Source organism: Streptomyces sp. NPDC002573, assembly GCF_042889625.1.
In the GTDB taxonomy this organism is placed as follows: domain Bacteria; phylum Actinomycetota; class Actinomycetes; order Streptomycetales; family Streptomycetaceae; genus Streptomyces; species Streptomyces gibsoniae.
This window is the reverse complement of sequence record NZ_JBIARC010000028.1, coordinates 56,298-112,537: the sequence shown is the minus strand read 5'-3', so window position 1 is coordinate 112,537 and position 56,240 is coordinate 56,298. Positions and strand designations below refer to the sequence as shown.

Here is a 56,240-nt window from a genome sequence, read left to right as displayed (position 1 = left end):
GCGGCGCTTCCGGCGGCTGGCGGCCGAGGCGTCGCTGCGGGTCGTCGGGCTGGCGGAGCCGGGGCACGCCGGGCGCACCCAGTGGCTGCTGCGGCTCGGCGCGGGCCCGCACACCGCACAGGATCTGGCGCGGGCGCTGGCCCGGCGTCCGGACACGTCCTGGGTGCGGCTGGCCTCGGGCGGCACGGAGATCCTGGCGGTGGTGCAGACGCCCGCGGACGACGGGCACACGCTGCTGCTGCACGACCTTCCGCGCACGAACGGGATCACCGCGCTCTCGGCGCACTGTCTGCTGCATGTCTACCGGGGCGGGCCGACGGGCTGGCGGGGCCGGGAGGTGGTGCTGACGGAGGACCAGGTCCGGCTGCTGCGGCCGGGCGGCGAGGCGCCGGTGACGGCACGCCCGCTCACCGACGCCGATCTGCCCCTGCTGGAGGCGCTCGGGCGGGACGGCCGGGCGAGCCAGGCCGAGCTGGCCGCGGCCACCGGCTGGTCGCCCGCCACGGTCGCGCGCCGGCTCGCCGAGCTCCAGGCCTCAGGTGCCCTCTACTTCGATGTCGACCTGGACGACACGGTGCTGGGCGCGACCGCGCAGGCGTTGCTGTGGATGTCGGTCGCGCCGGCCCGGCTGGACGAGGTGGCGCACACCCTCGCCGGCCATCCCGAGCTGGCGTTCGTCGCGGCGACGACCGGCCCCACCAATCTGCTCGCCCAGGCACTGTGCCCGGACCCCGCCGCGCTGCACGCGTATCTGACCCGCCGCCTGGGCGCCCTGGACGGGATCCGCTCGCTGGAGTCGGCGCCGGTGCTGCGCACGGTCAAGGCCGCGGGCCCGCTGGGTCCGGCGCCGGCCCGGGTCAGACGGGGACCTCCAGGCCCGCCGACTCCTCCACCTCCATGAGCGAGGCGCTGTGCCGCTCCTCGTCGAACGCCTTGCGGCCGCCGCGCAGCCCGAACAGCCGTTTGGCGAGGGCGATGTAGAGGACCGCGAGGATGTTGAGCACCAGCGTGGCGATCTTCAGTCCGCTGACGTGCTCGGTGAGTTCGTAGATCTCCAGGGGCAGGAAGGCCGCGGTGGCGACGACCGTCAGATACTCCGCCCAGCGCTTGGCGTACCAGAGCCCGACCGCCTCGATCAGCTCGATCAGCGCGTAGGCCAGCAGGAGCCCGGCGACCAGGAGCAGCGTGGAGTGGCGGTAGCCGAAGGCCTTCTGGACGGTGCCGACCACAGGTGAGTGGTCGAGGTCGTAGTGGAAGTGCCGGAAGACGGGCCGCAGCACGTCGAGGTACTCGGTGAAGAGCCGCCGTACCGCGTCCTGGCTGTTGCTGAACTTCCACACGGCCACCGCGACGAGCACGATGAACACCCCGCGCACCGCCCGTTCGAGGGCCAGGAAGCGCAGGATGAACAGGTCGCGCAGCACCTTGCCGCGCGGCACGAGCGGCGCGTCGGAGGCCGGTCCGGTGCCGTGCGGCTCGCCGAGCACGAAGTCGCCGCAGCGCAGGCACCGCCAGACGTCCCCGAGCGCCGTCTGGGCGTGCAGCCGGACCCGCAGCCGGGGGTCGTCGGGCGCGTAGGTCACATGCCCGCGGCGCGCACAGGTGCGCCGGTCCCAGTCGATCTTCATGCCCCGTGCCTCCCGGACAAAAGGTGCCGTGCCGGACGGTCCGGCACGGCACGGTCGCACTCGTAGTACGAGACGTAGACGCAGGGGCCTGGGGTTCCGCGGCGGATCAGCGGTTTCCGGCGGCCACGAGCTCGCGCTCCTCATTCTCCTCCCGGGCGGCGGCCGTGGTGCCCTTCCGCGGCAGCAGCACCCCGACCAGCACGGTCCCGACGGCGAGGATCACCGCGCCGACCAGGCTGGTGTGGGCGACCGCGTCCGCGAAGGAGGCGCCGACGGCGTCGGCCATCTGCCGGGCGCCGTGGGCGAGCTGGTCGGCCTGCGCCTTGAGCTGCCCGGCCTGCCGGGCGTTCTGGGCGTGCGCGGCCTGCTCGGCGAGCTGCCTGGCCTTGTCGCCGATGCCCTGCGCCACCGCGTAGCCGGCGCCGACGGAGTCCTGGGCGGTGGACAGGGCGCCCGGGGGCAGTCCGTGGCCGGCCGTGGCGTCCTCGAGGTGCGAGGAGTAGGAGTCGGCCAGGACCGAGCCGAGGATGGCGATCCCGAGCGAGCCGCCGAGTTCCAGGGAGGTGTCGTTCACCGCGCCGCCGACACCCAGCTCGGACTCCGGGAACGCGCCCATGATCGCGTCCGTGCAGGGCGAGAGCGCGAGGCCGATCGCGAGGCCCAGGATCACCAGGGGCAGCACGAGGTCGTCGTACGTCGAGGTGGAGTCGATCCGGGTGAGCAGTGCGAGGGCGGCCGTGCCGCCGACCATGCCCGCGGTCACCGTGATCCGCATACCGATTCGGGGGGTGAGGTAGCCGGTCAGCGCGGAGCCGACGAACACCGCGCCGGCGAGCGGCAGCATCCGCGCCCCGGTCTGGAGGGCGTCGTAGCCGAGAACGAACTGGAGGTGCTGGGTGAGGTAGTAGAAGGCGCCGAAGACGGACAGGAAGAACAGCGCGACGGCCAGGTTGGAGCCGGCGAAGCGGCGGTGCGCGAAGCGGCGCACGTCCAGTACCGGGCGCGGGTGGCGCAGCTCCCAGAGGACGAACAGGATGAGCCCGGCGCCCGCGACGACGGCCGCCGTGACCGCCTTGGCACCCCAGCCGAAGTGCGGCCCCTCGATGATCATGTAGACGAGGGAGCCGACCCATACGACGGACAGCGCGCCGCCGACGTAGTCGATGCGGTCGTGGTGCGCGGCCCGGGACGGCGGGACCAGGACGAGGGCGGCGACGAGCGCCACCGCGGCGATCGGCACGTTGATCAGGAACGTGGACGACCAGCCGTGGTGCTGCAGGAGGGCACCGGCGACCAGGGGACCCGCCGCGATGGCGAGGCCGGCGGTGGCGGTCCACAGGGTGATCGCCTTGGCCCGCTCGGCGCGCGGGAAGGTGGCGGCGAGGAGGGAGAGGGTGGCGGGCATGATCAGCGCGGCGCCGACGCCCATCACCGCACGGGCCGCGATGACCGTCACGGCGCTGTCGGCCAGATAGCCGGAGACGGCACCGCCGCCGAAGACGACGAGCCCGAGGACGAGCGCGCCGCGCCGGTTGTACTTGTCGCCGATCGCGCCGAGCAGCAGCATCAGGGCCGCGTAGGGGACGGTGTAGCCGTCGATGACCCACTGCAGGTCGGCGCTGGACAGGCCGAGGTCGCGGGTCATGTCGGGCGCGGCGACGGTGAGGGCGGTGTTCGCCATCACGATGATCAGCAGACTCAGGCAGAGCACCAGCAGTGCCCACCAGCGCCGGGCGTAGGGCCGGTCCATTCTCTCGACCGGTTCGTTCATGACGAGACGCATGGGTGCGGGCCTTCCTCTTTCTCCGTGGCCGAGGGCCTGTGCAGGCCGACGACTTGCACAGTGGCGTGCAGTTGCACAACCATGTGCAATGTACGGCGTTGCACAGCGCTGTGCAAATGGGGAGGCGAAGACTCTGTGGAGGCACAGGTAAGCGACCGAGCGGGCGTGCAGAATGGCTGACATGACCACGGGTAACCCGAGCCGGGCCGACGCCAACCGCCGCCGCATCCTCGAGGTCGCGCTCACCGAGCTGCTGCGCGACCCGGACGCGTCCATGGACCAGATCGCCCGGGCCGCCGGTGTCGTACGACGCACGGTCTACGGCCACTTCCCGAGCCGCGAGGCACTGATCAGCACGCTCGTCGACGGCGCCGTCGAGGCGGTCGCGGCTGCGCACGCGGCGGGGCGCGAGGGGGTGGCGGACCCGGCGGAGGCCGTGGCCCGCTCGATCCTGGCGGTGTGGGAGGTCGCCGACCGCTACCGGATCCTGGTCGCGCTGGCCCAGCGCAGCGTCACCGTGCAGGGCATCCGCGACCGTCTCGCGCCGGTCCGCGCGGCCTGTGCCGAGGTCCTGGCCCATGGCCTGGAGCAGGGCGTGTTCGTCTCACCGCTGCCGCCGAAGGCTCTGGCGTACGTCCATGAGCAGATGCTGTTCGCGCTGATGGAGGCGGTGAACGACGGTCTGCTCCCGGCCCGGGACGCGGGCCCCTCCGCCGCGCTCACCCTGCTGTGCGCGGTGGGCGTGCCCGCCTCCCGGGCCGCCGAACTGGTGGCGAAGCTCAGCGGGTGAAGCCCCCGGACGCCGGCGGGCAGCCGTCCAAGGGGCCCTGAGCAGCACCGAGCGGCCGGGCCCACAGGGAAGGGGCCCGGCCGCTCGGAGTCGGGGAGGTGCGGACCGGGCGGCCGGCGACGGGGGATCGGTCCGGCCGCCCGGGGCACAGGGAAACGGGATACGAGGATTACGGGGATACGAGGCTCAGGCCTTGGCCAGTTCCTTGTCGCCCCCCTGCTCGGGCAGCGGGGCCGCCGCGCCGTCCTCCTCGTCCACCAGGGTCTGCTCGTCGAAGGGGATCTCGCCCGCGAGCACCCGCCGCACCCGCTCCTTGTCGACCTCACCGGTCCAGGTGCCGATGAGCAGGGTGGCGACCGCGTTGCCCGCGAAGTTCGTCACGGCGCGGGCCTCGCTCATGAACCGGTCTATACCGATGATCAGGCCCACACCGTCCACCAGGGCGGGCTTGTGCGACTGCAGACCGCTGGCCAGGACGGCGATACCGGAACCGGAGACACCGGCCGCGCCCTTCGAGGCGACCATCATGAACAGCAGCAGACCGATCTGCGACCCGATGCTCATGGGCTGGTCCAGCGCGTCCGCGATGAACAGCGAGGCCATCGTCAGATAGATCATCGTGCCGTCGAGGTTGAAGGAGTAGCCGGTCGGCACGGTGATGCCGACGACCGGACGGCTGACGCCCAGGTGCTCCATCTTGGCGATGAGCCGCGGCAGCGCGGACTCCGAGGAGGAGGTGGACACGATCAGCAGGAACTCGCGGGCGAGGTACTTCAGCAGGTACCAGATGTTGACCTTGGCCACCACGCGCACCAGCGTGCCGAGCACGATCCCGACGAACAGCAGACAGGTGACGTAGAACCCGACCATGATCGTGGCCAGCGCCTTCAGCGCGTCCACGCCGGTCTCGCCGACCACGGCCGCCATGGCGCCGAAGGCACCGATCGGGGCTGCCCACATGATCATCGCGAGCACCCGGAAGACCAGCTTCTGAATGTGCTGGACCCCGCGCAGGACCGGCTCGCCGGAGCGTCCCATGGCCTGCAGCGCGAAGCCCACGAGCAGCGCGACGAGCAGCGTCTGGAGCACCTGCTCCTGGGTGAAGGCCGACACCATGGTGGTCGGGATGATGCCGAGCAGGAAGTCCACCGGCCCCTCGGCGGCGGCCTTGGCCTGCTGGTGCCCGACGCCCTTCACGGCCTCGGTCAGATGCATCCCGCTGCCGGGGTGGATGACATTGCCGACGACGAGACCGATGGCGAGCGCGACGAAGGACATCGCGACGAAGTAGCCGAGGGCGAGCCCGCCCACCTTGCCGACCTTGGCGGCCTTTCGGACGGAGCCGACACCTAGCACGATCGTGCAGAAGATGATCGGCGAGATCATCATCTTGATCAGGCTCACAAAGCCCGTGCCGAGCGGCTTCAGTTCCTTGGCGAAATCGGGCGCGGCGAAGCCCACGGCGATACCGAGGACCACCGCGGCGATCACCGCGAGGTAGAGATAGTGGGTGCGGTCCCGCCTGGCTGCGGGCGTGGCTGGTGCCGTTCCGGGTGTGCTGGCCACGGCTGCCCTCCTCGACGTCGTCGTCGGATCTTCCGGCGTGCGGCTCACGTCCGGGGGTACCGGGAGGCGTCCGCCCGGTGGCCGGAAGACATCCCCCCGGCGACCGGGAGGCGTCTTGCTCCCGGGGATGCGGTGACTATCTCCCGCCCTGTGAGGGCGGTCACCCTTCCGTTCATTTAGTTCACGCTTATACGGCGACGGTCGTGCGGAACGAGGGCGTCGGCGGCCCCCGGTACGGCGGACCGAGGCCCCGGTACGGGGGACCGCGAGGCCCCGTAGGACCGCCGGGGACGCCGAGAAGGCCGGCCGCGGCCCTGACGCCGGGCCGGGACCGCGAGGCAGACTGAACGCATGCGCGTGCCCAGACTCCCGAGACCCCGCAGCCTGGCCGGCCAGCTCTTCGCGATGCAGGCCGTGCTGATCGCGGTGCTCGTCGCCGGGTACGCCCTCTTCTCCTACGTCAGCGACCGCGGCCAGGCCCAGGACGCGGCCGGCCGGCAGGCGATGGCGGTGGCCCGCTCGGTCGCGGACGCCCCCTCGGTACGGACGGCGATCCACACCCCGTATCCGACGCAGACGCTCCAGCCGTACGCGTCCGAGGTGCAGCGCCACACCGGCGTCGACTTCGTCACGATCATGAACCCCCAGGGCATCCGCTGGACCCACCCCAACCCGGAGCTGATCGGCGAGCACTTCCTCGGCCACACCGCCCGCGCGCTGAAGGGCGAGTCGTTCACCGAGACCTACACCGGGACCCTGGGCCCGTCCGTGCGCGCGGTCACGCCCATTCGGGACGGCGGCCGGATCATCGGCCTGGTGAGCGCGGGCATCAAGGTCGACACCGTCTCGGCGCGGATCCGGGAACAGGTGACGACCCTGGTCTCGGTGGCGGGCGGGGCACTGGCCCTGGGCGCCGTCGGCACGTATGTGATCAACGCCCGGCTGCGCCGCTCCACCCACGGCTTGAACGCCACCGAGCTGAGCCGGATGCACGACTACCACCAGGCCGCGCTGCACGCCGTGCGCGAGGGTCTGCTGATGCTGGACGGCCGCTTCCGGGTGGCGCTGATCAACGACGGCGGGCGGGAGCTGCTCGGGGTGAGCGGCGAGGTGGTCGGCCGCTCGGTCGCCGAACTTGGGCTGCCCGCCCCGCTGACGGGTGCGCTGCTGTCCTCCGAGCCCCGCGTCGACGAGGTCCATCTGACGGCGACGCGGGTGCTGGTCGTCAACACCTCCCCGGTCTCCGGCGGCGAACGCCGGGGCACGGTGGTCACCCTGCGCGATGTGACCGAACTCCAGTCGCTCATGGGCGAGCTGGACTCGGAGCGCGGCTTCACCCTGGCGCTGCGCTCCCAGGCGCACGAGGCGGCCAACCGTCTGCACACGGTGGTCTCGCTGATCGAGCTGGGCCGCGCGGAGGAGGCCGTCGACTTCGCCACGGCCGAACTGGAGCTGGCGCAGGCCCTGACGGACCAGGTGGTCGCCGCGGTGAACGAGCCGGTGCTCGCGGCGCTGCTGCTCGGCAAGGCGGCGCAGGCCAACGAGCGGGGCGTGGAACTGGTGGTCTCGGAGGCGAGCCGCATCGACGACGGGCTGCTGCCGCCGTCCCTGCCGGCCCGGGACCTGGTCACGATCCTCGGCAACCTGATCGACAACGCGGTGGACGCGGCCCAGGGCTCGGAGGGCGGCCGGGTGACGGTGACCGCCTGCGCGGAGGGGGCGGAGCTGGTGCTGCGGGTGTCGGACACGGGCGCCGGGGTCGATCCCGCGCACGCGGAGGCGGTGTTCCGGCGTGGCTGGTCGACCAAACCGGCCCCCGCACCCGGCGGCCGGGGCCTCGGCCTAGCCCTGGTCCGTCAGACGGTGCGCCGCCACGAGGGCAACCTGACGGTGTCGGAGGCCGCGGGAGGCGGGGCCGAGTTCGAGGCGCGGATCCCGTTGCCTACCGTAGGGGCGGCTTCGGGGACGGACGCGGCGGCCGACGAGCTTCCCGGGGCCTTCGCCGAGCCCGCCCTGCCCGGAGGTGACCTGTGAGCGAGCCCATCCGTGTCCTCGTCGTGGAGGACGACCCGGTCGCCGCCGACGCCCATGTGATGTACGTGGGCCGGGTGCCGGGCTTCACGGCGGTGGGCACGGCGCACACGGGAGCGGAGGCACGGCGCCTGCTGGACCGGACCCCCGTGGACCTGCTGCTCCTGGATCTCCATCTGCCGGATGTGCACGGCCTGAAGCTGGCGCGCTCCCTGCGGGCGGCCGGCTACCACGCAGACGTGATAGCGGTGACGTCGGCGCGGGATCTGGCGGTGGTGCGGGAGGGGGTCTCGCTGGGGGTGGTCCAGTACGTGCTGAAGCCGTTCACCTTCGCGACGCTGCGGGACCGGCTGGTGCGGTACGCCGAGTTCCGGGGCGCGGCGGGCGAGGCGAGCGGCCAGGAGGAGGTGGACCGGGCCCTGGCCACGCTGCGGGCGCCGGGACCGGCGGCGCTGCCCAAGGGGCTGAGCGCACCGACCCTGGAGCGGGTGACCGGGGTGCTGCGCGAGCAGGAGGAGGGACTGACGGCCGCGGGGGTCGCCGAGGCTGTCGGCATCTCCCGGATCACCGCCCGCCGCTATCTGGAGCACCTGGTGGAGGCGGGCCGGGCGGGGCGCAGTCCGCTGTACGGGCAGGTCGGGCGACCGGAGTTGGTGTACAGATGGGCCCGGGAGACCGGGCGGACGCGCTGAATCCGGCCCACGGCGGCCGGGTCCCGGGTCTCGGCGGCACCGGGATCGACAGGTTCACGCCGCGCCAGCCGCTCCCGCGCACCCCTTCACCACCCCTGTCCCCCTGACGTATGGTCCTCCGGTGTCCACCCGCGCCGACGCTCCCCGGGCCGTCCCGTACGCCCCGTGATCAACGGCGGGAGCGGCCCTCACAAGCACGCATATGACCCGTCACCTTGCCCGACGCCCTCCGCGCCGCCCGCGGGAGCGCCGTCCCGGGCCGGGCCCCGCGGCCTCCGTGACCCGCTCGGCGGGGCCGACGGGCGGTGTCCGCCGTCAAACCCCCGGCGGCCGAAACCGTATGTTCCTACAATCCGTGAGTGTGGCCGAACAGACCGTAGTCACCGCAGTCCACGCGCCCCTACGTTGTGCGCGTGCACCGACCGCAGTCTCAGCAGCCCACCCCACCCACTCCGCCGTTCAACGCCCTTGCCGCCCGGAGACTGCGGGCGGCGCTCGGTATGCGGCCCGAGCACGTCGCCTACGGCATGCGCTCCTCTTACGGACTCCCCTATGTGACCGTCGACCTCGTGATCGCCTGGGAGCGCGGGATCAGCGCCCCGAGCACCTCAGAACTCACCGCGCTGGCGGGCATGTTGTGGTGCTCCACCGGTGAACTCATCGGCGCTCCACGCACGTTACGCGAGCACCGTGTGGCGCGCGGGTTGGCGCCGGAGGACATCGCGCACGCCGTGGGACTCGAACTCCTCGCCTACGTACGGATGGAGGAGGCGGGCGAGTGGCGCGGCAACGACCGGCAGTCCGCCGCTCTGACCGAGGTGCTGGGCCTGACCCTGCCCGACTTCATCACGGTGTCCGGGCGCGACGGCCGGCTCGCTGAACTGCTGCGCAGCGCGGTCACCGCCCGCTGGCAGGCGTACGTCCGCCCGCTCGGCAAACTGCTGCCCCTGGGCCGGCATCTCCTGGAGGACGTCCTGGAGGAGATGCACGCCGACTACCAGGGGCAGATGGTCGCCCCGCTCAACTGGGGCGCCACGGCGGCCGCGGCCGACTCGGGCGAGGCCGGCCGCGACTATCTCGACCACATCGTCGGGATCTTCTGGTCCACGGTCGAGAGGAGCTCCGTCTGAGCCCCCGGGCGACCAGAATGTACCTGCCGGCGCCTGCAACGCCTAGAACACCGACTCCGCCTCGTCCATCCGGTCCGTGGGCACCGTCTTCAGCTCGGTCACCGCCTCCGCCAGCGGCACCATCACCACGTTCGTGCCGCGCAGCGCCGTCATCATGCCGAACTCGCCGCGGTGCGCCGCCTCCACCGCGTGCCAGCCGAAGCGGGTCGCGAGCACCCGGTCGTAGGCGGTCGGCGTGCCGCCGCGCTGGACGTGGCCGAGGATGACCGGCTTGGCCTCCTTGCCGAGCCGTCGCTCCAGCTCGTAGGCCAGCGCCGTGCCGATGCCCTGGAAGCGCTCGTGGCCGTACTGGTCGATCTCACCCTTGCCGTAGTCCATGGTGCCCTCGGCGGGGTGCGCGCCCTCGGCGACGCAGATCACCGCGAACTTCTTGCCGCGGGCGAAGCGCTCCTCGACCATCTTGACCAGGTCGGCGGGGTCGAAGGGGCGCTCGGGCAGACAGATGCCGTGGGCACCGGCCGACATGCCCGACTCCAGCGCGATCCATCCGGCGTGGCGGCCCATGACCTCCACGACCATCACACGCTGGTGGGACTCAGCCGTGGTCTTCAGCCGGTCCATCGCCTCGGTGGCCACGGTGACCGCGGTGTCGAAGCCGAAGGTGCGGTCCGTGGACGAGATGTCGTTGTCGATCGTCTTGGGGACGCCGACCACCGGCAGACCCGCGTCCGAGAGCATGCGCGCCGCGGTGAGCGTGCCCTCGCCGCCGATCGGGATGAGGGCGTCGATCCCGAAGTCGCGGATCATGTCCGAGGCGTTCTCGCACGCCTCGCGCAACCGGTCGCGCTCCAGGCGGGAAGAGCCGAGAATGGTGCCGCCATGGGCCAGGATGCCGCTGACACCGTCGAGGTCGAGGGTGCGGTAGTGCCCCTCCAGCAGTCCTCGGTAGCCGTCCTCGAAGCCGATGACCTCGTCGCCGTACTGCGCCACGGCCCGGTGGACGACCGATCGGATCACTGCGTTCAGGCCTGGACAGTCGCCGCCCGCGGTGAGGATTCCGATGCGCATCGTGCTGTGTCTCCTGCTCGCTTTGGTACCGGTGAGCCAATCCGATTCTTTCACGCTCCACAGGCGGGTGCCGCGCCCGCCCCGAGAGGCTTCCGGCCCCTCGACCTGACGGGCGCCCTATCCAGCCCCAGGGGTATTGTCAAGAGGGTTCTGCTCACCCACGGGGTGGATTTTCGCGCGCCGTAGAACCCAACAAATATCCCCAGAAACGGTCAAGAACCCCACCGAGAGACGAAACGGAGAGCCCGCGTGACGCCCAGCGTGTACGTGACCGGGATCGACCGCGGCGACGGCCGCCAGGTTGTCGAGCTGGGAGTGATGGAACTCCTGAGCCGGCAGGTCGACCGGGTGGGCGTGTTCCGCCCGCTCGTCCACGACGGACCCGACCGCCTCTTCGAGCTGCTGCGGGCCCGCTACCGGCTGGCCCAGGAGCCGGCGACCGTCTACGGGATGAACTACCGGGAGGCGTCCGCGCTCCAGGCGGAGCAGGGGACGGACGAGCTGGTCTCGGCCCTGGTGGACCGCTTCCACGCCGTGGCCCGCGCGTACGACGTCGTCCTCGTCCTCGGCTCCGACTTCGCCGACACCCAGCTGCCGGACGAGCTGTCCCTCAACGCCCGGCTCGCCAACGAGTTCGGGGCGTCCGTGATCCCCGTGGTCGGCGGACGCGACCAGACCACCGAGTCCGTACGGGCCGAGGCGCGCAACGCCTACCGCGCGTACCACGGGCTGGGCTGCGACGTCCTCGCCATGGTCGTCAACCGGGTCGCCCGCGAGGACCGGGACGAGATAGCCGAGCGGCTGGACTCCCGCCTCCCCGTGCCCTGTTACGTCCTTCCCGACGACCCCGCCCTCTCCGCCCCGACGGTCGCCCAGATCGCCCACGCCCTCGACGCCAAGGTCCTCCTCGGCGACGATTCAGGGCTGGCCCGGGACGCGCTCGACTTCGTCTTCGGCGGCGCCATGCTGCCCAACCTCCTGGGCGCCCTGACCCCGGGCTGCCTGGTGGTGACCCCGGGCGACCGCGCCGACCTCGTCATCGGCTCGCTCGCCGCCCACAGCGCCGGCACCCCGCCGATCGCGGGCGTGCTGCTCACCCTGAACGAGGTGCCGCGCGAGGAGATCCTCACCCTCGCCGCCCGGCTCGCCCCGGGCACCCCGGTGCTCTCGGTGTCCGGCAACAGCTTCCCCACCGCCGCCCGGCTCTTCTCCCTGGAGGGAAAGCTGAACGCGGCCACCCCGCGCAAGGCGGAGCGGGCCATCGGCCTCTTCGAGCGCCACGTCGACACCGCCGGCCTCCTCACACGGGTGTCCGCGCCGAGCGGCGACCGGGTCACGCCGATGATGTTCGAGCACAAGCTGCTCGAACAGGCCCGCGCCGACAAGCGCAGGGTGGTGCTCCCGGAGGGCACCGAGGAGCGGGTGCTGCACGCAGCCGAGGTGCTGCTGCGCCGCGGTGTGTGCGACCTGACGCTGCTCGGGCCGGTCGAGCAGATCCGCAAGAAGGCCGCCGACCTGGGCATCGACCTCGGGGACTCGCAGCTGATCGACCCGGCTGACTCGCCGCTGCGCGACTCCTTCGCCGAGAAGTACGCCCGGCTGCGCGCCCACAAGGGCGTCACCGTCGAGCTGGCGTACGACGTGGTCGCCGACGTGAACTACTTCGGCACCCTCATGGTCCAGGAGGGCCTGGCCGACGGCATGGTCTCCGGATCCGTGCACTCCACCGCCGCCACCATCCGGCCCGCGTTCGAAATCATCAAGACCAAGCCGGACGCGAAGATCGTCAGCTCGGTGTTCTTCATGTGCCTCGCCGACAAGGTCCTCGTCTACGGCGACTGCGCGGTCAACCCCGACCCGAACGCCGAGCAGCTCGCCGACATCGCCATCCAGTCGGCCGCCACCGCCGAGCAGTTCGGTGTGGAGCCCCGGATCGCGATGCTGTCGTACTCCACCGGCACCTCCGGCTCGGGCGCCGACGTCGACAAGGTGCGCGAGGCCACCGAGCTGGTGCGGCTGCGACGCGGCGATCTGAAGACCGAGGGTCCCATCCAGTACGACGCCGCGGTCGAGCCGACCGTCGCGGCGACCAAACTGCCGGACTCGGAGGTCGCCGGGCAGGCGTCCGTGCTGATCTTCCCGGACCTCAACACCGGCAACAACACCTACAAGGCCGTGCAGCGCTCGGCGGGCGCGATCGCCGTCGGCCCGGTGCTGCAGGGCCTGCGCAAGCCCGTCAACGACCTGTCCCGCGGCGCCCTCGTCCAGGACATCGTCAACACGGTCGCCATCACGGCGATCCAGGCCCAGACTCCCCACGAGAAGGCAACCGCCCAGTGAGCCCCTCCCGCGTCCTCGTCCTCAACTCCGGCTCCTCGTCGGTGAAGTACCAGCTGCTGGACATGCGCGACAGCAGCCGGCTGGCCACGGGGCTCGTCGAGCGCATCGGTGAGCAGACGTCCCGGCTGAGGCACACGGCACTCACCACGGGCGAGACCCGGGAGCACAACGGGCCGATCGCCGACCACCAGGCCGCGCTGAAGTCCGTCGCCGAGGAGCTGGCCAGGGACGGGCTGGGCCTCGACTCGCCCGAGCTCGCCGCCGTCGGCCACCGGGTGGTGCACGGCGGGCTGTTCTTCACCGAGCCCACCGTCGTCGACGACGACGTGCTCGCCGAGATCGAGCGGCTGATCCCGGTCGCGCCGCTGCACAACCCGGCCAACCTCACCGGTGTCCGCACCGCCATGGCGCTGCGGCCGGACCTGCCGCAGGTCGCCGTGTTCGACACCGCGTTCCACGCGACGATGCCGGAGTCCGCGGCGCGCTACGCGATCGACACGAGGATCGCCGACCGGTACCGGGTGCGGCGCTACGGGTTCCACGGGACCTCGCACGCGTATGTGTCCCGGGCGACCGCGAAGCTGCTGGGCAGGGCTCCGGAGGACGTCAACGTCATCGTGCTGCACCTGGGCAACGGGGCCTCCGCCTCGGCGGTCCGGGGCGGACGGTGCGTGGACACCTCCATGGGGCTGACCCCGCTGGAGGGGCTCGTGATGGGCACACGCTCCGGCGACCTTGACCCCGCCGTCATCTTCCATTTGGCGCGGGTCGGCGGAATGTCCATGGACGAGATCGACACTCTCCTCAACAAAAGGAGCGGTCTGTTCGGCCTCTGCGGCGACAACGACATGCGGGAGATACAGCGCCGGATCGACGAGGGCGACGAGGAGGCACAGCTCGCCTTCGACATCTACATCCACCGGCTGAAGAAGTACATCGGTGCGTACTTCGCGGTACTCGGCCGGGTGGACGCGATCGCCTTCACGGCGGGCGTGGGCGAGAACGCGGCCGCGGTGCGCGCGGCGGCCGTGGCGGGCCTGGAGGGGCTGGGCCCGGCGGTGGACGACGGTCTGAACGCCGTACGCGGTGACGCGCCGCGGCTGATCTCGCCGGCGTCCGCGCGGGTGGCCGTCGCGGTGGTGCCGACGGACGAGGAACTGGAGATCGCCAGGCAGACGTATGCACTGGTCGGAAAGGACAAGTGAACAATTCGCGGGTCTCGCTTGAGCGCCGGTCCGCCCATTTGTATTTTCCGCCGGCCGGAATATTCCGCGCCGAAACAAACCGATAGGATCGCCCCATGCGCCGTTCGAAAATCGTCTGTACTCTCGGCCCTGCGGTCGACTCCCACGAGATGCTCGTTGCGCTGATCGAAGCCGGCATGAATGTCGCCCGCTTCAACTTCAGCCATGGCACCCACGCCGAACACCAGGGGCGCTACGACCGCGTCCGTACCGCGTCCGCCGAGACCGGCAAGGCCATCGGCGTCCTCGCCGACCTGCAGGGCCCGAAGATCCGTCTGGAGACCTTCGCGGAGGGTCCGGTCGAGTTGGTGCGCGGTGACGACTTCACCATCACCACCGAGGACGTGCCGGGCGACAAGTCGATCTGCGGCACCACGTACAAGGGTCTGCCGGGCGATGTCTCCAAGGGCGACCAGATCCTGATCAACGACGGCAACGTCGAGCTGAAGGTCCTGGACGTCGAGGGCCCCCGGGTCAAGACGATCGTCATCGAGGGCGGTGTCATCTCCGACCACAAGGGCATCAACCTGCCCGGCGCGGCGGTGAACGTCCCGGCGCTGTCCGAGAAGGACATCGAGGACCTGCGCTTCGCACTGCGCATGGGCTGCGACATGGTCGCGCTGTCCTTCGTGCGGGACGCCAACGACGTCAAGGACGTCCACCGCGTCATGGACGAGGAGGGGCGCCGCGTCCCGGTCATCGCCAAGGTGGAGAAGCCGCAGGCGGTGGCGAACATGGAGGACGTCGTGATGGCGTTCGACGGCGTGATGGTCGCCCGCGGCGACCTGGCCGTCGAGTACCCCCTCGAGAAGGTCCCCATGGTGCAGAAGCGGCTCATCGAGCTGTGCCGCCGCAACGCCAAGCCGGTGATCGTGGCGACCCAGATGATGGAGTCGATGATCACCAACTCCCGTCCGACCCGCGCCGAGGCCTCCGACGTCGCCAACGCCATCCTGGACGGCACCGACGCGGTCATGCTGTCGGCCGAGTCGAGCGTCGGCGCGTACCCGGTCGAGACGGTCAAGACGATGTCGAAGATCGTCCAGGCCGCCGAGGAGGAGCTGCTCTCCAAGGGCCTCCAGCCGCTGGTCCCGGGCAAGAAGCCGCGGACGCAGGGCGGTTCGGTGGCCCGCGCGGCGGCCGAGATCGCGGACTTCCTGGGCGGCAAGGGCCTGGTCGCCTTCACCCAGTCCGGTGACACCGCCCGCCGGCTGTCCCGCTACCGGGCCTGCCAGCCGATCCTGGCGTTCACCACGGACGAGTCCACCCGCAACCAGCTGACCCTGAGCTGGGGCGTGGAGTCGCACGTCGTGCCGTTCGTGAACAGCACCGACGAGATGGTCGAGCTGGTCGACCAGCACCTGGTGCGGCTCAAGCGGTTCAACGACGGCGACATCGTGGTCATCACCGCCGGCTCCCCGCCCGGCGTCCCGGGCACCACGAACATGGTCCGCGTCCACCACCTGGGCGAGGGCCGCCGCAACTGACGTCCTGACGACGGCTGTACGACGCTGAGGGCGCCCCCGGTGACTGAGGGCGCCCTTTCGTCGTGGGTTCGGCACCCGCGGACACCGACGACTCGCCGGCCCTGACGGAGGCGTTGCGGCGGCTCGCCCGGGCCCTCGTGCCGCGGCTGCTGCGGCGCGGCGACGCCCTGAAGATCACCCGGCTCGACCGGCTCTCCCGCTCGGTCCTCCACCTGGTCCCCCTCGGCGCCGAGCTCCGGGAGCGCGGCATCGGCCTGCACGTGATCGAGCAGGGCATCGACAGCGCCACCGTCGAGGATCAGGCCGTGCTCGCCCAGCAGTTGTAGGACACCAGGGAAAAGACCGTCCAGCAGATCGCCGACCTGTTCGGTGTGCCGCAGTCGACGGTGTTCACGCCCCGGCGCTCCCGCCGGCCCGCTCGACAGGGATCCACAGCTGGGAGTCGGTCTCCGCGCCGATCTCCACCGGCCGCGTCCGCAGGAGCTCGGGACCCGTCCGGCTCGTATACGGGTTCGAAGGGAACCACTGCGTGAACACGTCCCGCCACAGCTCCTGGAGCGCGCTCGGATACGGCCCGTGGTTGTCGAAGACCGCCCAGGTCCCGGCCGGCACATCGAGGGCGTCGAGCCCCTCGGCCGCCGCCCCGGGACCGGTCACCGCCCCGACCCAGTAGTCCGCCTCGGCGCCCTCCTCCCGGCTGTCGGTCAGGTACACCACCGCCGACAGGATCCCCTCCGGCTCCCGGCCGGCCAGCGCCTTCATCCGTACGACCGCCTGGTCGTCCAGGCTTTCCACGTGCGCCGCGGCGGCCGCGTTGACCCCCTCGTTCACGAGCGGGACCCGCGCCTTCCTGCCGACGACCCGAAACGACTCCTTCTCCACGATCCGGTACCGCATGGTCGTACTGCCTTCGACGACGACACGGAAGGACATGCGCGGCTGCGCCGTGAGCACCGCACCCGTACGCCGGGCCTCGCCCGGCCCGACGCCGTGGACCGACCGGAACGCCCGGGCGAACGCCTCGCCCGAGCCGTACCCGTACCGCACCGCGACATCGAGCAGCGTCAGCTCCCCGGCCAGCACCTCGGCCCCGGCGAGCGTCATCCGCCGGCGCCGCACATAGACCGGGAGCGGCATCCCGGCGAGCGCGACGAACAGCCGCCGGAAGTGGTACTCAGACACCGCGGCGATCCGGGCCACCTCGGCCATGTCGACCTCCCGGTCGAGGCAGGTCTCCAGATGGTCCAGCGCCTGATTCAGCCGCTCCAGCACGCGTATCCGTCCTTCCTTCCTGTGCCTCCACCGTGGGAGCGCCCACCCTGCCGACCAGCCGCAGCCGCGGGAGCCGCAGCGGCCGGCGGAGGGGCTGAGAGCAGGAGCGGTCGACCCCGGGGCCGACGGGCCGCATTGCCGGAGTAGAGAGGATTGGATCGCGCCCCGCCCGACAAAACCGGTACGGGAACTGTCGGGCAGGAAGCCCTGGCGTCACCTGAGGCTTACGCCCATGACTGATGTTAGGGGATTTTGCGAGCCGCGGTTCGACGTAGTCCGTGCGGCCCTTGCAGCTTTGCTCGGCAAGGACGACGTGGGTGCCTCGGCGGCCGTCTACGTCGACGGCAGGCCAGTGGTCGACATCTGGGGCGGATACGCCGATGCGGACCGCTCCGTCAGCTGGGAGCGCGACACCCTCACCGCCGTGAACTCGACGACCAAGAATATGACCGCCCTGTGCGCGCTGATTCTGGCCGACCGGGGCGAGCTCGACCTGTCTGCGCCGGTCGCCGCCTACTGGCCCGAGTTCGCCGCGGCCGGCAAGAAGAACGTGCTGGTACGGCACGTGCTGTCGCACACCGCGGGGCTGCCGGACCTGTCCGGGCTCACGGCGGTCGAGGAGCTCTACGACTGGGAGAGCGTGACGGCAGGGCTGGCCGCGCAGGCGCCCGAATGGGAGCCAGGAACGGCCGCCGGCTATCACGCGCTCACCTTCGGCTTCCTGGTGGGTGAGATCGTCCGCCGTATCACCGGCCGCAGTCTTGGCGAGTTCTTCGCCGAAGAGGTGGCCGAACCGCTGGGCGCGGACTTCCACATCGGGCTCTCCAGCGAGCATGACCACCGCGTCGCAGCGCTCGTCCCGCCGCCGTCACTGACCGACGAGTACGCCGCCCGCGCACCGTCAGGACCGGATGGCACACGCCGGGAGAACACCGGTGCCGCGATCCGGGTCAGGGACGCCAACTCCATGGCCTGGCGCCGTGCGCAGCTTCCTGCGGTGAACGGTTTCGGCAACGCTCGCTCTGTCGCCCTTGTCCAGTCGGTGCTGGCGAACCAGGGTTCGGCCGGCAGCGTGCGGCTGCTGTCCCCCCAGGGTTGCGAGCCCGCGTGGCAGGAAGTGTTCCGCGGCGACGACCGCGTGCTGGGGACGCCGATGTCCTGGACGGTGGGCTTCGGTAAGTTCGGCAACACTTTCGGCTGGGGCGGCTGGGGCGGCTCGCTGGTCGTGAGCGATCCCGGTGCACGCATGACGGTGGCCTATGTCATGAACCAGATGATCGACCGGGACCGGCAGGAGGACAACCGCGGCATGGAGATCGTGATGGCCGCCTACAGTGGCCTGCACTGACCGCTTGAGCGGGTCGATGGCGTCCATCACCGGCCGGTGGGCGGTGATGTCGCACTTCAGCTCCAGGGCGTTCGGCAGCGGCGAGAATTTCGCCGCCAGTGGTCGGAGTACGACGAGCGCAGCACCGAGAAACAGCCGCCTCACATGCGTCAGGGCCCCGCCGGTGTCCTGCCGGCGGGGCCCTGACTCCTGCGGCTCCCGGAAAGGTCTTGAGAGGTGCTCAACTCGCCCCGGTGACGTACTGGTGCATACCGGGGATGGTGAGCGACCCGCCGAACTGGCCGGCCTGGGTCACCTTCACGTTGGTGAAGTAGATCAGCGGGATGTTCAGCGGCGGCGGGTTGTCCGGGCTGAACGTGATCGGGATCAGGCCGAGCAGATTGCCGGAGATGCTCTCGGTGTACATCACCGTCTTGCCGTCGCGGATGGTGGACGTGGAGCCCTTGGCCGCCTGGACGTGGTACGTCTCGCCGTTCTGACCGTCGACGAGCTGGTGCAGGTCGCCGATGTCGGTGCCGTTGGAGATCACGTACTTCAGGACCTTCTTGACGGTCCCGTTGGCGGTGCGCACCTTGACGATGCCCTGGTAGTCGGCGCCCTTCAGCAGCAGGGAGCTGGCCTCCAGGTGCCAGGGCTTGTCGGGCAGCGCGAGGGTCTTCTCGACGCCGCCCTCGTCGTCGGTGGCCGCGACACAGTCCGCGGGCGTGGAACTCGCGGACGGACTGGGGGTCGCCGACTCCGCCGCCTTCACGGTGTCGTCCGCCGCCTTCGTCGCCGTGTCCGTGGTGTCCTTCACGGTGTCCTTGACCGTGTCGGTGACCTTCTTGACCGTCTTGGTGACGGACGAGGAGGACGACGACGAGGACGTGCCGCTGTCCTTCGTGGCGGCCTTGGTGTCCTGGGTCGCGGACGGCGACGGCGTGGCACTCGCACCCGTGTCGCTCGACGAAGTGCCGCCGGGCGTCAGGATGTTCTTGAGCGCGTTGCCGAGGTCGTCCAGCACCCCGCCCTGGGTCGCGGAAGCCGATGCACTGGGCGTGGCACCGCCGCCCGACGACGTACCGGATCCGCTCGCGGAGGACGCGGACGGCGCGGGCGTCGCCTTGTCGTCGGAACCTGAATCCGACGAAGAAGGCTTGTCCGACTTCGTGTCCGGCGTCTTGTCCGAGGAGGCCGAGGGCGTCGGCTCCGCCGTGTCGGCGGACTTCGACGCGCTAGCCGACGCGGACGGCGACGGGGTGGCCGACGCGTCCTTGGAGTCCTTGGACTTGTCCAGGACCTCGACGCACTTCTGGTACTCGTCGGCCGTCATGGTCCTGGAGGACGGGTGGTCGTCGGCGCGGGCGAGCGTCGGCGTCAACCCCATTCCCATGAGGACCGCCGTCGGCATCGCCGCCAGGGCTATCGCCTTGCCGGCCGGCACGTGGAACCTGGTGAACAGCGGCTTCCTCGGGGCCGCGTGGCGCGGCCCGGATCTCGCACGGGACGCGTCCACGTCCGTCCCGTGGGTCACCTCGTCAGCCGGCACTGTGCCTCCCGTTCGTCCCGTTGACCGGGGTCGTCTTGGTCAGGTCCTGCGGCTCGTTCACCCCATCCGGAGCGACCTCGGGGGCACCGCCGTCGCCCGCCGGCCCTGCCTGGGCCGGCTGCTGCTCGGGCGGGACGCCCGGCGCCCAGGACACGGCCATGGCTCCACCGACCAGGGCGAGCAGGAAGCCCACGACAAAGCCGCCGAAGTTGGACACCGGGAGGGCCACCAGCGCCAGCAGGATCGCCGCGACGCCCGCGAACGTGCGGATGTGCTGCTGGAACCACAGGCTGATGCCGAGGACTATCAGCAGCACGCCGATGATGAGGGAGCCGGCGCCGCCCGTGGTGGCCATGGCCAGTGACAGGTGACCGAGCTGCAGGTGCGCGTACGGGAAGTAGAGGATCGGGAGGCCACCGAGCAGGACGAACAGCCCGGCCCAGAACGGCCTCGTGCCCCGCCAGGCGCGGAACTGCAGCCTCCGGTGGCTGAACTGACCGGGTTCGGCAGCAGAAATCTCGGCGCTCATGGAAAACAGCTCCCTGGTGCAGCGTTGCTGTAGGTGGTCGTGCGAAGGTGTGGGGGGGATGTGAAGGAGCGGTTGAAGGTGGAACGGGCGGGGGCGCCGTCGGCTCCCCCGCCCGTCACCGAGTGCTCAGTGCTTGAGCTGGCACTCGTTGTTTCCCTTGGACAGGCTCATGTTGAGCCCACTCAGCGTGAAGGTTCCCGCGGTCGTCGCCCAGGCGTGCTGCTCCACGCCGCTCAGCACCGCGTGCTTGGCCTGCTGGGCGAATCCGTACGGGTTCGACTGCTCGTTGCCGCCCTTCATGCCCGGGCCCTTGCCACCCTTGTCGGCACCGGTGTCGCCGGCCGCCACACCGATGTCGATGTCGTCGAACTTGGCGTCAGCCTTGAGGTCGTTGACATCGATGTAGATGTTGTGAGCCGAGACCTTGGGGTGACCCGCCCCACCGGCCGTCAGCGTCAGCGTGACGTCGCCGAGCAGCGGGATCGGGGTGACCACGGACTGGCACAGGTCCGTGATCTCGGCGTCCTTGAACGCCGAGACGGCGACGGGGTGAGCCGTCTTGCCGCCGTCGAGCGTGTAACCGCTGTCAACCGCCCCGTACTGCTCGAAGCCCCAACCCTCGAGCTGGGTGGCGGTCACCTTGAACTGCTGGCCCGACACGCTGAACGAAGCGGCCAGAGCGCCCTGTGCCAGGGCCACGCCTATCGCTGCCGTCGCGGCGACGCTGGGCACCATGACCACAGCGAACCGCTTCCATCTGGTCCCGCCACGCACCTGGGACTCCATATTTCCTCCTTCTCGGACGTACATCTCCTGGCCCGAGCTCGCTACCGTGCGGCGGCTCAGCCGGGCAGGGATGGGAGAAGTGCTACGTCCTCGGGAAGGAGAGCGCCCGCGCTCGGTGGCGCGAACCGCGCCCGAATCACCGGCGATCACCCCCGAGCGACAACCACTGGTCGCGCCTGACACGCATCACGCACAACCTGCCGGACAGGCTCCGCCGAGGCGGAGACCCCCCTGTCCAGGAGCCGGCGCCACTGCCGTCGGCTCCTGCCCGGTGGGGACCCACGAAAACCCGTTGCCCCGGCTGGGTGTCGGGTACGGCGATGGACCGAGCGTGGCCGATCGTGGTGCATTCTCGCCGCCCCCGCAAGGGGGTTCGTTACTCACTAGTAACGGCCGGATAACCGAACAACGACCCCGCGGTCTCACTCAGCAACTCTTAGTTGCCTCATAGGAGATGACTAAACGGTTGAAGTAGGGACAGACCCCGACAGAATCCGGTGGTCGACTTACTCCAAGTAACAGCGGCCGCGATTACCAAGATTTGGTAAAGCGCGGCCGCGATGTACCTCTGCCGTCAAACTTTCACCCGGGCATCACACGCCCTGGCGTTTAGCGACTGGTCAGAACAGAGCCCTCGCAAGGGCCCGCCGAGCCGACGTCACACGCGGGTCCTCGGCACCGACCACCTCGAAGAGTTCCAGCAGCCGCAGCCGCACGGCCTCCCGGTCCTCCCCCGCCGTACGCCGCACGGTCTCGACGAGCCGCCCGAGCGCGTCCTCCACATGACCGCCCACCAGATCCAGGTCCGCCGCCGCGATCTGCGCCGGTGCGTCACCGGGCTTCTCCGCGGCCTCCTTGCGCACCCGCTGCGGGTCCAGGCCACTCACCCGCTGCAGCAACTCGGCCTGGACGAGGCCCAGTTTCGCCTCCGTGTTGCCCGGGTCGTCGCTCAGCACGTTCCTGTACGCCTGGATCGCACCGCCCAGGTCGCCCGCGTCCAGGGCCTGCACCGCCGCTTCGAGCAGCGCGTCGTGGGGGCCCGCCGGAATCTCGGCGGCCACCGGCGCCCCGCCCGGCTCGGCGTCGGGGTCGACGGTCAGACCGGTCAGCCCGAAGCGCTGCTCGGCGACCTGGACGAGCTGGTCGAGGGTCTCGCGGATCTGCTGCTCGGGGGCGGCTCCCTGGAAGAGGGGGAGCGCCTGGCCGGCGACGACGGCGAAGACGGCGGGGATCCCCTGGATGCCGAACTGCTGCATCAGCATCTGGTTGGCGTCGACGTCGATCTTGGCGAGCACGAAGCGGCCGTTGTACTCGAGGGCCAGCCGCTCCAGGATCGGGCTCAGCTGCTTGCAGGGCTGGCACCACTCGGCCCAGAAGTCGATGACGACCGGCACCTCGGTGGAGCGCTGGAGGACGTCGGTCTCGAACCCCGCCTCGTCGACGTCGACGACGAGGTCGGCAGGGGAGACCGCGCCGCCTCCACCCTGCCGGGCCGCTTCGGCGCGCGCCTGCTCCGCCTTCGCCTTGGCCTCCTGGGCGGCCTTCACCGCGGCGAGGTCGACGACTCCGCTCATGGACATGTTCCGTGGCTGCATGAGTACATCCTCCCCCCTCCGAATCGCCGCTGTGAAAAGCGTCGTGAAAGCCGTGCCCGCCGGTCGTGATCCGCGCCGGGTCCCCACCCGGCGCCCGTGGTCGTCGCCGCTCCGCGCGCCGCTTGGACGCGCTTTCGCTACGAGTCGTAGCGTAACTGCCCCGAGGGGTCGCCGTGGCCCGTACACAGGTGATCTCCCTCACCACTTCACACAACGCGCGTATATGGCCGAAAGCACAGCGCCGGATAGGGTCACCGACATGCAGCGCAGCACTCCCGCCACCCGCACGGGGCGCCCCCGGAGCGCCGCCGCGGACGCCGCGATCCTGGAGGCGACGCGGGAGGCGCTGGTCGAGCTGGGCTGGTCGAAGCTCACGCTGGGGGACGTGGCGACCCGCGCGGGGGTCGCGAAGACCACTCTCTACCGCCGCTGGGCGGGCAAGAACGAGCTGGTGGTGGACGCGGTCGCGGAATTGTTCGACGAGTTGGAACTGCCCGACCGGGGGAGCCTCGCCGCGGACATCGAGGGTGTGGTGCTGCAGTTCGCGGCGATCCTGGACCGTCCCGAGGCGAGGAGCGGTCTGATGGCGGTCGTGGCGGAGTCGACGCGCGACGAGGCGCTGCGCGAGCGCATCCGCACCTCCATCGTCGACCGCCAGAAGCGTCTGGTCGTCCAGGGCCGGGCCCGCGCGGCGTGCCGCGGCGAGCTGCCGACCGAGACGGACCCCGAGGCCGCCGCGCGCGGGGCGGACCTGATCTTCGACATGGTCGCGGGCGCGGTGGTCCATCGCACCCTGGTCAGCGCCGAGCCGGTCGACGAGGAGTGGGTGCGGCGCTTCGCCGCGGTGCTGCTCGGCGGGCTCGCGGCGACCGGCATCTGACCCCGTGGACACGTCCGCAGCCCTTCGCGCACTCCGGCGCGGCCCCATCGAAGTTCACCGGTCGTGCGGTGCCGGACCCTTGTCGCAATGACATGCCCCCGTCATTATGACCGCGGGCCTCTACTCGCATAGACCCCGCTTCGGGTTCCACGGCTCCATTCCCCTACCGCGCGTCATCGACCCTCGTCCAGGAGGACCGATCCACGTGAGACCTCGCCACACCCGCCGACTCGGCACCCTCACGGCCGTCGCCGCATCCCTCGTCGCCCTGTGCGCCGGCCAGGCCCTCGGCGGACCCTCCGCCGTGGCGGCCCAGCGGACCGCCGCCTCCGCATCCGCCGCCGCGACCGCGTCGGCGGTCTCCACCGCGGAGAACCAGGCCGCGCGGGCGATCGCCGGCTCGCTCTCCGCCCCCGCCTGGCGCGCACGCGTCCGCACGGCCGCCCTCTCCTCCCACGAGGTGGCCGTCGCCGCGCTGGCCGACCGGTCCGGCTCCGGCGCCCTGAAGTCGGCCCTGTCCTCGGCCGACCGCCGCATCACCACCGCCAAGGGCCTGGGCACCGACGCCGGTTCCCTGCTCCGGCTGCGGCTCGGGGACCCCGCCATGCGCGCCGCGCTCACCGCCGACACGGAGCCGTGGGTGGCCGCGGCCGCCGCGGACGACGACACGGCCACGATCACCGCCTACGACAGCCACGGCCGCGCCCACACGCTCGACGCCCGCAAGGCGCCCACGCACCCCGTGTACGTCGTCGACATCGACGGCTCCAAGGCGCTGTCGGCCGGTCTGCGCGTACTGAACAAGGAACTCGGCCGATACGGCGTCGCCTCCGCCGCGCCCGCCCGGCGGCCCGCCCCCACGGCCGGCACCCGGGCCTCGGCCGCCGCCGGGGGCTTCTGGACCACCCGTGTCACCGCGGTGGAGCTGTCGGACGACGAGGAGCCCTGGTTCAAGGGCGACGCCGAGATCTACACCCTCGTCACCGGCTTCGGCCAGGACGGCAAGGTCCGGGTCGACCCGGTCGACATGCCGTACCTGGACAACGACCACACGGTGTACCGGCCGGGCCAGATCCTGGTCAACTGGTCCAACTACAAGTACAACCTGGCCGACGCCGTGATGATGGAGGACGACGGCGACACCAACTACCTGACCCTGGCCAAGGCCCTCGCCACAGCGCTGCTCACCATCGCCGACCAGGGCACCTACATCCCCCTGGTCACCGCGATCCTGGACGCCATGCCGAACAGCTGGTGGACGGACGACCCGGACTACGTCGACTCCTGGTACACCCTGTCCCGCGACGACAACGGCACCCGCTACGGCGCCCGCGGCAACGGCTGGATGACCGTGGAGCCGTACTTCGTACAGGAGTTCTAAGGGGAGCCGGACACGGCGACGGGCCGGCGGGAAGGGTTCCCGTCGGCCCGTCGTGCCCGCCCGTCAGAAGCCGGCCGGTTCCGTGTACACCCCCCACTCGTCCCGCAGCACCCCGCAGATCTCGCCGAGCGTGGCCTCCGCGCGTACGGCGTCCAGCATCGGGCCGATCATGTTGGAACCGTCGCGCGCGGCCGTGAGCATGGCGTCGAGCGCCGCGCGCACCGCCGCGTCGTCCCGCCCGGTCTTCCGCTCGCCCAGCACCCGCACCTGCTCGCGCTCGACCTCGTGGCTGACCCGCAGGATCTCCAGGTCCCCGGTGACCGACCCGGTGTGGACGTTGACGCCCACCACCCTCTTGTCGCCCTTCTCCAGCGACTGCTGGTAGCGGAACGCGGACTCGGCGATCTCGCCGGTGAACCAGCCGTCCTCGATGCCCCGCAGGATGCCGGAGGTCATCGGCCCGATGGGGTGCTGCCCGTCGGGATGCGCCCGCAGTCCCCGCTCCTTGATCTGGTCGAAGATCTTCTCCGCGTCCGCCTCGATCCGGTCCGTCAGCTGCTCGACGTACCAGGCACCGCCGAGCGGGTCGGCGACGTTGCCGACGCCGGTCTCCTCCATGAGCACCTGCTGGGTGCGCAGCGCGATCTCGGCGGCCTGCGCGCTCGGCAGCGCCAGCGTCTCGTCCAGCGCGTTGGTGTGCAGCGAGTTGGTCCCGCCCAGCACGGCCGCCAGCGCCTCCACCGCCGTACGGACGACGTTGTTGTACGGCTGCTGCGCGGTCAGCGAGACCCCGGCCGTCTGGGTGTGGAAGCGCAGCCACTGCGCCTTGGCGGTCTTCGCCCCGTACACGTCCCGCATCCAGCGGGCCCAGATCCGGCGCGCCGCGCGGAACTTGGCGATCTCCTCGAAGAAGTCGACGTGCGCGTCGAAGAAGAAGGACAGACCGGGGGCGAAGACATCGACGTCCAGGCCCCGGCTGAGGCCCAGCTCCACATAGCCGAACCCGTCCGCGAGCGTGTAGGCCAGCTCCTGCGCGGCCGTCGCGCCCGCCTCGCGGATGTGGTAGCCGGAGACCGACAGCGGCTTGTAGGCGGGGATGCCGGCCGCGCAGTGCTCCATCAGGTCGCCGATCAGACGAAGATGCGGCTCCGGCTGGAAGAGCCACTCCTTCTGGGCGATGTACTCCTTGAAGATGTCGGTCTGCAGCGTGCCGTTCAGCACGGCCGGGTCGACACCCTGGCGCTCGGCGGCCACCAGGTACATGCAGAAGACGGGGACGGCCGGACCGCTGATCGTCATCGAGGTCGTGACGTCGCCCAGCGGGATGTCCTTGAACAGGACCTCCATGTCCGCGGCCGAGTCGATCGCGACCCCGCAGTGCCCGACCTCGCCGAGCGAGCGCGGATCGTCGGAGTCGCGGCCCATCAGGGTGGGCATGTCGAAGGCCACACTCAGGCCGCCGCCGCCGGCGGCCAGGATCATCTTGTAGCGCTCGTTCGTCTGCTCGGCGTTGCCGAACCCGGCGAACTGCCGGATGGTCCAGGTCCGCCCTCGGTAACCGGTCGGGTACAGACCGCGAGTGAAGGGGTACTCACCGGGCCACCCGATCCGCTCGAAGCCCTCGTACGTGTCGTGGGGCCGCGGCCCGTACACCGGCTCCACGGGGTCGCCGGAGAGCGTGGTGAAGTCGGCCTCGCGCGTGCGCGAGGCGTCATAGCGGGCCTGCCAGCGTCGGCGGCCCTCCTCGATGGCGTCAGCGTCCATACCCTCGAATTTACTAGGACGTCCAAGTAAATGTCGACGGCTGACCGCCGTACGGCTTCCGTACGGCGGTGTCCGCTACGCCTTGGCGACCGCGGGGGTACCCTCCGCGACCCGCTCCTCCAGCTCGCGCGTGACCTTGCGCTCCACGAAGAAGGCGGCGGTGGGGATGGTCCCCGCCAGCAGCACCCACAGCTGCTTGCCGACCGGCCACTTGGCCTTGGAGCCCAGGTCGAAGGCGAAGACCAGGTAGATGACGTACAGCCAGCCGTGGGCGATGCCGACGACACGGGTGAAGTCCGCGGCACCGTTCATGTCCAGCACGTACTTGGCGATCACACCGAGGGTCAGCAGGACCAGCAGCACGCCGGTGACATAGGCCATGACGCGGTAGCGGGTCAGCACGCTCTTTTTCATGGCTCCGAGCGTAACGGCACGTATCGGTCGATCTTCGAGTGCCCCCGCGACGTGCCCGCAGCGACGGCCCGGCGGGCCGCCGACCTGCTACTCGCCGCTGAAGTCCCCCGCCGCGATGCGCAGCGGGCGCAGCATCGCGAAGATCTCGGCGCACTCCTCGGCGTCGTACGTGCCGAGCCCGAACTCCATCGCCATCAGGTCGCGCGTGGCGGCGTCGCAGACCTCACGTCCCTTGTCGGTGATGGAGGCGAGAGTGCCACGGCCGTCGTTGGGATTGGGCCGCTTGGCCACCAGACCGGACCGCACCAGGCGGTCGACGGTGTTGGTGACGGAGGTGGGGTGCACCATGAGCCGCTCGCCGATCTTGGACATGGGCAGCTCGCCCGCCTTGGAGAAGGTGAGCAGCACCAGCGCCTCGTAGCGCGCGAAGGTCAGTCCGTACGGCTTCACGACCGCGTCGAGCTCGGCGAGCAGGATCTGCTGGGCTCGCATGATCGAGGTGATGGCGGCCATCGACGGCACGTTTCCCCAGCGCTGCTTCCAGTGTTCGTCGGCACGGGCGATGGGGTCGAAGGACAGACTGAGCGGCTTCGGCACGACACCGACCTTACCCGCCGGTCACATGGTGGTCAGCCCTGTCTCGCTCTTCGGTCGGCCCCGGGCGCCGGGCGCACACTGGAGACAGAGGGCCCCGTGCACGGGGCGAACGTGGAGGTGAGCCATGAGCACCCTCGAGGAACACGTCGACATCGCGGTCCCGATCGACGCGGCCTGGGACAGCCTGCACCACATGGAGGAGTATCCGCGCTTCATGGACGGCGTGCGCGACGCCCGTACGGAGACGGGCGGCCGGGCGCATCTGGACGTCGACACGGGCGGCCGGTCCCGGTCGTTCGAGGCCGAGGTCTCCGACCACGGAGACCGGCGCGTGATGGAGTGGCGCACCACGGGCGACCCCCGGCTGTCGGGGTCGTTCTCGCTGCAGCCGATCGACCAGGGCCACACCCGCGTCCAGGCACGCGTGGAGTACGACCCCGGGCCCGTGCGGGACAGCTTCGGCGGCCCGAAGGGGTTCGCCCAGGCGAACGCGATCGAGCGGCTGGTCCGCGGCGATCTGGAGCACTTCAAGGAGCACCTGGAACGGCAGCGGTGAGCACCGGGAGGCGGCCGCGGCGCCCGGCGGTCTCCTGAGGGCCGGAGCCGGGCGGACGCGGCACGACCCGGCGGGTGCGGTCCCGCGCCCGTCGGCCCTACGTACGCTCCGGGGCGTTCGAGGCCCGGCGCAGTGCGTGCCGTACCGCTCGCTGTGCCACCGGGCCGAGGTCGTCGAGCGCCGCCACCAGGGTCACCAGCTGGTCCAGGGCGGCCAGCGCGGCGCGCGCGCCCGCCGTGTCCACCCCTTCGTACAGCTCGATCCCGACGAAGGACGCGGACACCGCACGGGCCAGCCCTGCCGGGTCCGCGAACTCCCCCGCCGGTGTCGCCGCCAGCACCCGCACCAGCACCCGCTCGATCTCCGCGATCCACAGGTCGAGCCCCGCGGCCGTGGCCGGCGCGAGCCTGGGATGGGTCTGGGCACCGGCCAGCAGCTGGCCCAGCACGGCCACATGCCCCGCGGCCTTCTCCTCCTCGTGCACCTGCCGCCCGAAGGAGAGGAGTTCACCGAGCGAGCTGATGCTCTCCAGGCGGTCCCGGTAGCGCGCCACCCGCTGTTCCGTGCCGTAGCGGCATGCGGCGGCCAGCAGCTCGTCCACCGAGCCGAAGTGGTAGAAGACCAGCGCCTGGTTGACCCCCGCCGTCGCCGCGATCGTGCGCGCCGAGGTCTTGGCGATCCCCTGCTCGGTGAGGGTCCGCAGCGCCCCCTGAAGCAGCTTCACCTTCGTCGTCTCGCTCACGCCCGCGCCTCCTCCTCCACGGGCCGCGACGGGAGCCCTGGGGCGTGTTGCGAAAGTACCGCCTGCCTCGCGACGCCATGCACGCTCCCCCACGCTCGACTTCGCTCGCGCGGGCGGTGCCCCCACCGCCGCACCGGGCGAAACCCCACGTACATCCAGTACGAGGGCTCCCGCCCCGCACACCGATAGCACGCGCCTGACGCCGCGAGGCCCGCCCTCCGGGCGAACGACGGGACTTTCGCAACACGCCCTAAGCGCGGGTGCGCCTCACGCGCGCATATCCGGAAGAAGTGCGGCTCGCTCGCCAGGAGTTGGTGTGTGCCGGGGAGGTGGAGGATGCGCACGGACGACACCGTCTCACGGTCGGCGGTGTCGGTGCAGGGCACATTCTCGATCTTGAAGGGGACATCGCGCCTCTTGCCGCCGCCCGGCGTCGCGTCGCCCGGCGCCGTACGGAGGACCGAGGTCACGACGGCCGCTCCAGGGCGGCCAGCAGGCGCGGGGCGCGCACCCGGGTGGGCGGGGTGCGCAGACAGCGGCGCGCCGCCGGGGTGCCGGCGAGGGGCTCCTTGCACAGGGCCAGGGAGATGACGACGGCCAGCAGCAGCGGGCACAGATACGCCATCGTTGCCGCCAGGGGGCCGAACAGCCGTACACAGGAGCGCAGCCCGAGGCCGACGCAGGCGACGGTGAGGACCACCCCCCGGACGACCAGTTCCGCGCACCAGTTGGCGAGTGCACGCTCCGGTGTCACCCCTCGCTCCACCCACAGGCGGAGGCGGTCGAAGGACCAGGCCGTCGCCCAGCCCATGAGGGGCCGCAGGAACAGCCGGCCGGCGAGGCGGCCGAAGGCGCCCCAGCGCGTCCGGTAGTCGTACCCGGCGAGGAAGCGGACGCCGTCGCCGTCGGGCACGTAGCGCCAGTAGCCGCTGCCCTCGGCGATCAGCGACAGCGGGTGCGGCGAGCAGAAGCGCAGCGCGGAGGTGCGCGTCCCGTCCGGGCGCGTCTTCTCCCCGGCCGACACCCCGGTCCCGCAGACGGTCAGGAAGGGCAGGATGCGCGTGACGTACCGAAAGCGGCGCGGTTCGTCCTCCGCGCCCGGCAGGCAGTCGATCTCGGTGAAGCGGAAGTCCCAGCGGCGGTGGTGCGCGGGGTCCTGGGTGCGGGCCCAGAGTTCGTCGAGGTCGCCCCGTATGTGCGCCTCCACGTAGAGCCCCATTGCCGATCCCCCATGCCAACGGCCCTATTTGAGCGACTGCTCAAAACAACTGACCTGACAGTACAGGCATTTGAGCAGTCGCTCAAACCACGGCAACGGGAAAGCCCCGGCCGCCGGGGCCGGGGCTTTCGGCCGGGTCTTCCGCTCGGAGTCCCACTCGGAGTCCCACTCGGAATTCCCGCCGTGGTCACCGCCGTGATCTCCGCCGCGGAGGGCGCGTCACTCGGTGGACAGGTACCGCTCCACCGTCTCCACCTTGGAGGTGAGGCCGTCCGTCACGTCCGGGCGGATGTCCGCCTTCAGTACGAGGGAGACCCGCGGGGCGCGCGCCTCGACCGCCGCGACGGCGCGCTTCACGACGTCCATGACCTGGTCCCAGTCACCCTCGATCGAGGTGAACATCGCGTCGGTGCGGTTCGGCAGACCGGACTCCCGCACCACCCGCACGGCGTCGGCGACGTACTCCCCCACGTCCTCCCCGACACCCAGGGGCGTCACCGAGAAGGCGACGATCACGCGTTCACGATCCCTTCCTTGCGGGCGCGGGCCGCGATGACCGCGTTCTCGGCCTCGCGGCGCAGCTTGCGCTCGGCGAAGAAGCCACCGGTCGGCAGCACGGAGAGGACGAAGTAGAGGGCGGCCGTCCGCACGGACCACCTGGCCCGGTTCCAGGCGTCGGCCCAGAAGATCACGTACAGGATGAAGAGCACGCCGTGGATCGAGCCCATGACGGGCACCGCGTTGAAGTCCGAGGTGCGCTTCAGTACCGAGCAGACGAGCAGCAGCAGGAAGGAGACGGCCTCGGGGGCCGAGACCAGGCGGAGCCGGCGGAGGGCGGTGGCGGTCTTTATGTCCACGGGTCACCTTCGGTGGGAGATTCGCTGACGACACAGTCGCTTTGTGAACGTGTGCACAAGCGCCCCCCATTGTGACATCCGGGACGCGACGGTCCGGGAACCGGGGGGCGGGGTGTCGATGACGCGTGGGCGTAGGCCTCAGGGACGGGTCAGGGTGGGATCCACCTTCGGGCTCTGTCCGCTCCGCCCGCCCGGCGGCTACCTTCACCTCGTGGCGATGTTCCGACTCCAAGGCAGCAAGGTGCTGGCCGTCGACATGACCGGGGACGCCGTGAAGGCGAAGAACGGCTCGATGGTCGCGTACGACGGCCAGATGGCCTTCAAGAAGCTCACCGGCGGCGGCGAGGGGCTCCGGGGGATGGTGACCCGAAGACTCACCGGCGAGCAGATGACCGTGATGGAGGTGAAGGGACGCGGGACGTGCTGGTTCGCGGACCGCGCCTCCGAGATCAATCTCGTGGACCTGCGCGGGGACAAGCTGTACGTCGAGTCGAGCAATCTGCTCGCGACGGACGCCGGCCTGCGCACGGGCACGACCTTCACCGGCCTGCGCGGCGCCTCCCAGGGCAACGGCCTGTTCACCACGACCGTGGAGGGCCACGGCCAGGCCGCGATCATGTCGGACGGTCCGGCGGTGGTGCTGCGGGTGAGCGCGCAGTACCCGCTGACCGTCGACCCGGGCGCGTATGTGGCGCACCAGGGGAATCTGCGGCAGTCGTTCCAGTCGGGCGTGACGTTCCGCACATTCCTCGGCGAGGGCGGCGGCGAGGCCTTCCAGATCCGCTTCGAGGGGGACGGGCTGGTCTACGTCCAGCCCAGCGAGCGCAACACGATCGCGGGTGATCTCTGACATGGGCTTCCGCGAGATGAACTCGAAGATGATCGAGGCGACGGTGGTGCCGGGGCAGCGGCTGTACAGCCAGCGCGGCGCGATGCTCGCCTACAAGGGAGAGGTCTCCTTCACCCCGAACATCCAGGGCGGCCAGGGCGGGATGATGTCGATGCTCGGCCGCCGGATCGCGAACGAGGCGACCCCGCTGATGACGGTCGAGGGCAGCGGCACGGTGCTGTTCGGGCACGGCGGCCACCACATCCAGGTGATCGACCTCACGGGGGACACGCTCTACGTCGAGGCGGACCGGCTGCTCGCCTTCGAGGGCACGCTCCAGCAGGGCACGATGTTCCTGGGCGCGCAGGGCGGCGTGATGGGCCTGGTGCGCGGCCAGGTGACCGGCCAGGGCCTGTTCACGACCACCCTCACCGGGCACGGCGCGGTCGCCGTGATGGCGCACGGCGGAGTCTTCGAGGTGCCGATCACCCCGCAGCACCCGGTCCATGTCGACCCCCAGGCGTATGTCGCGCACCACGGTGACGTACGCAACAAGCTGTCCACGGCGCTCGGCTGGCGCGACATGGTGGGGCGTGGCTCCGGCGAGGCGTTCCAGCTGGAGCTGAGCGGCAGTGGTGCGGTGTACGTGCAGGCGTCGGAGGAGAAGCTGTGACCACCTACCCGGGCGCCGGGCCCGTCGTGCACGACCCGATGACGCTGCCGGCCGACGACAACGTCAACAAGTACACCTTCTGCGTGGAGCTCAAGGGGAGCCAGTGGTTCCTGCAGAAGGGGAAGATGATCGCGTACTACGGCGCGATCGAGTTCAACGGCGTCGGACACGGCCGTCTGGACCGCCTCGTCCGTACTTCCTTCCATTCGCCACTGCACGCGAGCGACTGGGTGGTGGCCGACGGCTCCGGCAAGATGCTCCTCGCCGACCGGGCCTTCGATGTGAATTCCTACGACCTGGACGACGGCAATCTGACCATTCGCTCGGGCAACCTGCTCGCTTTTCAGCCAAGTCTGTCGCTGAAGCAGTCGATCATTCCCGGTTTTCTGACACTCCTCGGAACCGGAAAGTTCGTGGCCGCGTCCAACGGTCCGGTGGTGTTCATGGAACCCCCGATCCGGGTGGACCCTCAGGCACTGGTCGGCTGGGCCGACTGCCCGTCTCCGTGCCATCACTACGACCATGGGTATCTGACGGGCGTATGGGGCGGTCTACGTGCGATGACGGGCCTCGGCGGGGCCTCCGGGGAGGAGCACCAGTTCGAGTTCGTCGGGGCGGGCACGGTGCTGCTCCAGTCCTCGGAGACCCTTATGGCGGAGCAGTCCACGGGAGCGGTTCCACACGAGCCCGGCGTACCGGGCGGCGGAGGGGTACCCGGTCATCAGGGACAGCCGGGGGCACCGCGCCTTCCCGGACAGCTGGGGGACCTCCAGCGTCGCTTCGGGCTGTGAGCGGTAGTCTGCGGAGTGTGACATCGAACGCGTGCGCACTGTCACACCACCCTCACTAGTACGCCTTTCAACCTTTTAGGTAGACTTCATTCATGGAGACCGAGACGGCCACGCGCTGGCTGACCGATGCGGAGCAGTGCGCCTGGCGCACCCACCTGGAGGTCAACAGGCTGTTGACGTACCAGCTCGAAAGGGATCTGCAACCGTTCGGCCTGACGATGAACGACTACGAGATTCTGGTGAATCTCTCGGAGTCGGAGGGCATGCGGATGCGCATGAGCGACCTCGCGGCCGCCACCCTCCAGTCCAAGAGCCGGCTCTCGCACCAGATCACTCGTATGGAGAACGCGAACCTGGTACGCCGCGAGAACTGCGAGTCGGACCGACGGGGTCTGTTCGCCGTCCTGACGGACCACGGCCTGGAGACGATGCGGAAGGTCGCGCCGCACCACGTGGCGTCCGTGCGCAGACACTTCATCGACCTGCTCTCCGAGGACGACCTGGAGCAGGTGCACAAGTCCCTGCGCCCGATCGCGGAGCACCTGAGGGGACAGCGGGGCAAGCCGTAGCGGTACCCCGGGCACGCCCGGCGGTGCGTCGCATCCGCCGGCCGCCCGCGCGGCGGTGACGGTCAGCGCCGCGCGGCCGCCCGCGCGGCGGTGACGGTCAGCGCCGGCGGCCGCGCCGTCGCCGCGGCCGCGCCGGGCAGGCGGACGACGCGCCTGCGCACTCGCCCCCGGCCTCCGCTGCGGCGGCCGCGAGCACACCGTCGGCGGACGGTTCTCCGCCCACCTCCGGCGGGCCGGGCCGGTGCGGCCGTACTCCGCGTACGAGGCCCGGACGACCGGCGAGAGCGGCGGCCGCCAAGGTGGCCGCGCCGGACAGCGCGAAGCACACGCCCAGCGGCAGACGGCCCAGCAGCACGCCCACGGCCGCCGAACCGGCCGAGCTTCCGGCGTTGACCGCCGTGTTCACCCAGGCGCCGGCCCGGGTGCGGAAGCCCGGCGGTGCCGACTCGTCCGCGATCAGGTACGACGTCGTCAGGGCCGGGGCGATGAACAGACCCGCACAGGCCACGGCCGACGTGAGGACGGCGAGACCGGGGGCAAGGCCCGCCACGGCCAGCGTCAGGCCCAGCGCCGCCGCGAGCACCGGCAGCCTGACCCGCGCGCTCGTCCGCCAGTCGGCCGCGCCGTTCAGCAGCCCGCCGACGGCGCTGCCCGCGGACAGCGCCGCCAGCACCCACGCCGCAACGTCGTCGCCGTAGCGCCGCTCCTCGACGAAGGCCAGGACCAGCAGATCGAGCGCGCCGATCCCCAGCCCGACCCCGGCGGCCACCATCACCGGCTGGGCGAGCCCCCGCGCTCCCCGCGGGCGTCCCGGGGAGCGGGTCCGCCTCGCCGTGCCGGGGCGGGCACGGGCCACCAGCGGGGACGAGACGAAGACGGTGGTCCCCACGACCACCAGGAGCGCGCTGAGCGCCACCCCGGCCGCGGGTGGCGCCCACCGCACCACTGCGCCCACCAGCAGCGGGCCGGACACGAACAACAGTTCCTCGACCACTCCGTCGAGCCCGAAGGCGCGCTGCAACAGCCGCTGGTCGTCGATCAGCCCGCTCCACACCGCCCGCATGGTGGGTCCCAGAGGGGGTGCGAAGGCACCGGCGGCAAGGGCGAGGGCTCCCAGCAGCGGTGCCGGGACACCGGGCCGCCAACTCGCCGCGGAAAGCGTCGCGAGCAGCGCGCCGTAGATCAGCGCCATCGGTCTCAGCGCCCGTCTCGGTCCGTACCGATCGACGAACGCCGCCCGCGACGGCGAGAGGAGGACCGAGGTGGCGCCGAAGAGCGCCATGACCGTACCGGCCGCGGCGTAGGACCCGGTCGCCCTGGTCACGGACAGCATGACGGCGATGGACACCGTCCCGTACGACAACCGGCCGACCAGCGCGGCGGCAAAGGTGCGGCGGGCGTACGGGACACGCAGAACGGCGGCATACGAAGGCCGCCCGGAAGCAGGCGTTGACACGTGGAGGTTCCTCGGCTGAAGGCATGGAAGGGGACGCCTGAGTCCCGCGACGACCACGGCCGGACGCCGTGTGCCGATCGCGGACCTGGGCGGGTCCTATGCCAAGAGGAGGAACATGCGGGTCAACGTATCAACGGGTGCCAGGGCCCGCCACGGGTTTTCCCGGCACCCGGCCGGCCCTCAGCCGTTCGTGAGGCCCGCCACCAGTTCGTCCGCCGCCCGGTAGGGGTCGAGTTCACCCGCCACTATGCGCTCGGCCAGCGTGCTCAGCCGGCGGTCGCCGTGCAGATCGCCGATCCGCTCCCGCAGGGCCGTCACCGCGATGGTCTCCACCTCGTGCGCGGCACGGGCGAGGCGGCGCTCCGTGAGCACCCCGCGCTCCTCCATCCACGCCCGGTGCTTCTCCAGCGCCTCGACGACCTCGTCGACGCCCTCGGCGCGCGCCGCGACCGTCTTCACGATCGGCGGGCGCCAGTCGCCCGGGGCCCGCGACTCCCCGAGCCCCAGCATGTGGTTCAGCTCACGCGCGGTCGCGTCGGCGCCGTCCCGGTCGGCCTTGTTGACCACGTACACATCGCCGATCTCCAGGATGCCGGCCTTGGCGGCCTGGATGCCGTCGCCCATCCCGGGGGCCAGCAGCACGACCGAGGTGTCCGCCTGGGAGGCGATCTCCACCTCCGACTGGCCGACGCCCACCGTCTCCACCAGGACCACGTCGCAGCCCGCCGCGTCCAGCACCCGGATCGCCTGCGGGGCCGCCCAGGCGAGGCCGCCCAGATGACCGCGCGTGGCCATGGAGCGGATGTACACACCCGGGTCGGACGCGTGCTCCGACATCCGCACCCGGTCGCCGAGCAGCGCGCCGCCCGAGAAGGGCGAGGACGGGTCGACGGCCAGGACGCCGACCCGCTTGCCCTGCTTGCGGTACGCCGTCACGAGCGCCGACGTGGACGTGGACTTGCCGACGCCCGGGGAGCCCGTGAGGCCCACCACATATGCGTTGCCCGTCAGTGGCGCCAGGGCCGCCATGACCTCCCTGAGCTGCGGGGACGCCCCCTCCACCAGGGAGATCAGCCGGGCCACGGCACGCGGGCGGCCGTCCCTGGCCTGGGCCACCAGTGAGGAGACGTCCTGCATCACAGCTCCGTTCACACGTTCACGACGTTCACGTCAAGAGGTCGGGGCGAGACCGCTCAGGCCTTGGGTACCCGCACGATCAGCGCGTCACCCTGACCGCCGCCGCCGCACAGCGCGGCCGCGCCGACGCCGCCGCCACGCCGCCTGAGCTCCAGGGCGAGGTGGAGGACGATCCGGGCGCCGGACATGCCGATGGGGTGACCAAGGGCAATCGCACCGCCATGGACGTTCACCATTTCGGGGGAAACGCCCAGGTCCTTCATTGACTGCACGGTGACCGCCGCGAACGCCTCGTTGATCTCGATCAGATCGAGGTCCGAGACCTCCAGGCCCTCCTTCTTCAGCGCGTGCAGGATCGCGTTCGACGGCTGCGAGTGCAGCGAGTTGTCGGGACCCGCCACATTGCCGTGGGCGCCGATCTCCGCGATCCACTCCAGGCCCAGCTCCTGCGCCTTGGCCTTGCTCATCACGACCACGGCCGCCGCACCGTCCGAGATCTGCGAGGAGGAGCCGGCCGTGATGGTGCCGTCCTTGCTGAAGGCCGGGCGCAGCTTCCCCAGCGACTCGACCGTCGTGTCGCCGCGGATGCCCTCGTCCTTGCTGAAGACGACGGGCTCACCCCTGCGCTGCGGTACCTCCACCGGAGTGATCTCGGCCTCGAAGATGCCGTTCTTCTGGGCGGCCGCGGCGCGCTGGTGGGACAGGGCGGAGACCTCGTCCTGCTCCTTGCGGCCGATGCCCAGACGGGTGTTGTGGTGCTCCGTGGACTCGCCCATGGCGATGCCCTCGAACGAGTCGGTCAGACCGTCGTAGGCCATCGAGTCGAGCATCTCGACGGCGCCGTACTTGAAGCCGTCACGGGACTTCGGCAGCAGGTGGGGGGCGTTGGTCATGGACTCCTGGCCGCCCGCGACGATCACGTCGAACTCACCCGCGCGGATGAGCTGGTCGGCGAGCGCGATCGCGTCCAGACCCGACAGACACACCTTGTTGACGGTCAGGGCCGGGACGTTCATCGGGATGCCCGCCTTGACCGCGGCCTGGCGCGCCGGGATCTGGCCGGCCCCGGCCTGCAGCACCTGACCCATGATCACGTACTGCACCTGGTCGCCGCCGATCCCCGCACGGTCGAGGGCGGCCTTGATCGCGAAGCCGCCGAGGTCGGCTCCGGAGAAGGACTTGAGCGAGCCGAGCAACCGTCCCATCGGGGTGCGGGCACCCGCGACGATGACGGAGGTCGTGCTGTTCGTTCCAGACATGAGCTGCGATCCCCTTCCGGCCTGCACAGCCGAGGAGTGAACGAGGGTTTACTTCGAATGTACTGAGCAGTACCGCACCCCGTCATCGGGCTGTCAGTGTGATCGCGCGCACGTTGCGTAACCACGCCCGGAGCGCTGCACTGATTCCTATGCTGACGCGAATCGACCACATCGGGATCGCCTGTTTCGACCTGGAGAAGACCGTCGAGTTCTACACCTCGACGTACGGCTTCACGGTGTTCCACACCGAGGTCAACGAGGAGCAGGGCGTGCGGGAGGCCATGTTGAAGATCAACAACACGGACGACGGCGGCGCCTCCTACCTCCAGCTCCTCGAACCCGTCCGTGAGGACTCCACCGTGGCCAAGTGGCTGGCCAAGAACGGCGAGGGCGTGCATCACATCGCCTTCGGTACGGCGGATGTCGACCAGGACTCCACCGACATCCGGGACAAGGGCGTACGCGTCCTGTACGACGAGCCACGACGTGGTTCCATGGGGTCGCGGATCACCTTCCTGCACCCCAAGGATTGCCATGGTGTGCTCACGGAACTCGTCACATCGGCGGCTGTTGAGTCACCTGAGCACTGACTGCCGTACATATGGGCCGGTAGGGTTGGGGGCGGTCGTCGCTCCACCAGGGCGACCGCGTCCCGCCGTGAGCGGCGTGACGACAGGCCGGGGTCCGGGTTTCGGGGGACGAGCGTCGGGGCAGCAGCCCATGCTCCGCCGTTGATCTGACACCATTCCCCGGGGGCCCCGTTCGGCGGATGGACGGAGCTCGTTTGGAGAGACTTGCGACCAGGGGACGGATGGGACCGCGCAGTGCGGGGCTACGAACGCCAGGAGCGAGAGCCGGCGGCTGACGTCGACCACCTCTCTCGGTTCGAGGCCGAGATGGAGCGGCTGAAGACCGAGCGGGAAAAGGCGATCCAGCACGCCGAGGATCTCGGCTACCAGGTCGAGGTGCTGCGCGCCAAGCTGCACGAGGCGCGGCGCACACTCATGACCCGTCCCGCCTACGACGGGGCCGATCTCGGCTATCAGGCCGAGCAGATGCTCCGTACGGCGCAGATGCAGGCGGACCAGCTGCGGGCGGACGCGGAACGCGAGCTGAGCCAGGCCCGCGCGCAGACGCAGCGCATCCTCCAGGAGCACGCCGAGCAGGTCGCCCGCCTCCAGGCGGAGCTGCACGGGGAGGCGGTCGCCCGCCGCCAGCAGCTGGACCAGGAGCTCGCGGAGCGCCGACAGACCGTCGAGTCGCACGTCAACGAGAACGTGGCGTGGGCCGAGCAGCTGCGCGCCCGCTCCGAGGCGCAGGCCCGCCGGCTGGTGGAGGAGTCCCGCGCCGAGGCCGAGCAGTCCCTGGCCGCCGCGCGCGCCGAGGCCGAGCGGCTCGTCGCCGAGGCCCGGCAGCGGCTCCAGAGCGACACCGAGAGCGCCCGCAGCGAGGCCGACCAGATCCTGCGCCGGGCCCGCACGGACGCCGAACGGCTGCTCAACGCCGCGTCCACCCAGGCCCAGGAGGCCACCGACCACGCCGAGCAGCTGCGGTCCTCCACCGCGACCGAGTCGGACACCGCCCGCCGTCAGGCGGCGGAGCTGAGCCGTACCGCCGAGCAGCGGATGGCGGAGGCCGAGACGGCCCTGCGCGAGGCGCGCGCCGAGGCCGACAAGGTCGTCGCCGAGGCGAAGGACGCCGCCACCAAGGCCCTCGCCCATGCCGAGTCGACCAACGAGCAGCGCACCCGCACCGCCAAGGAGCAGGTCGCCCGGCTGGTCAGCGAGGCCACCAAGGACGCGGAGGTCACCAAGGCCGAGGCCGAGCAGGTGGTCGCGGACGCGCGCGCCGAGGCCGAGAAGATCCTCGCCGAGGCCGGTGAGAAGGCCCGCAGCATCACCGCCGAGGAGACCGCCTCCCAGCTCGCCAAGACCGCCCGTACCGCCGAGGACGTCCTCACCAAGGCGTCCGAGGACGCCAAGGCGACCACCAAGGCCGCCGCCGAGGAGGCCGAGCGGATCCGCCGGGAGGCCGAGGCGGAGGCGGACCGGCTGCGCGGCGAGGCGCACGACCTCGCCGAGCAGCTCAAGGGCGCGGCGAAGGACGACACCAAGGAGTACCGCGCCAAGACGGTCGAGCTCCAGGAGGAGGCCCGCCGGCTGCGCGGCGAGGCCGAGCACCTGCGCTCCGAGGCGGTCGCCGAGGGCGAGAAAATCCGCGCCGAGGCCCGGCGCGAGGCCGTCCAGCAGATCGAGGAGGCGGCCAAGACCGCCGAGGAGCTGCTCGCCAAGGCGAAGGCCGACGCGGACGAGCTGCGCCAGAGCGCCGCGAACGACAGCGAGAAGGTCCGTACCGAGGCCATCGAGCGTGCCTCGACGCTGCGCCGCCAGGCCGAAGAGACCCTGGAGCGCACCCGCAAGGAGGCCGAGACCCAGCGAGCCGAGGCCGTGGAGCTGTCGGACGCGATCAGGGAGCAGGCGGAGAAGGCCGCCCGCGAGCTGCGCGACGACACCGAGCGGGCCGTGGAGGCGCGCCGCACGGAGGCCGCCGAGGAGCTGACCCGCCTCCAGAGCGAGGCCGAGCAGCGGCTCACCTCCGCCGAGGAGGCGCTCTCCGACGCGCGGGCGGAGGCCGAGCGGATCCGCCGCGAGGCCGTCGACGAGGGCGACCGGCTCCGGTCGGAGGCCGCCGAGCGCAGCCGTACGCTCCAGGCGCAGGCCGAGGCCGAGGCCGACCGGCTGCGTACGGAGGCCGCGGCCGACGCGTCCGCCTCCCGTGCCGAGGGCGAGGCCGTCGCCGTACGCCTGCGCACGGACGCGGCGACCGAGGCCGAGCGGCTGAAGACAGAGGCGCAGGACACTGCCGACCGGGTCCGGGCCGAGGCCCAGGCCGCCGCCGAGCGGCTGGCCGCCGAGGCCACCGAGACGCTGGCCGCCGCCCAGGACGAGGCCGTCCGGCGCCGCCGCGAGGCCGAGGAGCTGCTCGGCTCCGCACGGCAGGAGGCCGACCAGGAGCGCGAGCGGGCCCGCGAGCAGAGCGAGGAACTGCTCGCCGTGGCGCGCGCCCGGGTCGAGGAGGCCCAGACCGAGGCCGTACGCCTGGTGGAGGAGGCAGACCGGCGCGCCACCGAGATGGTGTCGGCCGCCGAGCTCCACGCCCAGCAGGTGCGGGACTCCGTGATCGGGCTGCACGAGCAGGCCCAGGAGGAGATCACCGGACTGCGCTCGGCCGCCGAGCACGCGGCGAACCGTACGCGCACCGAGGCGCAGGAGGAGGCGGACCGGGTCCGCGCCGACGCCTACGCGGAGCGCGAGCGGGCCTCCGAGGACGCGGGCCGTATCCGCCGGGAGGCCGCCGAGGAGACGGACGCCGCCAAGTCGCTGGCCGAGCGGACCGTCTCGGACGCGATCGCCGAGGCCGAGCGGATCCGCACGGAGGCCGCCGAGCACGCCCAGCGCGCCCGGACGGAGGCGTCGGACACCGTCGCCACCGCCGAGCAGGACGCGGCGCGCACCCGTGCGGAGGCGCGCGAGGACGCGAACCGGATCCGTTCGGACGCGGCCACGCAGGCGGACACCCTGATCACCGAGGCGGCGTCGGAGGCCGAGCGGCTCACCACGGAGACCGCCGCCGAGGCCGAGCGGGTCCGGGCCGAGTCCGTGGCCAAGGCCGATGCGCTCCTGTCGGACGCCACCGGCGAGGCGGAGCGGCTGCGCGCCGAGGCCGCCGAGACGGTCGGGTCCGCGCAGGCGCACGCCGAGCGCGTCCGCAAGGAGTCGGAGCGGGTGCGGGCCGAGGCCGAGGCGGAGGCCGAGCGGCTCACCACGGCCGCCCGCGAGGAGGCCCAGCGCACCCTGGACGAGGCACGCAAGGACGCCAACAAGCGGCGCTCCGAGGCGGCCGAACAGGTGGACACGCTCATCACGGAGACCACGGCCGAGGCCGACAAGCTGCTCACGGAGGCCCAGCAGAGCGCCCACCAGACGACGGCGGAGGCCGAGACGCAGGCGGACACCATGGTGGGTGCCGCGCGCAAGGAGGCCGAGCGCCTGGTCGCCGAGGCGACGGTCGAGGGCAACACGCTGGTGGAGCGGTCCCGTTCGGACGCGGACGAGCTGCTCGTCGGGGCGCGCCGGGACGCGACCGCGATCCGGGAGCGCGCGGAGGAGCTGCGCGAGCGCATCACGACGGAGATCGAGGAGCTGCACGAGCGGGCGCGGCGCGAGTCGGCCGAGACGATGAAGTCGGCCGGCGAACGGTGCGACGCGCTGGTCAAGGCCGCCGAAGAGCAGCTGGAGAAGGCCAAGGCGCAGGCGAAGGAGACCCTCTCGGAGGCCAACTCCGAGGCCGGCAAGGTCCGTATCGCCGCCGTCAAGAAGGCCGAGGGCCTGCTGAAGGAGGCCGAGCAGAAGAAGGCCACGCTGGTCTCCGAGGCCGAGCAGATCAAGGCCGAGGCCATCCGCGAGGCCCGCAAGGCCGTCGAGGAGGGCAAGCGGGAGCTGGAGATCCTGGTGCGCCGGCGCGAGGACATCAACGCGGAGATCTCGCGTGTCCAGGATGTCCTGGAGGCGTTGGAGTCCTTCGAGGCTCCGAACGGGGGCAAGGACGGGGGCGTCAAGGCGGGAGCCGCGGCGGGTGCGACCCGTTCGGGTGGCAAGGCGTCAGAAGGGTAGTCAAAAGCGCTGATTCTGTGCTTGTCGGGACGTTTCCACAGGTCCTGGCAAGCCTCCCGACAGTCAGCCACCCAAAAGGAGTGTCATTCTCCAGATCAAACACGCATCCGCTCGATGACACGCCGCATCGACCCCTAGGATTCCCTTATCACCTCACTGGTCTCATTCGACAGGAACCCCATGAGCGACACTTCCCCCTACGGCTTCGAGCTTGTGCGGCGTGGGTACGACCGCGCTCAGGTGGACGAACGGATCTCCAAGCTCGTCTCCGACCGTGACAGTGCTCTTGCCCGCATCACCGCTCTGGAAAAGCGCATCGAGGAGCTCCACCTCGAGACGCAGCACGCCCAGGCCCAGGTAACCGACGCGGAGCCGTCGTACGCGGGTCTCGGCGCACGCGTCGAGAAGATCCTCCGTCTCGCCGAGGAGGAGGCCAAGGACCTGCGCGAGGAGGCCCGCCGCGCCGCCGAGCAGCACCGTGAGCTCGCCGAGTCGGCGGCCCAGCAGGTGCGCAACGACGCGGAGTCGTTCGCCGCGGAGCGCAAGGCCAAGGCCGAGGACGAGGGCGTCCGGATCGTCGACAAGGCCAAGAGCGACGCCTCGCAGCTGCGCTCCGAGGCGCAGAAGGACGCGCAGTCCAAGCGCGAGGAGGCGGACGCCCTCTTCGAGGAGACCCGCGCCAAGGCCGCGCAGGCCGCCGCCGACTTCGAGACGAACCTCGCCAAGCGGCGTGAGCAGTCCGAGCGCGACCTGGCCTCGCGTCAGGCCAAGGCCGAGAAGCGACTGGCCGAGATCGAGCACCGCGCGGAGCAGCTCCGCCTGGAGGCCGAGAAGCTGCGTACGGACGCCGAGCGCCGCGCCCGCCAGACGGTGGAGACGGCCCAGCGCCAGGCCGAGGACATCGTGGCCGACGCGAACGCCAAGGCCGACCGCATCCGCTCGGAATCCGAGCGCGAGCTGGCGGCGCTGACGAACCGTCGCGACTCCATCAACGCCCAGCTCACGAACGTCCGCGAGATGCTCGCGACGCTCACGGGCGCGGCGGTGGCCGCCGCCGGTTCGCCGGCCGAGGACGAGCCGATCTCCCGTGGGGTCCCGGCGCAGCAGTCCCGGTAACGCCTGACCGGTTGTATGACGACAGGGCCCGCATCCCTCGGGGGTGCGGGCTCCGTCGTACGCGGGCACCGGTCCCTTCCGCCGGGCGACCGGCTCGGGTGGCAGGCCCCGAACGCCCGTCTTACGGTGGCCGCATGATCGAGCTGGAGGGGCTGACCAAGCGGTACGGCGAGAAACTGGCGGTCGACGACCTCACGTTCACGGTCAGACCGGGCGTGATCACGGGCTTCCTCGGGCCGAACGGCGCCGGGAAGTCGACGACCATGCGGATGGTGCTCGGGCTCGACCACCCCACCGCCGGCGACGTCCGTATCGACGGGAGGCACTACGCCCAGCTGAAGGACCCGCTGACCTGCATCGGCGCCCTGCTCGACGCAGGGGCCGTGCACGGCGGGCGCAGCGCCTTCAACCATCTGCTGTGTCTCGCGCAGAGCAACGGCATTCCCGCCTCCCGTGTCCACGAGGTCCTCGACACCGTCGGGCTGACCGCCGTGGCGCACAAGAAGGCCAAGGGCTTCTCGCTCGGCATGGGCCAGCGCCTCGGTATCGCGGCCGCGCTCCTCGGCGACCCGGACATCCTGATGTTCGACGAGCCTGCCAACGGCCTGGACCCCGAGGGCATCCACTGGATCCGCACCCTGATGAAGTCCCTCGCGGCGCAGGGCCGGACCGTGTTCGTCTCCAGCCACGTGATGAGCGAGATGGCGCTGACCGCCGACCATCTCGTCGTGATCGGCCAGGGCCGGCTGCTCGCCGACACCTCCATGGCCGACTTCATCCGGCAGAACTCCCGCACCTATGTCCGGATCCGCACCCCGCAGCGCGAGCGGCTGCTCGATGTGCTGCACGAGGACGGCATCACGGTCGTCGAGTGCGGCAGCGGCGCCCTGGAGGTGGAGGGCGAGAAGGCGGAGCTGATCGGGGAGCTGGCCGCCGGCCACCAGATCGTCCTGCATGAGCTGAGCCCCCGGCAGGCCTCGCTGGAGGAGGCGTTCATGCGGCTGACGGCACCGGCGGTGGAGTACCACGCGCACAGCGACGCGGCCGTCGGCCGGCCCCGGCAGGCGGCACGCGCCGGATGGGGCGCCGACCGGGGAAAGGCGGGCTGAGCCATGGCGGTGACCCAGGTCCTGCGCTCGGAGTGGACGAAGATCCGGTCGGTGGCCTCCACGGTGTGGACCCTGTCCCTGGCACTGGTGGTCACCGTGGTGCTCGGCATGCTGATCTCGGCGCTGACCCGGAGCGAGTCCGACCGCACCCTCCCGGCCGACCGGCTCTCCTTCGACGCGACCTATGTGAGCTTCGCCGGGATGAGCCTCGGCCAGCTCGCGATGATCGTGTTCGGGGTGCTCGTCGTGTCGAACGAGTACAGCACCGGCATGATCCGCACCTCGCTGGCCGCGGTCCCCCGGCGCGGCACGTTCCTGTTCGGCAAGGTCGCGGTGGCGGCCGCGCTCGCCCTCGTCGTCGGCATGGTCACCAGCTTCGCCGCCTTCTTCCTCGGGCAGGCGATGCTCGGCCCCTACCGGGCGTCGCTCGGCGAGCCCGGCGTGCTGCGCGCGGTCTTCGGCGGCGGGCTCTATATGACGCTCATCGCGGTGTTCTCGATGGGGGTCGCGGCGATGCTGCGCTCGCCGATGCTGTCGCTCGGCATCCTGATGCCGTTCTTCTTTCTGATCTCCAACATCCTGGGGAACGTCTCCGCGACGAAGAACGTCGGCCGATTCCTGCCCGACCAGGCCGGCAGCAGGATCCTCCAGGTCGTGCCGAGGCTCGGCGACGACACCCCGTACGGCCCCTGGGGCGGTCTCGGGATCATGGTGCTGTGGGTGGCCGCGGCGCTGGCCGGTGGGTATCTCCTGCTGAGGAGACGCGACGCCTGATCGTCAGGTCCCCGTCACACCCCGGTGACCTGCGAGCTTTTACATTCTCTTGAGTGGAACCGTCAGCGCCCCGATAAGCTCCTAACCCTTATGGGGGCAGTGCAGTGTGGGCCCCGACGTCCTGAACCTTTCGATGGGTGCGGAGCATGATCGAGGCAGTCGGCCTGACGAAGCGCTACGGCGACAAGACGGCCGTGTACAACCTTTCCTTCCAGGTGAGGCCCGGTGCCGTCACCGGCTTCCTCGGGCCCAACGGCTCGGGCAAGTCGACGACCATGCGGATGATCCTCGGCCTGGACAACCCGACCGCCGGGCAGGTGACGATCGGCGGCTACCCGTACCGCCGGCTGCCGAACGCCGCCCGCCAGGTCGGCGCTCTGCTCGACGCCAAGGCCGTGCACGGCGGCCGGTCCGCCCGCAACCACCTGCTCAGCCTGGCCCAGCTGTCCGGCATCCCGGCCCGCCGCGTCGACGAGGTGCTCGGCGTCGTCGGGCTCCAGGAGGTGGCCAGGAAGCGGTCCAAGGGCTTCTCGCTCGGTATGGGCCAGCGTCTCGGCATCGCCGCCGCGCTGCTCGGCGACCCCCAGGTGCTGCTGTTCGACGAGCCGGTCAACGGCCTGGACCCCGAGGGCATCCTCTGGGTGCGCAATCTGATGAAGGCGCTCGCGGCGGAGGGCCGTACGGTCTTCGTCTCCTCCCATCTGATGAGCGAGATGGCGCTGACCGCCGACCACCTCATCGTGATCGGGCGCGGGCAGCTGCTCGCCGACATGAGCGTCAAGGACTTCATCTCGGCGAACTCCGCCGACTTCGCGCGGGTGCGCACGCCCGACACCGAGCCACAGCAGCGCGAGAAGCTGACCTCCGCGCTCACCGAGGCGGGCGGTCATGTGCTGCCCGAGCAGGACGGCGCGCTGCGGATCACCGGGCTGCCGCTGCCCCGCATCAGCGACATCGCCCACGACAGCGACGTACGCCTGTGGGAGCTGTCGCCGCACCAGGCGTCGCTGGAAGAGGCGTACATGCGGATGACGCAGGCCGCGGTCGACTACCGCTCGACGATCGACCAGAAGGCCGGTCTGATGCAGCCGCTGCCGCCCGGCGTCCAGCCTCCGGTGCCGGTGCCCGGGCAGGGCCAGCCGGGCTGGTACGCCCCGCCGTCGCCCCAGCACGGCGGGCAGCCGTTCGCGTTGCCCGGGCAGCCGCCCGCGGGCACGAACGGGCAGCCGAACCCCTACGCCCAGCCGGCCCCGCAGGACCAGGCTCCCGCGAAGCCCGAGGCCGCCGCGCCCGCCGCCGAGGCTCCCGCGAAGCCCGAGGCCTCCGCGCCCGAGCAGCCGCCCGCGAAGCCTGAGGCCCCCGCTTCCGCCCCCGCTTCCGCCCCTGCTTCCGCCCCCGCCGCCGCCGACCTGACCAAGTCCGAGGACGCCCGATGAGCACGCCCCAGCCCCCGATGCCGCAGGCCGCGCCCGCCTGGCAGACGGACCCCGGGTCCGCGTATCCCACCTACACCTCGCCGATCCCCGTGGTGCGCACGCGCCTCGGGCACGCCCTCTCCTCGGAGTGGACGAAGATCAGGTCGGTGCGCTCCACGATGTGGACGCTGGGCGTGTTCGTCCTGCTCGTCGTCGGCATCGGTCTGCTGGTCGCCGCGCTGGTGGCCGCCAACTCCGGGACGGCGGAGCTGAACGGGCAGAACCCGCTGTCGTTCGGCGTCTTCGGGCTGCTGCTCGGCAGCATCTGCGTCATGACGCTCGGCGTGCTGACCACGGCCTCGGAGTACGGCACCGGCATGATCCGCACCACGATGGTCGCCTGCCCCTCCCGCGGGCGGGTGCTGGCCGCGAAGGCGGTGGTGTTCTTCGCGGTCGCGTTCACCGTGACCCTGATCTCCGTCGGCCTGGTCGCCTTCGCCGATGTGGCCCTGCTCGACGGCGCCCGGACACCCTCCGGCGGGGAGTGGCTGAAGGGCACGCTCGGGATCTCGCTCTACCTGGCGCTGCTCGGCCTGCTCTCGCTCGCCCTGGGCTCGGTCATCCGGCACTCGGCGGGCGCCATCACCATCATGATCGGCGTTGTGCTGGCCCCGCTGGTCATCGCGCTGTTCATGTTCTCGGACTCGCTCGACAGCGTGCGCAAGGCCCTGTTCGAGTACTCGATCCCGAACCAGCTCAGCGTCTTCTACTCCAACTCCCTGACCTCGTCGGGCCCGTCCGGCTGGGACCCGCTGTGGATCATGGCCGGGGTGACCGCCGCCGCCTTCGCGGGCGCCTACCTGCTGCTGGAGCGTCGGGACGTGTAGTCAGTCCCTCAGTCCTCAGTACCTCGGCGCGTTACGGGACCGCTGCACCCGCGTGGTGCGGCGGTCCTTCGCGTTCCAGCAGGCCCGGTGCCAGTGCCGGCGGTCGTCCACGCCCGCGTGCTCGGGCCAGGCCACCACATGCGGGACGCCGGAGGGGATCACCTGGTCGCAGCCCGGGCAGCGGTAGGTCTTGCCCTCGGCCGCGGCGCCCGCCACATGGCGCACGCTCCACTCCTCGCCGCGCCAGCTCTCGGTGGTCTGCCGCCCGCCGAAGCGGGGCTGCTCGTCGTCCTCCGCGCTCCGGCCGGACGAGCCTGAGCCCTTGGGGCGGTTGCGACGCGGCGACACGGAACACCTCACGAAGTCATCGGGGAGCAGGGGCCGCATCCAGCCTACGCGGGCTTGACGCGGGTACGCGTACGTATCCAACCCTGACAGAACCCCCTCCCACCGGCGGATTCTGCAGACAATCCGCAAATCTCTCCGTGAGGCCGTGACTTCGGCACATGTCAGGCAGTTATGCCGGGTGGGGGAGCTCCGCGTCGGAGCCAGGAAAGCAGGAAATGCCATGCTCGTAGGAAGTTTTGTACTGGCCGCCCAGTTTCCGGGCCAGGGACAGGGGGAAGCGCTGCACCGTGCGGTGCGGTCGGCCGAAGTCGCCGAGGAGGCGGGCCTCGACGCGGTATGGCTGGCCGAGCACCACTTCGTGCCGTACGGCACATGCCCCTCCGCGATCACCCTGGCGGCCCTCCTGCTGGGCCGCACCCGACGGATCCGGGTCGGCACGGCGGTCAGCGTGCTGCCCACCTCCCACCCGGTGGCGCTCGGCGAGCAGGCCGCGCTGCTGCACCTCACCACGGGCGGGCGCTTCACCCTGGGGGTGGGGCGCGGCGGTCCCTGGGTGGACCTGGAGGTGTTCGGCGCGGGCCTGCGGGCGTACGAGACGGACTTCCCCGAATCACTCGATCTGCTGGTGCGCTGGCTGCGCGAACCGTCCGTCGCCGCCGCGGGGGAACGATTCACCTTCCGCGAGGTTCCGGTCGTCCCGCGCCCGTCCGAGTCGCTCACCGACACCGAGGGCCCCGAGGTCGTCGTCGCCTGCACCTCACCCGCGAGCGTGAGGCTCGCGGCCGAGCGGGGGCTGCCGATGCTCCTCGGCATGCATGTCGGGGACGAGGAGAAGGCGGACATGGTGGCGCTGTGGCGCAGTTGCGCCCGCGCGGCCGGGATCGACGGGGACACCGTCGCCCGGGCCGGTCATGTCTCGGCCGGCGTCTGCCAGATCGCCGACCGCCGCACCGACGCCGTCGAGACGCTGACGAAGGCGATGCCAGGCTGGCTGAAACAGGGCCTCGAGGCGCATGTGACGGTCGACGGCCGGGCCCGGAGCATGCGGGACCCGCTGGCGTACACCGAACTGCTCTGTGGACTGCACCCGGTGGGCACGCCACGGCTGTGCGCCGACCGTCTGACGGCGACCTCCGAGCGCACGGGCATCAACCGCTTCGCCCTGCTGCTCGAAGGCTCCGGGGACCTCGCGGCGACGGAGGAGAACGTGCGCAGGCTGGGTGCCGAGGTACTGCCCCAACTCCGTTGAGCCCGCCGGGCCCGGGCCCGTCACCCGGGCCCGGCGGGAGCTTGCCGCTCCGGTACAGATGCACCTCCCGCGTACCGAGCGGCAAGCCTTACGGCTTCGTGTGGCTCAGCAGTCGCGCAGTTCCGGCGACTGGTTGAGCAGTTGACTGCGGACCGAGGTGAAGCGAGCCAACGTGTCGTCCACTGAGGAGTCCAGCGGGAACACCGCCACCCGGTGGCAGTTCTGGAAGGCCAGGCGCACTCCGAAGTGCCGCTGCAGGGCGCCGCGTATCGCGTCACTGGCAAGCGCACGCAGCAGCTGTCCACGTGCCTGCTCGTCCGGCGGGGGCGTCTGGTTGTCGGCGAACGCGCCGCCGTCCACCTTCAGCTGGGCCACCAGGGAGCTGATCATCTCCCACGCATAGGGCAGGGAGGTCCGGACGCAGTCGACGAAATCGGCTTCGTCGACCTCGCCTCGCTCGGCCTGTTCGAGTAGGGCCGGTGAGACGTCGAGCGACATGGGTACTCCTCTCGCACCCCGAGACAACAGGGGTTCACGGACAGGGAAGGGAGTTCGCACTATCGAACACGCTGCGTACACACCGCGCGACCTCCCGTTTACTACGGTAAGCAACGGGCGGTGACCGCACCAGGAGAATGCGCACAGAGCCGACTCTCATTAGGCACACAACAAGCCATTGGCGAACGTGGGCATCCCGGGTGAAACGGAGGATGCGGGGAGGCCGGTCCGCAGCGGGACCGAGGAGGGCGAATCGCGTCGGGGCGGTTCGGTCGAGTAGCGTTGCCGACCATGCGTCTCGTCATTGCCCGGTGCTCAGTCGACTACGCGGGTCGGCTCACCGCCCACCTTCCCTCCGCACCCCGCCTGATCCTGGTGAAGGCGGACGGCAGCGTCTCGATCCACGCGGACGACCGGGCCTACAAGCCCCTCAACTGGATGTCGCCGCCCTGCACGCTGAAGGAGGGGACAGGCGACGAGGAGGGCGTCTGGACCGTCGTCAACAAGACGGGCGAAAAACTGATCATCACAATGGAGGAAGTCCTCCATGACTCCTCGCACGAACTGGGCGTGGACCCCGGGCTGATCAAGGACGGCGTGGAAGCGCACCTTCAGGAGCTGCTCGCGGACCGCATCGAGACCCTCGGCGAGGGCTACACGCTCATCCGCCGCGAATACATGACGGCGATCGGCCCGGTGGACATCCTGTGCCGGGACGCCGACGGCGGGACCGTGGCGGTCGAGATCAAGCGGCGCGGCGAGATCGACGGGGTGGAGCAGCTCACGCGCTACCTGGAACTCCTGAACCGCGACCCGCACCTCGCGCCGGTCCGCGGCGTCTTCGCGGCCCAGGAGATCAAGCCCCAGGCCCGTGTTCTCGCGACGGACCGCGGCATCGGCTGCACCGTCCTGGACTACGACGCGCTGCGGGGCATCGAGGACGACAAGCTGCGGCTGTTCTGAGCCCACTGTTCCGGATCCGCCGACCGACGGCCGGGTCCGAGCCCGTTCCACACGGACTCGGACCCGGCCGTCGGTCTTCCGGGCACCGCTCAGGCGAGCCGCGCCGCCGCGGAGGGGGCGGGGGCGGAGGTGCCCGCGCTGCGGGGCGGGCACCCGGCCCCTCTCATGCCACGGGGGCCGTCAGATGACCGAACCCGTGCTGCTGGGTGTCCCCGAGCCGCCGCTCACCGAACTGGTCGTCGCGGCCGGGGCGCTGGAGGACGCCTGGCCGCTGGCCGAGTTGGAGACGGGGGGCGTGGTCGTCGGCCCCGACGAGCTTCCCGACGGGGTCGGCGTCGGTGACTGCGGGCTCGGCGAATTCGACGGCTTCGACGTCGGCGTCGTCGGCCTCGTCGGGGGCCGGGACGTCGGCCTCGACGACGACTTCGACGGGGTCGCCCCCATCGTGTCGGTCGGGGCGTCGGAGGGCACGCCGCCGGTCGCACCCGGAGTCGGAGTACCCGACACGCCGTTCGAGCCCGGGTTCGTCGCCGTCGGGGCGTTGGCCACGCCGACCGTGCCCCCGCCGCTCCCCTTGTCCGGCTTGTCCGCACCGATGCTGTCGTCGTTCGAGCCCTGGCTGGCCGAGGGCCCCACGCGGACGTTGCCGGACGGGGTGTCGCTGTGGTTGTCGGTCATGCCGAGGGTCACCACGGTGCCGAGCACGGCCACCAGGGCCGCTCCCGCGCCCGCGGCGACCAGATTGCGCCGGGTGCCCTGCACCACACCGCGAAGGCCACCGGGCCGGGGGGCCGGAGCGGTCGTCGCCTGGTACGTGAGGAGCGTCGCCGTGTCGCCGGTCGGCGCGGCCGGAGCGAAGGCGGCCGGAACTCCGCGGGACGGGGAGGCCGGGCCCTCCGGCCGCGCGTCCGACGCGTCCTCGCCCGCGGTGACGCCCAGGGCGAGCGGCGCGGTCTCCGCGCGGTCGGAGACCAGGGCGAGGGCCCGGCGTCCGGCGATCGTGCCGCGCTTGTCGGCGAGGGCGCCGCGCAGCCCCATGGACGCCTCGAGTTCGGCGCGGGCTCGGTCGACCTGCCCCGCACAGAGCGCGAGTATGCCCAACTCATGGTGGAAGTAGGACTGTTCGCCAACCGAACCGGCGAGCCGGGACGCCTCCGCGCCGAAGCGCAGCGCCCGCTCCCAGGCCCCCCAGTCGAGCCCCGCGGCGAACGCGGGCGCCGCCTGACGGGCCAGCTGTACGGCGGGGGCCTCCTCCTCGTCCTCCCCGGGCGAGGACGCGTTCCCCTCCTGCTGAGGGGAGACCGGCTCCCGGGTGGTGAGCGGCACCAGGGCGGTCAGCGCGGCCAGCAGGGCGTCGGCCTCGGCCGCCACCCGCGCCGGGGTGACGGAGGGGTGTCCGGCCCACCAGGAGTAGTGCTGGGCGGCCTTGAGCGCGTACTCCTCCGCCCCGGTCGCGTACCCGGCGGCCTCCAGCTGGGCGGTCACCCCGGCGGCGAGCCGGTAGCGCGAGCCGGCCTGGGAGACCAGCGCGCAGTCGGCCAGCTCGGCGAGCGCCGCGTCCGCGTGGGTGTCGTCCACGAGGGCCGGCAGATGCGTCTGGTGGGGCACCTCGCCGCCCAGCGCGACCGCGAACTTGAGCGTCTCGCGCGCCGACGGGCTCAGCCGGGAGGCGAGCAGCGGCGCGGCCGCGGCGGCCTCGGCGAGGGACGGCAGGGGTGCGGCGGGGCCGTCGACGGCGTCGACGGGCGCGGGATCGCCGGTCTGCTCGGGGACGTGCTGGAAGACGCCGAACTCGTCGACGGCGTCCTCCTCGGCCCGCTGCCGGTCCCGCTGCCTCAGCAGCGCCCCGGCCTGCATGAAGCGCAGCGGCAGTCCCTCGGACTCGAACCACAGGTCGCCCGCCCAGTTGGCCTCGTCCTCGGTGAGGTCGCGGCCCACGGCGCGCTCCAGGAGTTCCAGGCTGCCGGGGCGGTCGAGTCCGCCGAGGAAGACCTCCTCCACGCGCGAGTCGGCCGAGGGCGCGGGCACCTCGGGGGTGGCGGCGAGCAGGAAGGCGCACTCGGGCGTCGCGTCGAGCAGTTCGTCGAGCGCGCTGCCGCCGAACTCCAGGTCGTCCAGGACGACGACGGCGCCGACGTCCTGGAGGTACCGCGCCAGCTCCTCCCGGCCCGGGCGGAACAGGGGCGCGTCGTAGACGGCGGTGAAGAGTTCGTGCAGCAGGTCGCTCGCGGAGCGCCGGCAGCCGGAGAGGCGGATCACGCCGTCGGGGGCGAGGTCCGCGCAGTCCTCCGCGACGAGGTCCAGGAGCGCGGTGCGGCCGGAGCCGGACGGCCCGGTGAGCCGGACCGAGCGGCCGCGTGCGAGGAGCCGTACCAGCCGCTCCCGCTCCTCCTGACGCATCAGCAGGGGCGGCTGCGGGCGGGCCGGGCCGGGCGGGACCGGCGGCCTCGCGGCGCGGGCCTTCTCGGCGCGCGCGGCGGCGGTGTGCTTGGCCGGCGGCTCGGGCCGCTGCCCGGGCGGGCACACCTCTATCTCGCTGCCGTCGACGGGGTTGACGGTGACCAGGAAGTCACCCGTCACAAGCTGCACGGTGCGGGCGAGTGCCGGCTGCGCGAAGTCGGATGTCATGGGGTCCCGCGGCGGGCGCTGGCGCGGTGTGGCATGGGCGCCGTCGCGGCCGTACTCCTCGGGTCCCGGCTGGTTCGGGTCCATAGGTCCAAGCCCCCCAAAAGCGTCGTGTGCTGAGCCCCTCCCGGCCTTGCCGCACACTGCGCTGTCGCTTCTGGTCCGGTGCCCGTACGAGGGTTGCGGGCGGCGGGCAGCCGAACCCTAAACCTTCGCACAGTATCTCTGACAAGCCGGGGTGCCGCGCCGTCCGAGACATCACAGTCTCGTGAGGATTGCGCGCGACGCGCGTTTCGTCGGTGTTCGCTCCCGTGACGCCGCTCGGCGGGTGCTCACACCCCGGGGAGCGACTCCACGCCGATACCGCCCTCGATGGCCAGGATCCGGTGCAACCGGGTGGCCACCAGCAGACGCTGCATCTGCGGCGGGACGGCACGCAGCACCAGTCGCCGGCCGCATCGCCCGGCCCGCCGGTGGACCCCCATGATCACCCCGAGGCCCGTGGCGTCCCAGGAGTCCAGTTCGGACAGGTCGAGCACCAGGTCGCCGATCCCGTCGTCGACGGCCGAGTGCAGGACCGTACGGGCGTCCGCCGCGCTGCGGACGTCGAGGCGGCCCCCGACGACCAGCTCGGCGTGGTCGCCCCTGATGTGCATATGCGCTCCCCGAGAGTGCGTCGTCCGTACTCCGTGTTGTGGTTGTGCTTGTGCAACTTCTGACTGCGCCGAGCGCCATCAGGTTGCCGTCTGTAAGCGAACCGATACCGAATTCACTCGATGAGGTGATACCTCAGGAGTACGTGCGGATTCAGTACGTGTAGAAGCCCTGCCCGGTCTTGCGCCCGAAGTCACCGGCGTCAACCATCCGGCGCATCAGCTCCGGCGGAGCGAACTTCTCGTCCTGGGACTCGGTGTAGATGTTGCTCGTGGCGTGCAGCAGGATGTCGACGCCCGTCAGGTCGGCCGTGGCCAGCGGTCCCATGGCGTGCCCGAAGCCCAGCTTGCAGGCGAGGTCGATGTCCTCGGCGGTGGCCACGCCCGACTCGTACAGCTTGGTGGCCTCGACGACCAGCGCCGAGATGAGACGGGTCGTCACAAAGCCCGCGACGTCGCGGTTGACGACGATGCAGGTCTTGCCGACGGACTCGGCGAACCCGCGCGCGGTGGCCAGGGTCTCGTCGCTGGTCTTGTAGCCGCGGACCAGCTCGACGAGCTGCATCATCGGCACCGGGGAGAAGAAGTGCACACCGACGACCCGCTCCGGGTGCTCGGTGGCAGCCGCGATCTTGGTGATCGGGATGGCGGAGGTGTTGGACGCCAGCACCGCGTCCTCGCGCACGACCTTGTCGAGCGTCCGGAAGATCTCGTGCTTGACCTCGAGCTTCTCGAAGACGGCCTCGACGACGATGTCCGCGTCGGCGGCGGCGTCCAGGTCGGTGGTCGCCGTGATGCGGGCGAGCGCCGCGTGCGCGTCGTGCGCCTCCAGCTTGCCCTTGCTCACGAACTTGTCGTAGGAGGCCTTGATGGCGTCCGTGCCGCGCGTCAGTGCCTCGTCCGTGACGTCACGCAGGACGACGTCCCAGCCGGCCTGGGCCGATACCTGGGCAATGCCGGATCCCATGAGTCCGGCTCCGATGACGGCAAGCTTTCCTGCCACTGTGCGACTCCCCTGACGCGCTGTCCGTGTAAGGCTCTCGGCCGGACCCTAGCGTCCTGAAGGCGCTGTGTGACCGGTTAGTAACGCGCGTCACGTCTCACATGACGGACTTCACACCGGCACGAATCATTCCGCCGCCGGACGGCGTACGGGAGCATCCGCGCGCCCCCTGGCGGGGGTCGCCGAGCGGTGCGCCGGATGTTCCGACCGGCGGTGACGACGGGCACACGGGTGTTCCGCCCGGCCGGGGTCTCACTACGCTGGTCGCATGGTCAATCTGACGCGCATCTACACGCGGACCGGCGACAAGGGCACCACCCATCTCGGGGACATGAGCCGGGTGCCGAAGACCGATCTGCGCATCGCCGCCTACGCGGACGCCAACGAGGCGAACGCGGTCATCGGCACCGCGATCGCGCTGGGCGGCCTGGCCGCGGAGGTCGTCAAGGTCCTCACCCGGGTCCAGAACGACCTGTTCGACGTCGGCGCGGACCTGTCGACACCGGTCACGGAGAACCCGGAGTTCCCGCCCCTGAGGGTCGAACAGTTCTATGTCGACCGGCTGGAGTCGGACTGCGACCGCTTCCTCGCCGAGCTGGAGAAGCTGCGCTCGTTCATCCTGCCCGGCGGCACCCCGGGCGCGGCCCTGCTGCACCAGGCCTGCACGGTCGTACGGCGGGCCGAGCGGTCCACCTGGGCCGCGCTGGAGGTCCACGCCGAGGTGATGAACCCGCTCACCGCGACCTATCTCAACCGGCTGTCGGACCTGCTGTTCATTCTGGCCCGCTACGCCAACAAGGAGACCGGGGACGTGCTGTGGGTCCCGGGCGGGGAGCGCTGACCGGCGCTCTGAACCAGGTGCGGGCGCGCACCGGCCGGCGCATCCCCGTCGGGCGCGCACCGGCCGGCGCATCCTCTGCCCGGGCTCAGCGGTCGCCGTCGGCCTGTGCGGCGTCCCGGTCCGCCGCCGTGAGCGCCGACTGGGC

At 71.2% G+C, this 56,240-nt stretch carries 52 protein-coding genes (2 of these 52 cut by a window edge); 27 read left to right on the top strand and 25 right to left on the bottom strand.

The genetic code is table 11. The annotated features are described in order from the left end of the window. Positions 1–901 carry the 3' portion of an Lrp/AsnC family transcriptional regulator gene (locus ACFYX0_RS25515; protein WP_388973364.1) on the top strand. The gene continues 107 nt to the left of window position 1, outside the view, so 901 of the gene's 1,008 nt are visible here — the last part of the coding sequence; its start codon lies off the left edge, out of view; it ends in the stop codon at positions 899–901. Here the strand turns inward: ACFYX0_RS25515 and ACFYX0_RS25510 are convergent. Both ACFYX0_RS25510 and ACFYX0_RS25505 read right to left on the bottom strand, forming a co-directional pair. Continuing rightward, entirely contained in the window at positions 858–1,628 is a 771-nt protein-coding gene (locus ACFYX0_RS25510; protein WP_388973363.1) for a DUF2127 domain-containing protein, read from the bottom strand. The two genes, ACFYX0_RS25515 and ACFYX0_RS25510, sit on opposite strands and share 44 nt — an antisense overlap. A gap of 106 nt (positions 1,629–1,734) precedes the next feature. Beyond that, positions 1,735–3,411, bottom strand: coding sequence for an MFS transporter (locus tag ACFYX0_RS25505; RefSeq protein ID WP_388973361.1), 1,677 nt, complete (start codon positions 3,409–3,411; stop codon positions 1,735–1,737). Between the two features lie 181 nt (positions 3,412–3,592). On the opposite strand from ACFYX0_RS25505, the gene ACFYX0_RS25500 reads away from it, so the two are divergent. Beyond that, positions 3,593–4,201, top strand: coding sequence for a TetR/AcrR family transcriptional regulator (locus ACFYX0_RS25500; protein WP_388973359.1), 609 nt, complete (start codon positions 3,593–3,595; stop codon positions 4,199–4,201). A 186-nt stretch (positions 4,202–4,387) separates the two neighbouring features. On the opposite strand, the gene ACFYX0_RS25495 is transcribed toward ACFYX0_RS25500, so the two are convergent. Then, on the bottom strand, positions 4,388–5,767 hold the full coding sequence (locus tag ACFYX0_RS25495) for a cation:dicarboxylate symporter family transporter (RefSeq protein ID WP_311697292.1): 1,380 nt from the start codon (positions 5,765–5,767) through the stop codon (positions 4,388–4,390). A 351-nt stretch (positions 5,768–6,118) separates the two neighbouring features. On the opposite strand from ACFYX0_RS25495, the gene ACFYX0_RS25490 reads away from it, so the two are divergent. From ACFYX0_RS25490 to ACFYX0_RS25480, 3 genes are all read left to right on the top strand, one after another. Beyond that, the gene (locus ACFYX0_RS25490) at positions 6,119–7,801 is read left to right on the top strand and encodes an ATP-binding protein (RefSeq protein ID WP_388973357.1); all 1,683 of its coding nucleotides are present in this window, start codon (positions 6,119–6,121) and stop codon (positions 7,799–7,801) included. Further along, positions 7,798–8,490: a response regulator gene (locus tag ACFYX0_RS25485; RefSeq protein WP_355923515.1), complete on the top strand. Its 693-nt coding sequence runs from the start codon at positions 7,798–7,800 to the stop codon at positions 8,488–8,490. Before ACFYX0_RS25490 ends, ACFYX0_RS25485 begins: the two co-directional genes overlap by 4 nt. 407 nt (positions 8,491–8,897) lie before the next feature. Next, entirely contained in the window at positions 8,898–9,620 is a 723-nt protein-coding gene (locus tag ACFYX0_RS25480; protein WP_388973355.1) for a helix-turn-helix domain-containing protein, read from the top strand. 42 nt (positions 9,621–9,662) lie between these two features. Here ACFYX0_RS25480 and ACFYX0_RS25475 read toward each other — a convergent pair whose 3' ends face one another. Further along, positions 9,663–10,688: an ATP-dependent 6-phosphofructokinase gene (locus ACFYX0_RS25475; RefSeq protein WP_311697296.1), complete on the bottom strand. Its 1,026-nt coding sequence runs from the start codon at positions 10,686–10,688 to the stop codon at positions 9,663–9,665. Between the two features lie 249 nt (positions 10,689–10,937). Here ACFYX0_RS25475 and pta point away from each other — a divergent pair, with 249 nt between their 5' ends. The 4 genes from pta to ACFYX0_RS25455 all read left to right on the top strand — a co-directional run bounded on the left by pta (position 10,938) and on the right by ACFYX0_RS25455 (position 16,085). Continuing rightward, positions 10,938–13,028, top strand: a complete 2,091-nt coding sequence (gene pta / locus ACFYX0_RS25470) for a phosphate acetyltransferase (protein ID WP_388973353.1) — start codon at positions 10,938–10,940, stop codon at positions 13,026–13,028. Then, a complete protein-coding gene (locus ACFYX0_RS25465) occupies positions 13,025–14,233 on the top strand; it encodes an acetate kinase (RefSeq protein WP_388973351.1) in 1,209 nt (402 codons plus the stop codon). Before pta ends, ACFYX0_RS25465 begins: the two co-directional genes overlap by 4 nt. A 95-nt stretch (positions 14,234–14,328) precedes the next feature. After that, positions 14,329–15,759 (top strand): pyruvate kinase, encoded by a 1,431-nt coding sequence (gene pyk / locus ACFYX0_RS25460; RefSeq protein WP_388973349.1) that lies wholly within the window; start codon positions 14,329–14,331, stop codon positions 15,757–15,759. Between the two features lie 62 nt (positions 15,760–15,821). Beyond that, positions 15,822–16,085 (top strand): recombinase family protein, encoded by a 264-nt coding sequence (locus tag ACFYX0_RS25455; RefSeq protein ID WP_388973347.1) that lies wholly within the window; start codon positions 15,822–15,824, stop codon positions 16,083–16,085. Positions 16,086–16,149: 64 nt separating this feature from the next. Here the strand turns inward: ACFYX0_RS25455 and ACFYX0_RS25450 are convergent, their stop codons facing one another. Next, the gene (locus ACFYX0_RS25450) at positions 16,150–17,031 is read right to left on the bottom strand and encodes a GyrI-like domain-containing protein (protein WP_388973345.1); all 882 of its coding nucleotides are present in this window, start codon (positions 17,029–17,031) and stop codon (positions 16,150–16,152) included. Between the two features lie 232 nt (positions 17,032–17,263). Between ACFYX0_RS25450 and ACFYX0_RS25445 the strand changes: the two genes are divergently transcribed. Beyond that, positions 17,264–18,379, top strand: coding sequence for a serine hydrolase domain-containing protein (locus ACFYX0_RS25445; protein ID WP_388973343.1), 1,116 nt, complete (start codon positions 17,264–17,266; stop codon positions 18,377–18,379). 220 nt (positions 18,380–18,599) lie between these two features. On the opposite strand, the gene ACFYX0_RS25440 is transcribed toward ACFYX0_RS25445, so the two are convergent. The 4 genes from ACFYX0_RS25440 to ACFYX0_RS25425 all read right to left on the bottom strand — a co-directional run bounded on the left by ACFYX0_RS25440 (position 18,600) and on the right by ACFYX0_RS25425 (position 22,817). Then, positions 18,600–19,907, bottom strand: a complete 1,308-nt coding sequence (locus ACFYX0_RS25440) for a hypothetical protein (protein ID WP_388973341.1) — start codon at positions 19,905–19,907, stop codon at positions 18,600–18,602. Next, the gene (locus tag ACFYX0_RS25435) at positions 19,897–20,436 is read right to left on the bottom strand and encodes a DUF6114 domain-containing protein (RefSeq protein WP_388973339.1); all 540 of its coding nucleotides are present in this window, start codon (positions 20,434–20,436) and stop codon (positions 19,897–19,899) included. Before ACFYX0_RS25435 ends, ACFYX0_RS25440 begins: the two co-directional genes overlap by 11 nt. A gap of 126 nt (positions 20,437–20,562) precedes the next feature. Then, positions 20,563–21,222, bottom strand: coding sequence for a DUF6230 family protein (locus ACFYX0_RS25430; protein ID WP_355915674.1), 660 nt, complete (start codon positions 21,220–21,222; stop codon positions 20,563–20,565). 620 nt (positions 21,223–21,842) lie between these two features. Beyond that, complete coding sequence (locus tag ACFYX0_RS25425) at positions 21,843–22,817, bottom strand: tetratricopeptide repeat protein (RefSeq protein WP_388973337.1); 975 nt, start codon at positions 22,815–22,817, stop codon at positions 21,843–21,845. Between the two features lie 259 nt (positions 22,818–23,076). On the opposite strand from ACFYX0_RS25425, the gene ACFYX0_RS25420 reads away from it, so the two are divergent. Both ACFYX0_RS25420 and ACFYX0_RS25415 read left to right on the top strand, forming a co-directional pair. After that, on the top strand, positions 23,077–23,697 hold the full coding sequence (locus ACFYX0_RS25420) for a TetR/AcrR family transcriptional regulator (RefSeq protein WP_388973335.1): 621 nt from the start codon (positions 23,077–23,079) through the stop codon (positions 23,695–23,697). A 205-nt stretch (positions 23,698–23,902) separates the two neighbouring features. Beyond that, a complete protein-coding gene (locus ACFYX0_RS25415) occupies positions 23,903–25,078 on the top strand; it encodes a DUF3103 family protein (protein WP_388973333.1) in 1,176 nt (391 codons plus the stop codon). Between the two features lie 63 nt (positions 25,079–25,141). Here the strand turns inward: ACFYX0_RS25415 and ACFYX0_RS25410 are convergent, their stop codons facing one another. The 3 genes from ACFYX0_RS25410 to ACFYX0_RS25400 all read right to left on the bottom strand — a co-directional run bounded on the left by ACFYX0_RS25410 (position 25,142) and on the right by ACFYX0_RS25400 (position 27,853). Next, complete coding sequence (locus tag ACFYX0_RS25410) at positions 25,142–26,842, bottom strand: methylmalonyl-CoA mutase family protein (protein ID WP_311697308.1); 1,701 nt, start codon at positions 26,840–26,842, stop codon at positions 25,142–25,144. Positions 26,843–26,917: 75 nt separating this feature from the next. Continuing rightward, positions 26,918–27,256 (bottom strand): DUF3817 domain-containing protein, encoded by a 339-nt coding sequence (locus ACFYX0_RS25405; protein ID WP_311697309.1) that lies wholly within the window; start codon positions 27,254–27,256, stop codon positions 26,918–26,920. An 87-nt stretch (positions 27,257–27,343) separates the two neighbouring features. Next, the gene (locus tag ACFYX0_RS25400; protein ID WP_355915661.1) at positions 27,344–27,853 is read right to left on the bottom strand and encodes a MarR family transcriptional regulator; all 510 of its coding nucleotides are present in this window, start codon (positions 27,851–27,853) and stop codon (positions 27,344–27,346) included. 124 nt (positions 27,854–27,977) lie between these two features. Between ACFYX0_RS25400 and ACFYX0_RS25395 the strand changes: the two genes are divergently transcribed. Beyond that, the gene (locus ACFYX0_RS25395) at positions 27,978–28,409 is read left to right on the top strand and encodes an SRPBCC family protein (protein ID WP_388973331.1); all 432 of its coding nucleotides are present in this window, start codon (positions 27,978–27,980) and stop codon (positions 28,407–28,409) included. A 97-nt stretch (positions 28,410–28,506) separates the two neighbouring features. Here ACFYX0_RS25395 and ACFYX0_RS25390 read toward each other — a convergent pair whose 3' ends face one another. The 4 genes from ACFYX0_RS25390 to ACFYX0_RS25375 all read right to left on the bottom strand — a co-directional run bounded on the left by ACFYX0_RS25390 (position 28,507) and on the right by ACFYX0_RS25375 (position 31,227). After that, entirely contained in the window at positions 28,507–29,151 is a 645-nt protein-coding gene (locus ACFYX0_RS25390) for a TetR/AcrR family transcriptional regulator (RefSeq protein WP_388973329.1), read from the bottom strand. Between the two features lie 466 nt (positions 29,152–29,617). Further along, on the bottom strand, positions 29,618–30,370 hold the full coding sequence (locus ACFYX0_RS25385) for a hypothetical protein (protein ID WP_388973327.1): 753 nt from the start codon (positions 30,368–30,370) through the stop codon (positions 29,618–29,620). Positions 30,371–30,589: 219 nt separating this feature from the next. Then, a complete protein-coding gene (locus ACFYX0_RS25380) occupies positions 30,590–30,886 on the bottom strand; it encodes an MTH1187 family thiamine-binding protein (protein ID WP_355915652.1) in 297 nt (98 codons plus the stop codon). Continuing rightward, positions 30,883–31,227, bottom strand: coding sequence for a DUF3817 domain-containing protein (locus tag ACFYX0_RS25375; protein WP_355915649.1), 345 nt, complete (start codon positions 31,225–31,227; stop codon positions 30,883–30,885). Before ACFYX0_RS25375 ends, ACFYX0_RS25380 begins: the two co-directional genes overlap by 4 nt. Positions 31,228–31,444: 217 nt before the next feature. On the opposite strand from ACFYX0_RS25375, the gene ACFYX0_RS25370 reads away from it, so the two are divergent. From ACFYX0_RS25370 to ACFYX0_RS25355, 4 genes are all read left to right on the top strand, one after another. Beyond that, entirely contained in the window at positions 31,445–32,077 is a 633-nt protein-coding gene (locus ACFYX0_RS25370) for an AIM24 family protein (protein ID WP_311697369.1), read from the top strand. 1 nt (position 32,078) lies between these two features. Next, positions 32,079–32,729 (top strand): AIM24 family protein, encoded by a 651-nt coding sequence (locus ACFYX0_RS25365; protein WP_388973378.1) that lies wholly within the window; start codon positions 32,079–32,081, stop codon positions 32,727–32,729. Positions 32,730–32,767: 38 nt separating this feature from the next. Next, on the top strand, positions 32,768–33,520 hold the full coding sequence (locus ACFYX0_RS25360; RefSeq protein ID WP_388973376.1) for an AIM24 family protein: 753 nt from the start codon (positions 32,768–32,770) through the stop codon (positions 33,518–33,520). Between the two features lie 92 nt (positions 33,521–33,612). Then, a complete protein-coding gene (locus ACFYX0_RS25355; protein WP_311697318.1) occupies positions 33,613–34,089 on the top strand; it encodes a MarR family transcriptional regulator in 477 nt (158 codons plus the stop codon). A 97-nt stretch (positions 34,090–34,186) separates the two neighbouring features. Here the strand turns inward: ACFYX0_RS25355 and ACFYX0_RS25350 are convergent, their stop codons facing one another. The 3 genes from ACFYX0_RS25350 to ACFYX0_RS25340 all read right to left on the bottom strand — a co-directional run bounded on the left by ACFYX0_RS25350 (position 34,187) and on the right by ACFYX0_RS25340 (position 37,941). Continuing rightward, positions 34,187–35,545 (bottom strand): MFS transporter, encoded by a 1,359-nt coding sequence (locus ACFYX0_RS25350; protein WP_388973325.1) that lies wholly within the window; start codon positions 35,543–35,545, stop codon positions 34,187–34,189. A 180-nt stretch (positions 35,546–35,725) separates the two neighbouring features. Continuing rightward, positions 35,726–36,682 carry a methylmalonyl Co-A mutase-associated GTPase MeaB gene (gene meaB, locus ACFYX0_RS25345; RefSeq protein WP_311697320.1) on the bottom strand — a complete coding sequence of 319 codons (957 nt, stop codon included), beginning with the start codon at positions 36,680–36,682 and terminating at the stop codon, positions 35,726–35,728. Positions 36,683–36,738: 56 nt separating this feature from the next. Beyond that, on the bottom strand, positions 36,739–37,941 hold the full coding sequence (locus ACFYX0_RS25340) for an acetyl-CoA C-acetyltransferase (protein ID WP_388973324.1): 1,203 nt from the start codon (positions 37,939–37,941) through the stop codon (positions 36,739–36,741). A 149-nt stretch (positions 37,942–38,090) separates the two neighbouring features. Here ACFYX0_RS25340 and mce point away from each other — a divergent pair, with 149 nt between their 5' ends. The 7 genes from mce to ACFYX0_RS25305 all read left to right on the top strand — a co-directional run bounded on the left by mce (position 38,091) and on the right by ACFYX0_RS25305 (position 47,915). Next, positions 38,091–38,531, top strand: a complete 441-nt coding sequence (gene mce / locus ACFYX0_RS25335; RefSeq protein WP_311697322.1) for a methylmalonyl-CoA epimerase — start codon at positions 38,091–38,093, stop codon at positions 38,529–38,531. Between the two features lie 234 nt (positions 38,532–38,765). Continuing rightward, entirely contained in the window at positions 38,766–42,614 is a 3,849-nt protein-coding gene (gene scy / locus ACFYX0_RS25330; protein ID WP_388973322.1) for a polarized growth protein Scy, read from the top strand. Positions 42,615–42,794: 180 nt separating this feature from the next. Beyond that, complete coding sequence (locus ACFYX0_RS25325; RefSeq protein WP_388973321.1) at positions 42,795–43,730, top strand: cellulose-binding protein; 936 nt, start codon at positions 42,795–42,797, stop codon at positions 43,728–43,730. A 134-nt stretch (positions 43,731–43,864) separates the two neighbouring features. Then, on the top strand, positions 43,865–44,839 hold the full coding sequence (locus tag ACFYX0_RS25320; protein ID WP_388973319.1) for an ATP-binding cassette domain-containing protein: 975 nt from the start codon (positions 43,865–43,867) through the stop codon (positions 44,837–44,839). A gap of 3 nt (positions 44,840–44,842) precedes the next feature. Beyond that, entirely contained in the window at positions 44,843–45,613 is a 771-nt protein-coding gene (locus ACFYX0_RS25315; protein ID WP_355915625.1) for an ABC transporter permease, read from the top strand. A gap of 146 nt (positions 45,614–45,759) precedes the next feature. After that, a complete protein-coding gene (locus tag ACFYX0_RS25310; protein ID WP_388973317.1) occupies positions 45,760–47,049 on the top strand; it encodes an ABC transporter ATP-binding protein in 1,290 nt (429 codons plus the stop codon). Then, the gene (locus ACFYX0_RS25305; protein WP_388973315.1) at positions 47,046–47,915 is read left to right on the top strand and encodes an ABC transporter permease; all 870 of its coding nucleotides are present in this window, start codon (positions 47,046–47,048) and stop codon (positions 47,913–47,915) included. Before ACFYX0_RS25310 ends, ACFYX0_RS25305 begins: the two co-directional genes overlap by 4 nt. Positions 47,916–47,930: 15 nt before the next feature. On the opposite strand, the gene ACFYX0_RS25300 is transcribed toward ACFYX0_RS25305, so the two are convergent. Beyond that, positions 47,931–48,263, bottom strand: a complete 333-nt coding sequence (locus tag ACFYX0_RS25300) for an ATP/GTP-binding protein (RefSeq protein ID WP_311697329.1) — start codon at positions 48,261–48,263, stop codon at positions 47,931–47,933. Positions 48,264–48,483: 220 nt separating this feature from the next. On the opposite strand from ACFYX0_RS25300, the gene ACFYX0_RS25295 reads away from it, so the two are divergent. Then, on the top strand, positions 48,484–49,512 hold the full coding sequence (locus tag ACFYX0_RS25295) for an LLM class flavin-dependent oxidoreductase (RefSeq protein ID WP_388973313.1): 1,029 nt from the start codon (positions 48,484–48,486) through the stop codon (positions 49,510–49,512). Between the two features lie 105 nt (positions 49,513–49,617). Here the strand turns inward: ACFYX0_RS25295 and ACFYX0_RS25290 are convergent, their stop codons facing one another. After that, positions 49,618–50,010 (bottom strand): SCO5389 family protein, encoded by a 393-nt coding sequence (locus ACFYX0_RS25290; protein WP_310767044.1) that lies wholly within the window; start codon positions 50,008–50,010, stop codon positions 49,618–49,620. Positions 50,011–50,301: 291 nt separating this feature from the next. On the opposite strand from ACFYX0_RS25290, the gene nucS reads away from it, so the two are divergent. Then, the gene (gene nucS / locus ACFYX0_RS25285; protein WP_311697332.1) at positions 50,302–50,973 is read left to right on the top strand and encodes an endonuclease NucS; all 672 of its coding nucleotides are present in this window, start codon (positions 50,302–50,304) and stop codon (positions 50,971–50,973) included. A 180-nt stretch (positions 50,974–51,153) separates the two neighbouring features. Here the strand turns inward: nucS and ACFYX0_RS25280 are convergent, their stop codons facing one another. The 3 genes from ACFYX0_RS25280 to ACFYX0_RS25270 form a co-directional block, all read right to left on the bottom strand. Continuing rightward, the gene (locus tag ACFYX0_RS25280) at positions 51,154–53,685 is read right to left on the bottom strand and encodes an ATP-binding protein (protein WP_388973312.1); all 2,532 of its coding nucleotides are present in this window, start codon (positions 53,683–53,685) and stop codon (positions 51,154–51,156) included. Positions 53,686–53,930: 245 nt separating this feature from the next. Next, positions 53,931–54,254 (bottom strand): STAS domain-containing protein, encoded by a 324-nt coding sequence (locus tag ACFYX0_RS25275; protein ID WP_311697334.1) that lies wholly within the window; start codon positions 54,252–54,254, stop codon positions 53,931–53,933. A gap of 151 nt (positions 54,255–54,405) precedes the next feature. Further along, positions 54,406–55,254: a 3-hydroxyacyl-CoA dehydrogenase family protein gene (locus ACFYX0_RS25270; RefSeq protein ID WP_388973311.1), complete on the bottom strand. Its 849-nt coding sequence runs from the start codon at positions 55,252–55,254 to the stop codon at positions 54,406–54,408. 268 nt (positions 55,255–55,522) lie between these two features. Here ACFYX0_RS25270 and ACFYX0_RS25265 point away from each other — a divergent pair, with 268 nt between their 5' ends. Next, on the top strand, positions 55,523–56,095 hold the full coding sequence (locus ACFYX0_RS25265; RefSeq protein WP_311697336.1) for a cob(I)yrinic acid a,c-diamide adenosyltransferase: 573 nt from the start codon (positions 55,523–55,525) through the stop codon (positions 56,093–56,095). Positions 56,096–56,180: 85 nt separating this feature from the next. On the opposite strand, the gene ACFYX0_RS25260 is transcribed toward ACFYX0_RS25265, so the two are convergent. Continuing rightward, positions 56,181–56,240, bottom strand: partial view of a hypothetical protein gene (locus ACFYX0_RS25260; protein ID WP_388973309.1) — the 3' portion only. It continues 180 nt past the right edge of the window; 60 of the gene's 240 nt are visible here — the last part of the coding sequence; its start codon lies beyond the right edge, outside the window; the stop codon is at positions 56,181–56,183.

What these genes read in the sequence shown, in the direction of transcription:
- ACFYX0_RS25510 (WP_388973363.1), bottom strand. Translation starts at nt 1,628, where the DNA reads ATGAAGATCGACTGGGACCGGCGCACCTGTGCGCGCCGCGGGCATGTG.
- ACFYX0_RS25505 (WP_388973361.1), bottom strand. Translation starts at nt 3,411, where the DNA reads ATGCGTCTCGTCATGAACGAACCGGTCGAGAGAATGGACCGGCCCTAC.
- ACFYX0_RS25500 (WP_388973359.1), top strand. Translation starts at nt 3,593, where the DNA reads ATGACCACGGGTAACCCGAGCCGGGCCGACGCCAACCGCCGCCGCATC.
- ACFYX0_RS25490 (WP_388973357.1), top strand. Translation starts at nt 6,119, where the DNA reads ATGCGCGTGCCCAGACTCCCGAGACCCCGCAGCCTGGCCGGCCAGCTC.
- ACFYX0_RS25475 (WP_311697296.1), bottom strand. Translation starts at nt 10,688, where the DNA reads ATGCGCATCGGAATCCTCACCGCGGGCGGCGACTGTCCAGGCCTGAAC.
- pyk (WP_388973349.1), top strand. Translation starts at nt 14,329, where the DNA reads ATGCGCCGTTCGAAAATCGTCTGTACTCTCGGCCCTGCGGTCGACTCC.
- ACFYX0_RS25445 (WP_388973343.1), top strand. Translation starts at nt 17,264, where the DNA reads ATGACTGATGTTAGGGGATTTTGCGAGCCGCGGTTCGACGTAGTCCGT.
- ACFYX0_RS25435 (WP_388973339.1), bottom strand. Translation starts at nt 20,436, where the DNA reads ATGAGCGCCGAGATTTCTGCTGCCGAACCCGGTCAGTTCAGCCACCGG.
- ACFYX0_RS25430 (WP_355915674.1), bottom strand. Translation starts at nt 21,222, where the DNA reads ATGGAGTCCCAGGTGCGTGGCGGGACCAGATGGAAGCGGTTCGCTGTG.
- ACFYX0_RS25425 (WP_388973337.1), bottom strand. Translation starts at nt 22,817, where the DNA reads ATGCAGCCACGGAACATGTCCATGAGCGGAGTCGTCGACCTCGCCGCG.
- ACFYX0_RS25420 (WP_388973335.1), top strand. Translation starts at nt 23,077, where the DNA reads ATGCAGCGCAGCACTCCCGCCACCCGCACGGGGCGCCCCCGGAGCGCC.
- ACFYX0_RS25410 (WP_311697308.1), bottom strand. Translation starts at nt 26,842, where the DNA reads ATGGACGCTGACGCCATCGAGGAGGGCCGCCGACGCTGGCAGGCCCGC.
- ACFYX0_RS25405 (WP_311697309.1), bottom strand. Translation starts at nt 27,256, where the DNA reads ATGAAAAAGAGCGTGCTGACCCGCTACCGCGTCATGGCCTATGTCACC.
- ACFYX0_RS25395 (WP_388973331.1), top strand. Translation starts at nt 27,978, where the DNA reads ATGAGCACCCTCGAGGAACACGTCGACATCGCGGTCCCGATCGACGCG.
- ACFYX0_RS25385 (WP_388973327.1), bottom strand. Translation starts at nt 30,370, where the DNA reads ATGGGGCTCTACGTGGAGGCGCACATACGGGGCGACCTCGACGAACTC.
- ACFYX0_RS25370 (WP_311697369.1), top strand. Translation starts at nt 31,445, where the DNA reads ATGTTCCGACTCCAAGGCAGCAAGGTGCTGGCCGTCGACATGACCGGG.
- ACFYX0_RS25365 (WP_388973378.1), top strand. Translation starts at nt 32,079, where the DNA reads ATGGGCTTCCGCGAGATGAACTCGAAGATGATCGAGGCGACGGTGGTG.
- ACFYX0_RS25360 (WP_388973376.1), top strand. Translation starts at nt 32,768, where the DNA reads ATGACGCTGCCGGCCGACGACAACGTCAACAAGTACACCTTCTGCGTG.
- ACFYX0_RS25355 (WP_311697318.1), top strand. Translation starts at nt 33,613, where the DNA reads ATGGAGACCGAGACGGCCACGCGCTGGCTGACCGATGCGGAGCAGTGC.
- meaB (WP_311697320.1), bottom strand. Translation starts at nt 36,682, where the DNA reads ATGCAGGACGTCTCCTCACTGGTGGCCCAGGCCAGGGACGGCCGCCCG.
- ACFYX0_RS25340 (WP_388973324.1), bottom strand. Translation starts at nt 37,941, where the DNA reads ATGTCTGGAACGAACAGCACGACCTCCGTCATCGTCGCGGGTGCCCGC.
- mce (WP_311697322.1), top strand. Translation starts at nt 38,091, where the DNA reads ATGCTGACGCGAATCGACCACATCGGGATCGCCTGTTTCGACCTGGAG.
- ACFYX0_RS25325 (WP_388973321.1), top strand. Translation starts at nt 42,795, where the DNA reads ATGAGCGACACTTCCCCCTACGGCTTCGAGCTTGTGCGGCGTGGGTAC.
- ACFYX0_RS25320 (WP_388973319.1), top strand. Translation starts at nt 43,865, where the DNA reads ATGATCGAGCTGGAGGGGCTGACCAAGCGGTACGGCGAGAAACTGGCG.
- ACFYX0_RS25315 (WP_355915625.1), top strand. Translation starts at nt 44,843, where the DNA reads ATGGCGGTGACCCAGGTCCTGCGCTCGGAGTGGACGAAGATCCGGTCG.
- ACFYX0_RS25310 (WP_388973317.1), top strand. Translation starts at nt 45,760, where the DNA reads ATGATCGAGGCAGTCGGCCTGACGAAGCGCTACGGCGACAAGACGGCC.
- ACFYX0_RS25305 (WP_388973315.1), top strand. Translation starts at nt 47,046, where the DNA reads ATGAGCACGCCCCAGCCCCCGATGCCGCAGGCCGCGCCCGCCTGGCAG.
- ACFYX0_RS25295 (WP_388973313.1), top strand. Translation starts at nt 48,484, where the DNA reads ATGCTCGTAGGAAGTTTTGTACTGGCCGCCCAGTTTCCGGGCCAGGGA.
- ACFYX0_RS25290 (WP_310767044.1), bottom strand. Translation starts at nt 50,010, where the DNA reads ATGTCGCTCGACGTCTCACCGGCCCTACTCGAACAGGCCGAGCGAGGC.
- nucS (WP_311697332.1), top strand. Translation starts at nt 50,302, where the DNA reads ATGCGTCTCGTCATTGCCCGGTGCTCAGTCGACTACGCGGGTCGGCTC.
- ACFYX0_RS25280 (WP_388973312.1), bottom strand. Translation starts at nt 53,685, where the DNA reads ATGGACCCGAACCAGCCGGGACCCGAGGAGTACGGCCGCGACGGCGCC.
- ACFYX0_RS25275 (WP_311697334.1), bottom strand. Translation starts at nt 54,254, where the DNA reads ATGCACATCAGGGGCGACCACGCCGAGCTGGTCGTCGGGGGCCGCCTC.
- ACFYX0_RS25265 (WP_311697336.1), top strand. Translation starts at nt 55,523, where the DNA reads ATGGTCAATCTGACGCGCATCTACACGCGGACCGGCGACAAGGGCACC.